This is a genomic window from Leisingera sp. MMG026, assembly GCF_021654205.1.
Taxonomy (GTDB): Bacteria; Pseudomonadota; Alphaproteobacteria; order Rhodobacterales; family Rhodobacteraceae; genus Leisingera.
On record NZ_JAKFZM010000002.1, the window covers coordinates 111,693 to 165,533 of the forward strand.

Sequence of the window (53,841 nt, forward strand, 5' to 3'; positions counted from 1 at the left end):
ACCGTAAAGGCGCAGGAGGAGCTGGTCCGCGGGCAGCATTATGCCGGCTCCACCGAGTATAAGGCCTATGCAGGCAAACTGGTGGAGCAGCCGGAGCTGTGGTGCAAATGGAGCGAGAAGTACATCAACTGGCGCCAGCTTGAGATTTTGGGAATGATGTCCAAAGGAAACTGGGCATGAGCGCGGTTGGGGTCGTCATGCTTGTGCATACCGCACTGGATCGGGCTGCGCAGGTGGTGCGGCACTGGACCGCCAGCGGTTGCCCGGTGGTGCTGCATGTGGACCGCAACGTCGGGCATCAGGCGTTCACCCGTTTCAAAGATGTGCTGGCGGATGATCCGCTGGTCCGGTTTTCCGCCCGCCACCGGTGCGAATGGGGCACTTGGGGAATTGTTGCGGCGTCGCAATCGGCGTCCGAGGTGATGCTGGCGGAGTTTCCGTTAGTGCGCCATGTCTATCTGGCCTCCGGGTCGTGCCTGCCGCTCCGGCCTGTGCAGGAGCTGATCGATTACCTGGCTGCCCGCCCGCGCACCGATTTCATCGAAAGCGCCACCACTGCGGATGTGCCGTGGATTGTCGGCGGGCTCAGCCACGAGCGGTTCACCCTGCGGTTCCCGTTCTCCTGGAAGAAACACCGCTATCTGTTCGACCGCTACGTGGATTTGCAGCGCAAGTTGCGCATCAGGCGCCGGATTCCCCCCGGGCTGGTGCCGCATATGGGGAGCCAGTGGTGGTGCCTGACCCGGCAAACCCTGTCGGCGATCCTGGAGGATCCTGAACGCCCGGTTTATGATGCCTATTTCCGCAAGGTCTGGATTCCGGATGAAAGCTATTTCCAGACTTTGGTGCGGCAGTATTCCAGCAATATCGAAAGCCGCTCGCTGACGCTGTCGAAATTCGATTTCCAGGGTAAGCCGCATATCTTCTACGACGATCATTTGCAGCTTCTGCGCCGGTCAGACTGCTTTGTTGCCCGCAAGATCTGGCCACATGCAGAACGTCTGTATCAGGCGTTTCTGACCGACCCTGCCGGCGCGATGAAGCGGACCGAACCTAACCCGGGTAAAATCGACCGGATTTTTGCCAAGGCGGTAGAGCGGCGCACCCGCGGCAGACCCGGTTTATACATGCAAAGCCGGTTTCCCGGCCAAGGCTCGGAGAATGGCATCACTTCCAGCCCCTATTCAGTGTTTCAGGGCTTTACCGAACTGTTCGACGATTTTGAAACCTGGCTGGCTCGAACCACTGGGGCGCGTGTTCATGGGCATATATTTGCACCGGATGGGGCGGCGTTTTCCGAAGGGCAGAGATTGGTCAATGGGTGCCTCAACGGCCATGCCAGGGTCCGTGACTACAATCCAGAGAGCTTTCTCACCAGCCTGATTTGGAACACCCGCGGCGAACGGCAGTGTTTTCAGTTCGGGCCAGGGGACAACCAGGCAGTGAACTGGCTGCTGGCACGGGATGCAAATGTGCAGATTTCTGTCATCAGCGGTGCCTGGGCAGTGCCGCTGTTCAAATCCAACCGCAACTTCACAGAACTCCGGCAGGAAGCGGCAAAGCTGCAGCAGACCGAGGCTGAGCAATTGCAGATCCTGCGCTCGCAATGGACCAAGGCACGGGTCCGGATCTGGAGCATGGCGGAGTTCGTAGAGGCGCCAATGGAACCATTGCAGACGATCATTGACGAAATCGGTCCTCTTGCGGCGCGTCATCTGAGCGAGGCTCCCAAGATGACGGACCTTGAGGGCTTTGGACAGTTTTTGCAGAACCTGAAAAACCAGGGCATGCACCCCTACTTGATGGGGGATTTCCCGGTTGAGCAAAGCCCTGTCAGCCTCTCCAAGCCGCAACGCAAACCCTATCTGGTACGATAAATTCTGATGTCTGATTCCTCATTCGACTATTTTGTTGTCTTCGCTGAAATGCGGACGGGCTCCAATTTTCTGGAGACCAATCTGAATGCTTTTGACGGGCTTGCCTGCCACGGCGAAGCCTTCAATCCGCATTTCATCGGCTATCCGAACAAGAGCGATATTCTGGGGGTGACTCAGGCTATGCGGGAGGCGGATCCAGCCCGGCTGATCCAGCAGATCAAGGCTGACCCAAGCGCGCTGGGCGGTTGCCGCTATTTCCATGACCATGATCCGCGGGTGCTGGACCTGATGCTGGAGGATCCGCGCTGTGCCAAGATCATCCTGACCCGCAACCCGCTGGACAGTTATGTGTCCTGGAAGATTGCCAAGGCAACCGGGCAGTGGAAGCTGACCGATGTAAAGCGCCGCAAGGACGCCAAAGCGCGGTTTGATGCAGCGGAATTTTCAGCCCATGTAGAATCGTTGCAAGATTTCCAGGTCACGCTGCTGAACCGGCTGCAGTCGCTGGGTCAGACGGCGTTCTATGTGGCCTATGAGGATCTGCAAAGCGTTGAGGTGATGAACGGGCTGGCACGCTGGCTGGGAATGTCCCAGCGGCTTGAGGCGCTGGATGAGAGCCTCAAGCGGCAGAACCCGGCGCCGGTTCTGGCTAAGGTGGCAAACCCTGACGTAATGCAAGAGGCGCTGTCGGGCATGGACCGCTTCAACTTGACCCGCACCCCGAATTTCGAGCCGCGCCGCGGCCCGGCGGTGCCTGGGTATGTGGCGGGGGTGGTGACGCCGCTGTTATATTTGCCGCTCAAGGGCGGACCGGAGCGCGAAGTCGTGCAATGGATGGCCGGGCTGGATCAGGTGGCGCCAGACGGGTTGATCCAGGGCATGAACCAGAAACAGCTGCGCCAGTGGAAACGCGGCAATAAGGGGTTCCGCAGCTTTACCGTGCTGCGCCACCCTGCGGCGCGGGCCCATGCGGTGTTCTGCCACCGGATCCTGAATGCCGGCGAGGGCAGCTTCCGGGCCATCCGCAATACGTTGCGGCGGCAGTTCGGGCTGGTTTTGCCGGAGGAAGGGCCGGACGACGGGTATACCCGAGCGCAGCACCGGGACGCTTTTGCCGGTTTTCTGAGTTTTGTCCGGGCCAATCTGTCCGGGCAGACGTCGATCCGGGCGGATGCGGAATGGGTCAGCCAAAGCCAGGTGCTGGCCGGGTTTTCTGAACTCGGGCCTCCGGATTTGCTGATCCGCGAGGCGGAGATGAGTGAGGAGCTGCCTGCACTGGCTCGCAGGCAGGGCCGGATGGAGCCGGGACCGGTGCCGGCCGCTGCGCCGCAGGTGCCCTTTGCATTGGATGATATTTACGACGCGGATCTGGAGGCGCTGATTGCCTCCGTTTACCAGCGCGACTATCTGGCGTTTGGCTTTGGTCCCTGGTGCGCAGGCTGATCTGGCAGCATGAATGCAGGCGCGATGTTACCGTGTCCGCCGGAGATTTGGCTGAGGTAAACCTCCCGGGCGGTCTTGGGACTGGCCCGACTGAAAAAGCTCCACCGGATGGCGGCTGATGACGGACGAGAGAGCTTGCGGGAAAGAAGTGGCGCAATAGCAATTCCTGGCCGCAAGCAAGTGCGCAGAAAAACCGGGAAATTCAGATACGGGCAGACGCAGCCCGGGGATCAGGCCGCTTGGACGGACTGATCTTCTGTCAGGATGGTATAAAGCGTTGCCGGGTCGTGGTTGGCGCGCAGTTTGGTGCAGAAGCTTTGTTCGCGCAGGGTGCGTGACACCAGCGCCAGTGCTTTCAAATGCTCGACGCCGGCATCTTCCGGAGCAAACAGGGCAAAGGCAATATCCACTGGCTGGCGGTCCACCGCTCCGAAGTCCAGCGGCTTCTCCAGGATCAGGAAGATGCCGCGGACTTCGCTGACAGTGTCCAGCCTGGCATGCGGCAGGGCGACGCCATGGCCAACCCCGGTGGGGCCTAGGCTTTCGCGGTCCAGCAAAGCCTCGACCGTCGCCTGGGCGTCCAGCCCGTATGCAAATTGAGCAATGTCTGCAATTTCCTGGAACAAGCGCTTCTTGCTTGAGGCCGCACCGATCACCCGGACGGCCTCTGGCTTGAGGATGCTGGAAATCTGCATATGTCTGCTCCGTTCCGGCGCCCCGTTGTGGAGGGGCGCCGATGCCTTAGATGTGATTACGGATCGATCCAGCCGATGTTGCCGTCTTCGCGGCGGTAGACCACATTCAACCCGTCTTTGCCTTCTTTGCGGAAGACCAGAACCGGTGCGCCTGCAATTTCCATCTGCATTACCGCTTCCCCGACAGACAGGGACGGTATGCGAGTCTCCATTTCGGCGACGATGATCGGCTGCAGCGAGTCCGGCTCGGTTGTTTCCGCTTCCTCAGAGGCGAGGATATACGAATTGGCGCCCAAATGTTCAACCGGTTCGCTGCGATCCTTGTGGTGGTCTTTCAGGCGGCGCTTGTAACGGCGCAGCTGTTTTTCCATTTTTTCGCAGCAAGAGTCGAATGCGGCGTAGATTTCGGTTTCGTGCGCCTTGGCCTGAGCGCTCAGCCCGGTCGACAGATGGACGGTGGCTTCACACACATATTCATGCGCCGAACGGGAAAAGACCACTGTCGCGTCGGTTGGCCGTTCTGCATATTTCTGAACGGCCGAACCCAGCTCGTTCTGCACATGGGTTTGCAGAGCTTCGCCGATGTCGATCTGTTTACCGCTTATTTTGTAACGCATGTGATCTCCTTTACGAATTATTGCGGCCCAAACCCGCCGCCAAGGCAATCCTTGGCGCTGTCACGTCAGGTCCGGAACCGGGGGGCAGGCCAGGCATCCGGTTGCATCCGTCCGGGCCTTGTCGCCAAGGCTGCTAAGCGGATTGCATCGGTCTGCGCGTATGCCATGGGTCAATTCGACGGCAAGACAGCGGGAGAGTCAATGGATAACCCGGAAAAAGAAACACGGGTTTCAGGCATATTTTCGGTTGTCCGGCTTTGACTGCGGAAGTCAGGAAATGCGGAAGTTGTCGCCGAGGTAAACCCGGCGGACGTTTTCGTTTTCAACCACTTCCTCAGGGCTGCCGGACATCAGCACCTGGCCGTCATGCAGGATATAGGCCCGGTCCACGATCTCCAGGGTCTCGCGCACGTTGTGGTCGGTGATCAGCACGCCGATACCGCGTTTCTTGAGGTCGGAAACCAAGTGGCGGATATCGCCGACCGAGATCGGGTCAACGCCGGCAAAGGGTTCGTCAAGCAGCAGGTATTTCGGATCTGCGGCAAGGCAGCGGGCAATCTCAACCCGGCGCCGTTCACCGCCTGACAGCGCCAACGCGGGTGCGCGGCGCAGGTGTTCGATCGAGAAATCGGACAGCAGTTCTTCCAGCCGCTCGCGGCGTTTGTGTTCGTGTTTCTGCGAGATATCCAGAACGGCAGAGATGTTGTCCTCCACCGACAGGCCGCGGAAGATCGACATTTCCTGTGGCAGATAGCCGATGCCAAGGCGAGCGCGCCGGTACATCGGCAGGCCGGTCACGTTCTGGCCGTCGATGCTGACGGTGCCCGCTTCGGGGAAAACCAGACCTGCAATGGCGTAGAAACTGGTGGTTTTGCCAGACCCGTTGGGACCCAGCAGGGCCACCACCTCGCCGCGGTTCAGCGACATTGACACGTCGCGGATCACCACCCGTTTGCGGTAGGATTTGCGCAGTTTTTCAATGCGCAGCCCGGAAGAGCCTTCGGTGACGGTCAGACCAGGTTTCGCCATCAGTTGCTGCCGCCATTCGGGTTCAGGATAGTCTTTACACGGCCGGCCATTTTGGCAGTGCCGGAAGTCAGGTTCACCTCAAGCCGGTTGGAAGCCAAGGTACCGCTTTTCTGATTCAGGAGCACATTGCCGGTCATCACGATAGTGCCTTGGTCAATGGTGTATTCGGCGCGCTGTGCCTCGGCGGCGTCCGGACCGCTGACCAGTACCACATTGCCGGTGGCTTCCAGCCGTTCAATGCCCGCTTGGGCGTCTGTTTCGTCTGCGGTTTTGTAGATCACCAGAACCTTGTCTGCGGACAGCCGCATGATGCCCTGAATAATGAGCACATTGCCGGTAAACTCTGCCGAGCCGTTTGCCTGGTTGACCGCCAGGTTGTCGGCGGTGACTTCAACCGGTTGGCTGGGGTCGGACTTGACCGCGCCAAAGGCAACGGAGGCCGTCTGCGCCGCCACTAGGCTGGGAAATACCGCGAGCGGCAGGCAAAAAATCAATGCGCGCAAATAGGACACAGGTTATCTTTCCGGTTTCTGGGGTTCATATAGCAGCTTCACCCCGTTTTTGAACAGCATATGGACCGGTCCGCCCTCGGTTTTCACTCCGATCCGCATATTACCGGCGGTCAGCTCGCCGATCGGGCCAGTCGCACGGACTGCGCCAGGGCTGTCGGCTTCAAGCCCGCTAAGCGCTGTGTTCAGTTCTTCGGTCTCGACAATCAGCCCGTCTGCGGAGGTGATAATCACATTACCGGAAAAGCGCGCCATGTCCCGGCCAGGGTGTATCGCACCGCTTTCCGATTTGAGCGTGATCCTGCCGCCCTCAGCCAGATCGAATTCAGCGGAAAGATCGCTGGCAACTGCGGGTGTGCCGTCACCGCCGGGACGGGCGAGCGCAGCAGTGACCATAATTTCATCGCCCTGTGCGGTGGTGCCGGAAAAGAAAGGGGCAGTGACTTGCTGGCCTTTCATCCGGTCTTCGATTTCCTTTTGAGCAAAGGGGATCACCGCGTCGGTGTTCACCCCGCGTGAGATCAGGAACATTGTGGACATCAGAACCAATGCGGCAAGCGGCAGCAGTACCTTAAGATAGGCAACGGCTCTGGAGTAGCTGTCCATGCTTTTTCTCCTCCGGGCTTGCGTCAGCCCAGGCCTGCGCGCAGGCAATCGTGGATGTGCAACAAGCCCTCGGCCTTGCCGCCATTGTCCGGATCAACCACGAACAGGCAGGTGATTTTGCGCTGGTTCATCACGGCGACAGCCTCCTGGGCCATTGCGCCGGGGGCGATTGAGGCGGGGCTTGCGGTCATGACTTCGGCGGAAGATTTGTCCAGCAGGCCGTCCATGTGGCGGCGCAAATCGCCGTCTGTTATGATTCCGGTCAAGGATCCGTCTGCGGCAACCACACCTGCCACTCCAAATCCCTTCTGGCTGATTTCGATCAGCGCATCTGACATCGGCGTGTTCTCAGTGACAAGCGGCAGGGCATCGCCAGCGTGCATCAGGTCGCGCACCTTGCTAAGCTGCGCCCCCAGTTTGCCGCCAGGGTGGAAGTCGCGGAAGTTCTCCGGGCGGAAATCCCGGTATTTCATCAGTGCTATCGCCAGCGCATCGCCCATTGCCAGTGTCAGCGTGGTGGAAATTGAAGGCACCATGCCAAATCCGCAGGCCTCGCCCAGCGAGGGGATTTGCAGGTGCACATCCGCTTGCTTCATCAGGGCGCTGTCCATCTTGCTCGACAGCCCAATGAGGGGAATGCCGAAACGGCGGGTGAAAACCAGCAGATTGGCCAGCTCCGGCGCCTCGCCTGAGTTGGAGATCGCCAGCACCACATCGCCTTCGGAGAGCATTCCCAGATCACCATGGCTGGCCTCGGCGGGGTGCACGAAATAGGCCGGCGTGCCGGTCGAGGCCAGGGTGGCGGCGATCTTGTGGCCGATATGGCCGGATTTACCGATGCCGCTGACGATGATGCGGCCCTTGGCCTGCAGGATCAGCTGCACCGCTTCGGCAAAGCGTTCGTCCAGGCTGTCGGCGAGGGTGTCCAGCGCCCTGGCTTCATCGGTGATCACCTGCCGTGCGGTGACGAGGAGTTTTTCTGTATCAGTCATGAGTGCGCAAAGATGTCGATTTCGGGCCAGCCGGCCAGATCCAGCTTGGCACGCATGGGGAGGAAGTCAAAGCAGGCCTGCGCCATTCCGGTGCGGCCCTCGCGGGCCAGGCGCTTGTCCAGCGCCTTGCGCAGCTTGTGCAGGTGGAGCACGTCGGAGGCGGCATACTCAAGCTGTGCTTCGGTCAGTTCCTCTGCGCCCCAGTCGCTCATCTGCTGCTGTTTGGATATGTCGATGGCCAAGAGTTCCTGGGTCAGGTTCTTCAACCCGTGCCGGTCAGTGTACGTGCGGACCAGGCGGCTGGCGATCTTGGTGCAATAGACAGGGGCCGCGAGAGCGCCGAATGCGTGGTGCATGGCGGCAATATCGAAGCGGCCGAAGTGGAACAGTTTCAGCACATTTGCATCTTCCAGCATCCGGCACAGGTTGGGCGCTTCGGTCTGGCCCTTTTCGACCTGCACGATATGGGCATTGCCGTCGCCGCCGGACATCTGAATCACGCAAAGCCGGTCACGATGCGGGTTCAACCCCATTGTCTCGCAGTCAATTGCGACGACGGAACCGAGATCCAGCCCGTCGGGCAGGTCGTTCTTGTAAAGGTGGTTGGCCACTGGTGTTCCCCTGTGTTCAAATTGCCCCGAAGGGTGCCGTACTGGGGAAATAGGTGGTTTGCCGTGCAAACTCAACGGTCGCTGTCATTCGGGAGCGGAGGCTGACTGGACCGCAAATGCCGAGACAAGGCAGCCAGCCGCCGCAGATGGCGCGCGAGGGTCAGAAAAGGAAGCTTCCATTGTGCAGGTCGCTGTACTGCACATCGATTGACAGAATGGAATTGCCGCCACCGGTCTGGATGACCACGGCGTCGCCGGTTCGGGTTGCCGCCACACGGGCTTTACAGATCGAACTCAACGAAGAGGCCGGAAAAGATCAATTCGCTCGCTGTTACCGTCGGCGCCTTTAACGGTATCCTTGCCGCCTTTGGTTACAATGACATTATCAGTGGTAGCTCTTGTTTTTGGGCCAGATTTCCGCCTGGCAAAGCTAAAACATTAGTTTCACGTCAGGCGGCAGCATTCAGGTTCTGAGGCGGCGTATCTTAGGCCGCGCCCATCCACCTGGATCTTCACCTTAGCGGCCCGCAGCACGCTGGTGAAATCTGAGTTGGGGAACCAGTAACCCTGATCAGAGTTGAATATCCCGGGCGGGCAGCGCCGGGCCAGTGCTTCCTTCAAGGCCTCGATGCAGAACCCGGCGTTCATCGTGCCGGATAACCGCCAGATCAGTACTTTGCGGCTGTGCCATCCCATTGCCGCGGCCTAATAAAGGCCTCCGCCGGCATCGGACAGTTTGTTGTCCCGCATGCCGATGTCGCGACCGGTGGTAATATTGCTGACGTCCAGAGTGTCGCCGCCGCCCTTGTCGCAGATTGCGAAAGCGATAGGCAGAGCGGCGATATCTGGGTTTGCCCCATTGGTTCAGCGGTCAAATAGGCCACCCAAATCACCATCGAGATTTGAGCCTGTTCCCAATGTGGTATTGCTGGCGGTGGCGCTGTTGCTGCCTGGTGCGTCCTAAAGCTCCTGCATTGCAATAGTGTTCACCCTCATTGCTGAGATGACATAGGCCTTACGGGCATCATCTGTCGTGCTTTCGTCGTCAAATGTAATTTGTGCCGAACCTATTGTTTCTGAAATTTGATGTCCGAAACTGCTTGTAAAAATTGTGTCCGATAGTGTTGCTCGGAAAACAATTATCAAGCCCGGCGGTTGATGCGGCGGCTTGATATAGTAAAACTCCAAGAGCTTTAGATGTTTTAAGATTTTGAGGAATGGTGCCCAGGAGAGGACTCGAACCTCCACGTCCTTACGAACACTAGCACCTGAAGCTAGCGCGTCTACCAATTCCGCCACCTGGGCAGGTGTCGTGAGACCGGCGTATAAGGTGGTTCGCTGGGGGCGTCAAATGGAAAACCGCCGAAGATCCAACCTAAGCTGAAATGCCGATCCAGGCCGCCCTATCGCCGAGTGAGAAAGTCCATCTTAAAAGCCACATGTGTCAGGAAACTTGCCCAGGCCTGCTGTGTTTCTCTGTTCCAGTCCGGACCCAGCGTGTCAGCAAAGGGCGCTGGTGAAACTGCTTATGAAGCCCTGGAAATGGGCATCTGATACGTCAAGTTTGCGATGCTTTTCACCTTGCTGTTGCAAGATCGAATCCAACCGGCCGGTGTCATCCAGCGCTTCGGCGATATGGGTCAGTGAGGCCAGCAGCTTTCCCTCTTGCTGGGTCAGATCGTCAGGGAACAGGCTCCGGATATCGGGGCAGACAGCAAAGAAATTTTCGTAGAATGCCGCCACACAGGCTTCGATGTTCATCCGCTCGCTTTCAAAGCTTTGCCGGATCAGCTTTTTGTCCTGCTCACTAACCGTCGGGACTGACCTCCTTAACATGTGCAGATACAGATGTTACCGCTGCATCACCCGACTCTAGCGTTGGAGGGTTGAAAACAGGGTTAACCAAACCGCCCAATTCACAGCAAGCTGTTAACGGCTCTTGCAGTTTCTGTCGCCATTGCAGCCGCAGCCCTGGTTTTGCGCCTTGTTTGGCGCCCCTTGCGGCGCTAGAGCTTAGGGGCAGCTAAGTTCAGGAGCCAAATGATGTCCAAACTGGTCACGATCTATGGCGGATCCGGTTTCGTGGGCCGCTACATTGCGCGGCGCATGGCCAAGGAAGGCTGGCGGGTGCGGGTGGCCGTGCGCCGTCCCAACGAAGCCATGCATGTGAAGCCTTACGGCGTTCCGGGCCAGGTTGAACCGGTTTTCTGCAATATTCGCGATGATATGTCTGTTGCTGCGGTGATGCAGGGCGCAGATGCAGTTGTAAATTGCGTAGGTGTCTTGAACGAACTCGGTAAAAACTCGTTTGGCGCCATCCATGCGGAAGGCGCAGGCCGTATTGCGCGCATCGCGTCGCAGCAGGGGGTAGCCACCCTTGTGCATATCTCGGCGATTGGCGCCGATGCGGACGGTCCCAGCGAATATGCCAAAACCAAAGCCGCTGGAGAAGCCGCGGTGCTGCAGAGCTTTCCCGGCGCGGTGATTTTGCGCCCGTCGGTCATCTTCGGGACCGAGGACGGCTTCTTTAACCGTTTTGCCGGCATGACCCGGCTGTCGCCGATGCTTCCGATCGCGGCGGGCAATACCAATTTCCAGCCAGTGTTCGTCGATGACGTGGCCAAGGCCGCCGTCATGGGGGCGCTGGGCGAGGCCGAAGGCGGCATTTACGAACTTGGCGGCCCCGAGGTGAAAAGCTTCCGGGCGCTTATGGTGCAGATGCTTGAGGTGATCCACCGGCGCCGCCTGATCCTGTCGCTGCCGCGCCCTGCCGCTTGGCTGGTGGCCTTCGGCTTCGACATGCTGCAGGCAGCCAGTTTTCAGATGATTGAGAACAAAGTGCTGACACGCGACCAGCTGCGGAGCTTAAAGGCGGACAATGTGGTGTCCGAGGGCGCCAAGGGTTTCGGTGATTTGGGTATCAGCCCGGTGACTGTGGGTTCGGTGTTGCCGGATTACCTGTGGAAATTCCGCCCCTCCGGCCAGTATGACGAGATGACGAACTCAGCCCGGAATCTGCGCAACGGCGCCTGATACTGTTACCGGTCTAAGGATTAGTAAGCGCGGGCGTCTCCCCGCGCTTTTGATCTCAGGTTCAGCTGCCGTAGGCGATGGCCAGCAGGACAACACCCAGAATCACCCGGTAGATCACATAAGGCGTAAAGCTGACCGAGCGCAGCAGCCGCATCATCAGGCTGAGCGCCGCCAGCGCTGCCGCCATCGCCAGCACAGCGGCAATGCCCGCGTCGCGTATCAGTGCGGTGTTGGCCTCCAGCGCCACCTCGGTTCCCAGCAGCACACCTGAGGCGATGATGGTCGGAATCGACATCAGCATGGCAATGCGGGCACCGTCCTCGCGGGTATAGCCCAGCTGCCGCGCACCAGTGATCGTGATGCCCGAACGTGACGTGCCTGGGATCAGCGCCAGCATCTGCCACAGCCCCATGATCAGCGCATCGCGGACGCCCCAGTCGCCAGTCTGTTTCACTTCGGCGCCTTTCTGGTCGGCCCAGTACAGCACCAACCCGAAGCCCAGCATGGTCCAGCCGATTACCGTCATTGATCGCAGCGCATCGCTGAGGCCGGTGAAATGCAGCACAGCACCGAACAGGACTGTGGGAATAGTTGCGATGATCAGCCCCAAAGCGAGTTTGGATCCCGGCGTATCCGTACGGCCGGTCAGGGCACGAGGCAGGCCGGCAAGCCCCTCACGCACGTCGCTCCAGAAGTAGATCATCACTGCCGCCAGGGTGCCTATATGCACAGCGACGTCGATCACCTGGCCTTGATCCTCCAGCCCGGTCAATCCGGGAAGTAGAATCAGGTGGCCGGAGGAGGAAACTGGCAGGAATTCGGTGATGCCTTGGATCAACGCAATCAGGATCAGCTGAAAAAGCGGCATGCTGAAATCATCCTTCGCTGGCCGCCGATGGGCCGTAAACTGTCGCGACTCTGTATAAATCCCGGCTCTGGATTGGAAAGCGGATTTTCAGGTCCGATTCGGACTTAATAATCCTGTACATTTCCGTAAAACACGGTATCAGGATTCAAGAGCTGACTGAATAGGTCAGCAATATTGACATAAAGCGTATCCGCACCCGAAAAGGTGCCAGCGCAGCCAGACAAACGATGGAGTCCAGCCCGTGGCCAAGCAACCGATGCTGAAATTCGTGCAGATCGAACGCGACATGCCTCAAAAGCGTGACGCGAGTGTGCGCAAGGAAGACTTCAATGAGATTTACGCAGAGTACGCTGCTGCCAAGGCCGAGGAACAGGCCAGCCGCTGCAGCCAGTGCGGTGTGCCCTATTGCCAGAGCCACTGCCCGCTGCACAACAACATCCCCGACTGGCTGCACCTGACCGCAACCGGCCGTCTGGAAGAAGCCTACGAGACCTCGCAAGCCACCAACACCTTCCCGGAAATCTGCGGCCGCATCTGTCCGCAGGACCGTCTGTGCGAAGGCAACTGTGTGATTGAGCAGTCGGGCCATGGCACCGTGACCATCGGCTCGGTGGAAAAATACATCACCGACACCGCCTGGGAAAACGGCTGGGTCAAGCCCGCAGCACCGCTGGCAGAGCGCAGCGAAAGTGTCGGCATCATCGGCGCTGGTCCCGGCGGTTTGGCGGCGGCGGACATGCTGCGCAAGGCCGGCGTGCAGGTCACCGTTTATGACCGCTATGACCGCGCCGGCGGGCTGCTGATGTATGGCATCCCCAGCTTCAAGCTGGAAAAGGACGTGGTGGAACGCCGCAACAAGCTGCTGGCTGACGGCGGCGTGACTTACGTGCTGAACTGCAACGTGGGTGAAGACATTTCGTTTGAAGATATCCGCAACAAGCATGATGCAGTGATCATCGCCACCGGCGTTTATAAATCGCGTGACCTGGCGATGCCGGGCAGCGGTTCCGGGGGCATCGTCAAGGCAATCGACTTCCTGTGCGCGTCGAACAAGAAGAGCTTTGGCGACGAAGTTGCGGAATTCGACAACGGCGACCTGAATGCCGAAGGCAAGAAAGTTGTGGTGATTGGCGGCGGCGATACCGCAATGGACTGCGTGCGCACGTCGATCCGCCAGGGCGCGACCTCGGTCAAATGCCTCTACCGCCGTGACCGTGCCAATATGCCGGGCTCACAGCGTGAGACCCAGAACGCCGAGGAAGAAGGCGTGGTGTTTGAATGGCTGTCTGCGCCCAAGGGTTTCACCGACGAGGGCGGCAAAGTCGCCGGCGTGATGGTTCAGAAGATGCGCCTGGGCCAGCCGGATGCCTCGGGCCGTCAGGCGCCGGAGGTGATTGAGGGCGCGGACTATGTGGAGGAGGCCGATCTGGTGATTAAAGCCTTGGGCTTTGAGCCGGAAGAGCTGCCCACCCTGTGGAACCAGCCGGAGTTGCCGGTGACCCGCTGGGGCACCGTCAAGGCGGCGTTCAAGACCGGCGCTACCGAGCTGGGCGGCGTCTATGCAGTGGGTGACATCGTGCGTGGCGCGTCGCTGGTGGTCTGGGCAATCAAGGACGGCCGCGATTGCGCGGAAGCGATCCTGGAGAACTTCAACAGCAAGGCCGCAGTGGCGGCGGAGTAATCCGGCACCCTGTACACCGTCTGTGCCCCCCTTTGCACCGGCGGAACAGCGAGCGAACAGCAGCAAGGTCAGCATTGCCGACCCAGCCAGCAGAAGGAAGATGGACATGAGCGAATTGCAGGGACAATGCATGTGCGGCGCGGTGACTGTCACCGCGACCCCCGCGCGCGCCTCCATTTCCGCCTGCCACTGCGAAATGTGCCAGCGCTGGACCAGCGGCCCGTTCCTGAGCTTTCAGGCGGCCAGTGGTTACGCCGCGCTGGGTCCGGTGCAGACCTATGAGTCTTCGGGCTGGGCTGAGCGGGCGTTCTGCGGAAAATGCGGATCGGCGCTGTGGTACCGGATGACCGCAGGAGAATATAAGGGCCAGACGCAGATGTCGGCTGGCCTGTTTGAAAACGCAGGCGGCAATGAATTGCGCCTGGAACTTTACATCGACAAGAAGCCAGCGGGTTACGTATTCGACAGCAGCAGCCGGAAGCTGACCGGCGCTGACGTGATCGACATGTTTGCCCCCTCCGTAGAAGGAAACAGCCAATGACCAAATTTGATGCCGATTGGGTGCGCGCCGAAGAAACCAAGCGCAAGTGGATGGCTGAGAACGGCTTGTATGCCGAAGAAGAAGAGCATTCCTCTTGCGGCGTGGGACTGGTGGTCTCCGTTGACGGCAAGAAAAGCCGCAGGGTGGTTGAGGCCGGCATCGATGCGCTGAAGGCGATCTGGCACCGCGGCGCGGTGGATGCCGATGGCAAGACCGGCGATGGTGCGGGCATCCATGTGCAGATCCCGGTTCCGTTCTTTTACGACCAGATCCGCCGCACCGGCCACGAACCGCGCCAGGATGAGCTGATGGCGGTCGGTCAGGTGTTCCTGCCGCGCACCGATTTCGGCGCCCAGGAACGCTGCCGGACCATCATGGAAACCGAAGTGCTGCGCATGGGCTATTCCATCTACGGCTGGCGTCATGTGCCTGTGGACGTGACCTGCCTGGGTGAAAAGGCCAACGCGACCCGCCCCGAGATCGAGCAGATTCTGATCTCCAACGCAAAGGGCGTGGACGAGGAAACCTTTGAGCGCGAGCTGTATGTGATCCGCCGCCGGGTCGAGAAGGCGGCCAATGCCGCGGCGATTTCGGGTTTGTATATTGCCTCGCTGTCCTGCAGGTCGATCATCTACAAGGGCATGATGCTGGCTGAGCAGGTGGCAGTGTTCTACCCTGACCTGATGGATACGCGGTTCGAGAGCGCCTTTGCGATCTATCACCAGCGTTATTCCACCAACACCTTCCCGCAGTGGTGGCTGGCGCAGCCGTTCCGGATGCTGGCCCATAACGGCGAAATCAACACGCTGAAGGGCAACCTGAACTGGATGAAGAGCCATGAAATCCGTATGGCGTCGGCGACCTTTGGCGATCATGCCGAAGACATCAAGCCGATCGTGCCGGGCGGCGCGTCGGACTCGGCGGCTTTGGATGGTGTGTTCGAGGTGCTGGTGCGTGCGGGCCGTTCGGCGCCGATGGCAAAAACCATGCTGGTGCCGGAAAGCTGGTCCAAGCAGGCGGTTGAGCTGCCGCAGGCCTGGCGCGACATGTATTCCTACTGCAACTCGGTGATGGAGCCCTGGGACGGCCCCGCGGCGCTGGCGATGACCGATGGCCGCTGGGTCTGTGCCGGCCTGGACCGGAACGGTCTGCGCCCGATGCGTTATGTGGTGACCGGCGACGGGCTGGTGATTGCCGGTTCCGAAGCGGGCATGGTGCCGATTGACGAGGCAAATGTGGTCGAAAAGGGCGCACTGGGCCCGGGCCAGATGCTGGCTGTCGACATGCAGAAAGGCAAGCTGTTCAACGACCAGCAGATCAAGGACAAACTGTCCCGAGCGCTGCCGTTCGGAGATTGGGTCAAGCGGATCAACGATCTGGACACCACCCTGGCCAGCGCCACCGAGCAGCCGCTGTTCACCGGCGAAGAGCTGCGCCGCCGTCAGGTTGCGGCCGGTTATACCATCGAGGAGCTGGAGCAGATCCTGGCGCCGATGGCCGAGGACGGCAAGGAATCGCTGGCTTCGATGGGCGATGACACGCCGTCTGCGGTGCTGTCGAAAATGTACCGCCCGCTGAGCCATTTCTTCCGCCAGAACTTCAGCCAGGTGACCAACCCGCCGATCGACAGTTTGCGGGAATTCCGGGTGATGTCGCTGAAGACGCGGTTCGGCAACCTGAAGAACGTGCTGGACGAAGACAGCAGCCAGACCGAGATCATCGTGCTGGAGAGCCCCTTTGTCGGCAATGCCCAGTGGGACAAGCTGGTGGATCAGCTGAACGCGCCGCTGGCAGAGATTGACTGTTCCTTTGCGCCGGGCCGCGGGTCGCTGAGCGCGGCATTGGAGCGGATTCGGGCCGAGGCTGAGGAGGCGGTGCGCTCGGGCGCGGGGCATATCGTGCTGACCGACCAGTTTTCTGGCGCGGGCAAGGTGGCGATGCCGATGATTTTGGCAACCTCTGCCGTGCATTCGCACCTGACCCGCAAGGGGCTGCGCACCTTCTGTTCGCTGAATGTGCGGTCTGCCGAGTGCATCGACCCGCATTATTTTGCGGTACTGATCGGCTGCGGTGCAACCGTGGTGAACGCCTATCTGGCCGAGGATTCGCTGGCTGACCGGATTGACCGCGGTCTGCTGGACGGCTCGCTGACCGAAAACGTTGCGCGTTACCGTGAAGCCATTGACCAGGGTCTGTTGAAGATCATGGCCAAGATGGGGATTTCGGTGGTGTCATCTTACCGCGGCGGTCTGAATTTTGAAGCCGTGGGCCTGTCGCGCGCCATGTGCGCCGAGTATTTCCCGGGCATGACCTCGCGCATTTCCGGCATCGGTGTGACCGGCATTCAGACCAAGGCGGAGGAGATCCACGCCAAGGCCTGGACCTCAGCCGAAGGCGTGCTGCCGATTGGTGGTTTCTACAAGGCGCGTAAGTCGGGTGAGACCCACGCCTGGGAAGCCACCTCGATGCATATGATGCAAATGGCCTGCAACAGAGCCTCATTCGAGCTGTGGAAACAGTATTCGGCGAAGATGCAGTCGAACCCGCCGATCCATCTGCGCGACCTGCTGCAGGTGAAGCCGCTGGGCAAGCCGGTGCCGATTGAGGAGGTGGAATCGATCACCTCGATCCGCAAGCGGTTTGTGACACCTGGCATGTCGCTGGGGGCGCTGTCGCCCGAAGCGCATAAGACGCTGAACGTGGCGATGAACCGGATTGGCGCCAAGTCGGATTCGGGCGAGGGCGGCGAAGATCCGGCGCATTTCGTGCCGGAGCCGAACGGCGACAACCCGTCTGCCAAGATCAAGCAGGTGGCCTCGGGCCGTTTTGGCGTCACAGCAGAATATCTGAACCAGTGCGAAGAGCTGGAAATCAAGGTGGCCCAGGGCGCCAAGCCCGGCGAGGGCGGCCAGCTGCCGGGGATGAAGGTCACTGACCTGATCGCCCGCCTGCGCCACTCGACCAAGGGGGTGACGTTGATCTCGCCGCCGCCGCACCACGATATCTATTCGATCGAGGACCTGGCGCAGCTGATCTACGATCTGAAGCAGATCAACCCGCGCTGCAAGGTAACGGTGAAGCTGGTGGCGTCCTCTGGCGTTGGCACAATTGCTGCCGGCGTGGCCAAGGCAAAGGCGGATGTGATCCTGATCTCGGGCCACAACGGCGGCACCGGGGCGTCGCCTGCGACCTCGATCAAATATGCGGGCCTGCCGTGGGAGATGGGCCTGACCGAAGCGCATCAGGTGCTGGCGATGAACAACCTGCGCGAGCGGGTGACGCTGCGCACCGACGGAGGATTGCGCACCGGCCGGGATATCGTGATGGCGGCGATGCTGGGGGCCGAGGAATACGGCATCGGCACCGCGGCGCTGATCGCGATGGGCTGCATTATGGTACGCCAGTGCCAGTCCAACACCTGCCCTGTGGGGGTCTGCACCCAAGACGAAGCGCTGCGCGGTAAATTCACCGGCAATGCCGACAAGGTGGTGAACCTGATCACCTTCTATGCGCAGGAAGTGCGGGAAATCCTTGCCTCTATCGGTGCGCGCAGCCTGGATGAGGTGATCGGCCGGGCGGATCTGCTGGCGCAGGTGTCGCGCGGTTCCGCCCATCTAGACGATCTGGACCTGAACCCGTTGCTGATCACCGTCGATGGCTCGGCCAACATCGTTTACAACCGCGACAAGGACCGCAATGCGGTGCCGGATACGCTGGATGCGGAGATTGTGCGCGACGCGGCCCGCTTCCTGCAGGACGGCGAGAAGATGCAGCTGTCTTATGCGGTGCAGAACACCCACCGTACCGTGGGCACCCGCACTTCCAGCCATATCGTGCGTAACTTCGGCATGCGGAACTCCTTCCAGCCGGATCATCTGACGGTGAAGCTGCAAGGGTCGGCAGGGCAGTCGCTGGGTGCCTTTGCTGCACCGGGGCTGAAGCTGGAAGTGTCAGGCGATGCCAACGATTATGTCGGCAAGGGCCTGTCGGGCGGCACCATCGTGGTACGCCCGCCGCAGGTCAGCCCGCTGAATGCGTCTGAAAACACCATCATCGGCAATACCGTTCTGTACGGCGCCACCGACGGCTATCTGTTTGCCGCCGGCCGCGCAGGTGAGCGGTTCGGGGTGCGGAACTCGGGCGCCTCGGTTGTGATCGAGGGCTGCGGTGCCTGCGGCTGTGAATACATGACCGGCGGTGTGGCTGTGATCTTGGGCACAATCGGCGCCAACTTTGGTGCGGGCATGACCGGCGGCATGGCCTATCTCTATGATCCCGACCGCAAGGCAGAAACCATGATGAACATGGAATCTCTGGTCACCTGCCCGGTCACCGTGGCGCATTGGGAGGGAGAGCTGAAAACCCTGATCGCCCGCCATCTGGAGGAAACCGGCAGTCGCAAGGCTGCAGAGATCCTGCAGCACTGGGACATCGAAAAGGCCAATTTCCTGCAGGTCTGCCCGAAAGAGATGCTTGGCAAGCTGGCGCATCCGGTGATGCAGGAACAGGCGGCCGTTCCGGCGGAATAAGCCAAGTTAGAGGCTGTTAAACAGACCCCGCAGGCAAATGCTTGCGGGGTTTTCTTTTTGGCGGTTGGTCACCGGGGGCATGCTGGCCTATAGAGGGGCATGGCAAAGGCAGTTGCGAAAAAGAAGAAAGCCAAGAGCAGTAAGAAGGCGGTAAAGCTGAAGGTCCAGCCCCTTCGCTGGCTGCGGCGCTGGCTGTTGCGGGCGGCGCTGGCTGCGGCGGCGGGGTTCGTCTTCCTCATCCTGTTGTTTTCGGTGGTGAACCCGCCGATCACCCACACCATCTGGGCAGAACAGCGCCGCCTGGGTGAGGTGGACCGGATTTGGGTGCCGCTGGAAGAGATCGCTCCGGTTCTGGCGCGCTCGGTGGTGGCGGCCGAGGATGCGCAGTTCTGCCGTCACTGGGGGTTCGATGCCCGCGCTATCCAGGCGGCGATTGAGGCAGGCGGTGCCCGCGGCGGTTCTACCATTTCGCAGCAGGTGGTCAAAAACGTGTTCCTGTGGCAAGGCCGCAGCTGGCCGCGCAAGGTGCTGGAGACGCTGCTGACTCCGGCGGTGGAGATTGTCTGGAGCAAGCGGCGGATTCTTGAGGTTTACCTGAACGTCTCGGAAATGGACGAGGGGGTGTTTGGCGCCGAAGCTGCGGCGCGCAAATATTTCGGTGTTGGCCCGGATCAGCTGAGTGCGCGTCAGGCAGCGCTGATTGCCGCTGTGCTGCCCAATCCCAAGGACCGCTCTGCCCGCCGGCCCAGCGGTTTCGTGCAGCGCCGCGCCGCACAGATTGCCGATGGGGCGGCCACCATTCGCGCAGACGGGCGGGCGGCCTGTTTCGAGGATTGAATCTTTCCTGCTGGCGGGGCATTGCTGGGCCATCCGCTGTAAGTTTTTTGGAGACCCTCTGTAGCCATGGCGCGCCTTTATCATGTTCCCCTGTCCCCGTTTTGCCGCAAGGTGCGGTTGTCACTGGCGGAAAAGAAAATTGAGGTGGAATTGGTCGAGGAGCGCTATTGGGAGCAGGATGCTGATTTCCTGCGCCGGAACCCGGCGGCAAAGATCCCGGTGATCCGCCTGGATGGCAAGATGATGGCCGAAAGCGCGGCGATCTGCGAGTATCTGGAAGAAACCCGGCCTGAGCCATGCTTGATGCCCCGCGATGCCGAAGGCCGCTATGAGATGCGCCGGCTGGTCAGCTGGTTCGATGACAAGTTCCACAGCGAGGTGACGTCAAAGCTGCTGTATGAGCGGGTGAACAAGAAAATCACCGGTGAGGGCTATCCCGACAGCCGCAATGTGAAAGCCGGCGCCAAGGCGATTAAATACCATCTGGATTACATGGCCTGGCTGCTGGACCACCGGCGCTGGCTGGCGGGCGATATGATGACGCTGGCGGATTTTGCCGCGGCTGCGCATCTGTCGTCGCTGGATTATATCTCGGACGTGGACTGGAACCGCTCGGCGGTGGTCAAGGACTGGTACGCCAAGATCAAGTCACGGCCTGCTTTCCGGTCGATCCTGGCGGATCAGGTGCCGGGGTTCCGGCCGCCGCCGCATTACACTGATCTGGATTTCTGATATCAACGGGGCAAGGGGCGCTGCCCCTCTTGGGCCTTTGGCCCAATTCACCCCGGGGTATTTGGGACCAGAAAGAAGATGAGTGCAGCGCTGAAAGAACGGCTGGTGGCGCAGGCATTGGCCGAGGGGTTTGTCTCCTGCCGGATCTGCCGTCCGTGGGACGTGCCGCAGGTGCCCGGGCGCCTGCAGGCGTTTCTGGACGCCGGGTATCACGGGCAGATGGGCTGGATGGCGGAGCGCACCCATTGGCGGGGCGACCCGGCGTTGCTGTGGCCGGATGCGCGGTCGGTGATCATGCTGGCGGAGAGCTATACGCCGGACGAGGACCCGATGGCAGTGGTGGACCAGGCCGACCGCGGAGCAGTCTCAGTCTATGCTCGCAACAAGGATTATCACGACCTGGTAAAGAAACGGCTGAAACGGCTGGCGCGCTGGCTGATTGCCGAGGCGGGTGAGGACTGTGAGGTCAAGGTCTTTGTTGATACCGCGCCAGTGCCAGAGAAAGCGCTGGGGATGGCGGCTGGATTGGGCTGGCAGGGAAAGCACAGCAATCTGGTGAGCCGCGATTGGGGCAATTGGGCCTTTTTAGGCTCTGTTTTCACCACAATTGAGCTGCCTGCCGATGACGCTGAGCGGGATCGCTGCGGGTCCTGCCGGGCCTGTTTGGACAGATGCCCGACTGATGCTTTTCCGGCGCCCTATCAGGTTGATGCGCGGCGTTGCATTTCCTACCTCACCATTGAGCACAAGGGGCCGGTGGATGAAGAGCTGCGCGGGAAACTGGGCAACCGGATATATGGCTGTGATGACTGTCTGGCGGCCTGCCCCTGGAACAAGTTTGCGGTGGCGGCGAGTGATATGCGCTATGCTGCGCGCGATGATCTGAAGGCGCCAAAACTGGCGGAACTGGCGGTTCTGGACGACGCGGCATTCCGGGCATTGTTTTCCGGCTCTCCGATAAAGCGGATTGGGCGGGACCGGTTTGTGCGCAATGTGCTCTATGCCATCGGCAATTCCTGCCAGCCGGACCTTCGGGACGTGGCACGCAGGCTGACGGAGGACCCTGATCCGGCAGTTGCGGACGCGGCGCGATGGGCAGTTCAGAAGCTTTCGTGACGCAAACAGGATGGACGCGGCGCAAATAGGCGTTAGACCCTGACCGGCGAACAGAAGCGGAGAGGACCGGGCATGACGCTGCTCTTGGGTGTGGATACGGGCGGAACCTATACCGATGCGGTGCTGATCCGCGACGAGAAGGAGATCATTGCCTCGGCCAAGTCGCTGACTACGCGGCAGGATCTGGCGATTGGCGTTGGCGGTGCGATCCGGGCGGTGCTGGACCAGTCGGGGGTTCAGCCGGAGGAGGTGTCGCTGGCGGCGCTGTCCACGACCTTGGCCACCAATGCGCTGGTCGAGGGCCAGGGCGGCCGTGTGGCGCTGATCTATATTGGTTTTGCCGAGAGCGATTTGGACCGGCACGGATTGAAGGATGCCTTGAAAGGCGATCCGGCGCTTGTGCTTGCCGGCGGGCATACCCATGCGGGCAGCGAGGCGGCGCCCTTGGACGTGGAGGCATTGGAGATGTTCCTGCGCACCGAGGGTCAGGGGGTGACCGGCTTTGCGGTTGCCGGGGTTTTTGCCACCCGCAATCCGGCGCATGAGATTGAGGCGGCGCGGATCATTCACGAGATGACCGGGGCGCCTGCCACCTGTTCGCACCAGCTGTCGGCCAAGTTGAACGGGCCTAAGCGGGCGGTGACCGCGGTGCTGAACGCGCGGCTTATCGGGATGATCGACCGGCTGATCGGGCGGGCGCAAGACACGTTGCGCGATCTGGGTATCAAGGCGCCGATGATGGTCGTGCGCGGCGACGGCGCGCTGATGAGCGGCGGGCAGGCGCGGGAGCGGCCGATTGAGACCATCCTGTCCGGCCCGGCGGCCTCAATCGTCGGCGCGCGCTGGATGACCGGGGCAGATCATGCGCTGGTGAGCGACATTGGCGGCACCACAACGGATGTGGCGCTGATCAAGGATGGCAAGCCGGCGATTGATCCGGCGGGGGCCCGGGTTGGCGAATTCCGCACCATGGTCGAGGCGGTGGCAATGCGCACCACCGGCCTGGGCGGCGACAGCCAGGTGCATTTGAACACCAGCGGCCTGGCGGGCGGGCTGACATTGGGGCCGCGCCGGGTGGTGCCGGTGTCGTTGATTGCCACGGACGCGCCTGAGGTTGTGCACGCTGCGCTGGATGAGCAGCTGCGCAATTCCACCGTGGGTGAGTATGACGGCCGGTTTGTGCGGGCGGTGCCGGGGGTGCCGGTTGCGGGTTTGAGCGAGCGCGAGGCCGGGCTGCTGGGACGCATCGGGATGCAGGTGCACCCTCTGGGCCAGATCCTGCGTACCCGGATGGAGCACGGCTCCTTGAACCGGTTGGTGGACCGCGGGCTGGTGCAGGTCTCTGGCGTGTCTCCCTCGGATGCGAGCCACGTTCTAGGCCGGGTGGACGCCTGGGACCGCGAGGCGGCGGAGAAAGCGCTGACGCTGTTTGCCCGCCGCCGGGTTGGCAGCGGTGATATGGTGGCAAAGGATGCCGGGGCGATGGCGCAGATGATCATCGCTCAGCTGACCGAGCAAACCGCTTTGATCTTGTTAGAGTCTGCTTTTGCCGAAGAAGCAGAGAGCTTTGGCCTGCCGGAGAAAGAGCTGGCCCGGCATGTGCTGCTGCAAAAGGGGCTGGCCCGGCACCGTGGCCTGCTGGCGCTGGATGCCGTGCTGAATGTGGATGTTGTCGGGCTTGGCGCCTCTGCCCCGAGCTATTACCCGGCGGTGGCGGAGCGGCTGCATTGCAATATGATCCTGCCGGAACATGCAGGTGTGGCGAATGCCATCGGTGCGGTTGTGGGCCGCGTCACCATGCGGCGCAGCGGCACCGTGACCTCGCCCGCCGAGGGCAAGTACCGGGTTCACCTGGAGAGCGGGCCGGTGGATTATACAGAGCCCGGAGAAGCGCTGGAGGCGCTGGAGGCGGCCCTGGCGCAAGAGGCCCGCGGCGAGGCGGAAGAGGCCGGTGCCGAGGATATTCACGTGCATGTGGAGCGGGATATCCGCACGGCACAGGTGGAATCGCGGGAGGTCTTTGTTGAGGGTACGCTGACGGTGGAAGCCAGCGGGCGGCCGCGGGTGGCGCACGCCTAGGCGCCTGGGGTTTTGAAACGGGTTTTCAGGGAAAACCCGCTGCCTCCGGCGGGGATATTTTCGGCAAGAGGAAGCAAGGGTGCGAGCCGCAGATTCGGCATTGAAAAGCCCCGCCGGGGTGCGGCGGGGCTAAAAGTAAGTTGTTAGAGCCTATTCTGCGGCTGCATTTCGTTTCGGCAGCACCCAGTCGGGCCGCGCGAAATGACAGGTGTAGCCGGTTGGCAGCCGCTGCAGGTAGTCCTGATGCTCTGGCTCGGCTTCCCAGAAGTCACCGACAGGTTTGAGTTCTGTCATCACCTTGCCGGGCCAGAGGCCGGAGGCGTTGACGTCGGCGATGGTGTCCTCGGCCACGGCTTTTTGCGTCTCGTCCACGTAGTAGATGGCCGAGCGGTAGCTGGCGCCGAGGTCGTTGCCCTGGCGGTTCAGCGTGGTCGGGTCGTGGATCTGGAAGAAGAACTCCAGCTGCTCGCGGTAGGAGGTGACTGTGGGATCAAAGATGATCTCGATCCCTTCGGCATGGGTGCCGTGGTTCCTGTACGTGGCATTGGGCACATCGCCGCCGGTATAGCCGACGCGGGTGCTGATGACGCCGGGGCGTTTGCGGATCAGTTCCTGCATGCCCCAGAAACAGCCGCCTGCCAGGACGGCGCGTTCGGTGGTGCTCAATTCACGACCTCCACTTGGTTGATGTAGGCGCCATAGCCCTCGGCTTCCATATCGTCCAGATGGACAAAGCGCAGGGAGGCGGAGTTGATGCAATAGCGCAGACCGCCCTGGTCCATTGGACCGTCAGGGAAGACATGGCCAAGGTGGCTGTCGCCATGGGTAGAGCGAACCTCGGTGCGGATCATGCCGAGGGTTCGGTCTTCCAGTTCCTGCACATGTGCGGTTTCAATGGGTTTGGTGAAGCTGGGCCAGCCGCAGCCGCTCTCGTATTTGTCCGAGGAGGCAAACAGCGGCTCGCCCGAGACAATGTCGACGTAGATGCCAGGCTCCTTGTTGCTCAACAGCTTGCCAGTGCCGGGGCGTTCTGTTCCCGCGTTCTGGGTTACATAGAACTCTTCCTCGGAGAGGGCGGCAATGGCGTCCGGATTTTTGGTGTATTTGGTCATGATGTCCTCCCGCCTGTTTACTTGTCGCAAAACATGGGGTGTGAGGGCGCAAATGCAATGCCCTGTTACAGGCGGCTCGCAAAGCCGTGTGCGGGGGCGGGTTTGGTCAGGCTGTGAAGGCGCCGGCCAGATCTCCCGGCAGGTCGAACTCTGTCAACACCCGGGCGCGGGCCTCAGGCGACATCTTGCGGGCGGTTTTTTCGACGATGCGCTGGACCTTGTCCGCCGGATGTTTCGCGGCAAAGGGGGTAAAGTACCACTTCAGGAAGACAAAACAGATGATGTCTTCCAGAGCCTGCACCTGATCGTCGCGCTTGATGCCCTCTTTGCGCAGCATCCTTGCGGCGGTGTTTGCATCGTCTGCGCCATAGCCTGCCTCCTGCATCAGGGCAGAGACCACCTGGGCGTGGTGTTCGGCTTCGGCTTTGCGCCAGGCGAGATAGCCGGCGCGGCCTTCAGGGTAGCTGCTGCGCTGCAGCTTCCAGCGTTCCACATGCTGGCCGCGGGCGGCGATTTGCAGCGCCTCAGAGGCATCGGGGAACAGGCGCATCTGCTGTTCGCTCATACGCTGGCCATAAAGCAGTGCGGCAGGCTGGCCGTCCTCGTGGTTGGGGTCCTGGGCGTTGGCGGCGTCGATGGCGGCAAGCACCTGGGTCAATTGCGCGCTCATGCCGCGTCCTCCTGTTGGGTCTTTGAGGATCAGAATAAAGCGGAAGCGCGCAAGGTTGCAACGGTCCGCACGCCGTCAAGCGTGCCGGACCAAACGGGCGGGAACGGGCATCAGCCCGGTTTTGCCGTGCGGGAGAGCGCCGCTGGCGGCTGCGCAGGCTTGCGGGCAAGCTGGACGGCGAGAATTCCGCCGGTGACAATGGCCACCCCCAGCACATCGAGCGGCCCCAGTTTTTCACCCAGCAGCACGCCGGCGACGGCCACGCCGAACACCGGGTTGAGGAAGTGGAAGGTGGCAGCCCGCACCGCGCCGATGCGGTTCAGCAGCATAACCCAGATGAGGGTGGCCATCAGCCCCGGCACCACCGTGGTATAGGTAAAGGCCAGCGCCAGCCCCAGGGTGGGGCGGACGAAGATTTCCTCGGTCAGCGGAGCTGCTATAAACAGGATGGCAGAGCCGATCAGCATCTGCAGCCCCACCACCATCATGAAATTGCCGCCTGAGGTGGCGCCGCGCAAGGCCAGCGTTGCAGTGGTCAGCGCCAGCACGCCGATCACGCACAGGAACACTCCGAACAGGTCGACGCCAGCGCCAAGCCGCGTGCCCATGATCAATGCCACGCCGAGGACGCCTGCCGCCAGTCCGGCATAGCCCAGGGGGCGCAGCCGTTCGCCGAACAGCGCCCAGCCCGCCAGCGCGACCAGCAAGGGCATGGTGGAGGCGATGATCGCGGCCAGCGAGGCCTCGATCCATTGCATGGCGACGAAATTCAAGCCGAGGTACAGCGCATTCTGGCAGATGCCGAAGATCACCGTGGCGCGCCATTGGCCCGGCGTCAGCCGCCATGTCTGGCCCATGGCGCGGGCGATGGCGACACCGATCAGGCCGGAGATCAGGAACCGCACCGCAAGGGAAAACAGCGGCGAGGCGTCTTGGACGATGATCCGGGCGGAGGTGAAAGCAGAGGACCACATCAAGGCAAAGGCCAGCCCCATGGCTATCGCGCGCGCATCCATTGTGAGTACCTTTCTCCCGGAGCGGACCTTCGGGCAATTGATAGTGGAGATCAAGCTGGGCTGAACCGGGATCAGCTGAGCTTGGCCATTAGGATCTGCCAGCTGGCGGCGCCAAAGGCGGCGGCAAAAAGGGCCTCAAACCCGCGGCGCAGGCGGATGTAGACCCGGCTGGCAGTGGTGCTGGAGAACAGAATGGCGTAGCCGTGGAAGATCAGCGTACTTTGCACGGCGATGGCGGCGATCACCGTCAGCAGCGCTGATGGCTCGGTGCCGGGCGGGATGCCGATGGCGTAAAGCGACCCAAAGAACAGCACCGCCTTGGGATTGGTCAGATGCAGCGCCAGCCCCTTTGCATAAGCTGCACGCAAGGACCCCGCTGCAGAAACCTTGAGTTCCGGGTTTCCGGGGCGCAGCGCGGAACGGGCCGAGCGCAGCGCGAGATACATCAGGTAGCCTGCACCGAAATAGCGAACGCCCTCAAAAATCCAGGCATTGGCCAGCATCACTGCGCCGAGGCCAAAAGCTGCGGAAACGGACCAGATCAGCGAACCGCTGCTGACGCCGGCGGCAACGGCCAGCCCGGCGGTGCGGCCGCGCTGCATGGCGGTGCCGGCGATGGTCAGCGTCGCGGGGCCGGGGCTGGCACCGGCCAAGAGCGCGGCCCCAAGGATCAGGATAAGATTCACGTCAGTCATGCAGCAGTCCTCCCTCGGCGTGACAGCAGGGTGCGCTTGACGGGGGCTATAGGCAAGCAACATCGCTGCGGCCGCGGGCGAAGCTTTTCCGCCGCCGGACAACATCCGTGCAAAAGAAAAGGGCCGCCCGTGCGGGCAGCCCTGAAACCGTCCGGTTTGTCGCCGGTATCAGCCGTTCACGCTGTCTTTCAACGCCTTTGCGATGGTCATTTTCACAACCTTGTCGGCTTCTTTTGTGAACTTCTCGCCGGTGGCCGGGTTGCGCACTTCGCGCTCGGGGCGCTCGCGGCAATAGATCTTGCCGACGCCCGGCAGGGTCACGGCACCGCCGCCCGACACTTCGCGGGTGATCAGCGAGCAGACCGCTTCCAGAGCGGAACCTGCGACTTTTTTGTCGCTGCCCATTTCGTCGGCCAGAGCGGCAACAAGCTGGGTTTTGGTCATCGGTTTGGACATTCTTCGTCTCCTTAAACTGCCCGAACTCTAGGGCCTCATCGCCGGATATTATCGTTATGTTGTATGATAACACAACTTCTTGTGCGCACCGAGCAGGTGAAAATAGGTACTTTTTCTAGGAAAACTGCAAAATTCAACCTTAGAGGAAGGCCGTTTCATCGAACGAGCGCAACTTCCGGCTGTGCAGCCGCTCCAGAGGCATTCCGCGCAGCCGCTCCATTGCTCTTATGCCGATTTGCAGATGCCGTGCAACCTGTGTCCGGTAAAAGTCCGAGGCCATGCCCGGCAGCTTCAGCTCCCCATGCAGCGGTTTGTCGGAGACGCACAGAAGCGTGCCATAAGGCACCCGGAAGCGGTAGCCATTGGCGGCGATGGTGGCGCTTTCCATGTCCAGCGCGACGGCGCGGGATTGGGACAGCCGCTGCACCGGGCCGGATTGGTCGCGCAATTCCCAGTTGCGGTTGTCGATGGTGGCGACGGTGCCGGTGCGCATGATCCGTTTAAGGTCAAAACCCTCGTATTCAGTGATCTCGGCCACGGCCTCTTCGAGTGCGACCTGGATTTCCGCCAGCGCCGGGATCGGTGTCCAAACCGGCAGATCATCATCCAGCACGTGGTCTTCGCGCAAGTATCCATGCGCCAGCACAAAGTCTCCCATTGCCTGAGTGTTCCGCAGGCCTGCGCAATGGCCGACCATCAGCCAGGCATGCGGGCGCAGCACCGCGATATGATCGGTGGCGGTTTTGGCATTGGACGGGCCGACACCGATGTTGACCAAGGTGATGCCGCCTCCGTCTGCGCGCTTCAGGTGATAGGTGGGCATCTGCGGCAGCTTGCCTATCGCCGGTATAACAGCCGAGGGATCGGTGATCTCGTGGTCGCCGGTGCTGACAAAGCTGGTATATCCGGAGTCCGGATCCGCCAGCTGGGAGCGGGCGTAGGCTTCAAATTCGGCGACATAAAATTGGTAATTGGTGAACAGCACGTGGTTCTGGAAATGCTCGGCGCTGGTGGCAGTGTAATGGCTGAGCCGGGCCAGCGAGTAGTCGATGCGCTGTGCGGTGAACAGCGCCAGCGGTCCGGTGCCATTAGGCGGCTGATAGGTGCCGTTGACGATATCGTCATTGGTGGTCGACAGATCCGGCACGTCAAATACGTCGCGCAGGGTGAACCCGGCTGCACCGTCCTGCGGCACCGTCAAATCGGGGCGTGAGGCGACTGCAAAATGCACCGGGATCGGAGTGTCAGAGACATCGATGGTCACTGGCTGACCGTGGTTGCGAATGAGCAGGGTAATCTGCTGGATCAGGTAATTGCGGAACAGGTCCGGCCGCGTCACCGTGGTGGCATAGGTGCCGGGGGCAGACACGTGGCCAAAGCTGAGGCGGCTGTCTACCTGGGCAAAACTCGTGGTGGAGAACCGGATTTCCGGGTAATAGGCGCGGATGCGCTGGTTGTCCGGCGCACCGTCAGCCATTGCACGGCTGAATTCCTCGCAGATGAAGCCGGTGGCCTGCCGGTAAAGCAACTCAAGCCGGTCCACAGCTTCGGTTGCGTCGTTGAAGGTTTCTGTTGGCGGGTGGCCGGGGTGTTTTGTTGTTATCATTGAGCAGGCTCGATTACCGGAATTTTCTGAAAAGTGCGCACGTCCACTAGACCAAGGTCGGAAATTCTCAGCTCCGGGATCACCACCAGCGCCAGCAGCGAGTGCTGCATATAGGCGTTGTTCAGGCTGCAGCCGCAAGCTTCCATCGCTTCCATCATGACTTGCGCCTTGGCAGCTACGTCGGTTGCGGGGCTGTCGGACATCAGGCCGGCAATCGGCAGTTCAACCAGGGCCAGTTCCTTGCCGTCTTTGTAAAGGGTGATGCCGCCGCCCACTTGGGCCAGGCGGTTGGCTGCCAGCGCCATCTCATTGCGGTCGGTGCCGACCACGATCATGTGGTGGCTGTCATGCGCCACGGTTGAGGCCATCGCCATTTTGCCGGTGTAGCCGAAGCCGGAGACAAAGGCGTTGGTGACGCCGCCTGTGGCGCGGTGGCGTTCGACCAGGGCGATCTGGCAGACATCGCCCGCGCCCTCGACCAGCCCGTCCACAACCGGCAGTTCTGCCTGCAGCGCCTTGGTCGGGGCCTGGTTTTCGACCACGCCGATCACATTGGCAGTGACCGCATTGGCGCCCTCCGGCGCGGCGAGTTCAAAATCCTGCGCCGTCAGCTCATGGCCCAGATGCACGGTGCCGCGGGCGCTGGCGGGCCAGTCGTAATGCGGACAATCCACCTTGATAGAGCCTGATTCCGCGACGATCCGGCCGCGGGCAACCACCACCTCGATCGGCAGCTCCGTCATGCTGGAAGTGAGGATCACATCAGCGCGGCGGCCGGGGGTGATGGAGCCGATCTCGCGCTCCAGCCCGAAGTGGGTGGCGGTGTTGATCGTCGCCATCTGCAGCGCGATCACCGGATCGCAGCCGCAGGCAATCGCATGGCGCACCACCCGGTTCATGTGGCCGTCATTGACCAGCGTGCCGGAATGGCAGTCATCGGTGCACAGGATGAAGTTGCGCGGGTCCAGACCCTTCTCCGTCACCGCGGTGATCTGGCTTTCGACGTCATACCAGGCAGAGCCGAGCCGCATCATCGACCGCATCCCCTGGCGCACCCGGGCGATGGCGTCGGCCTCGCAGGTGCCCTCGTGGTCATCCGCCGGGCCGCCGGCCACATAGGCTGCGAAGTCAGGGCCAAGATCGGGAGAGGCATAATGGCCGCCCACGGTCTTGCCCGCGCGCTGGGTGGCGGCGATTTCAGCCAGCATCTTGGGGTCGGCATTGGCAACGCCGGGGAAATTCATCATCTCCCCCAGGCCGATGATGCCAGGCCAGTTCATTGCCTCTGCCACGTCCTCGGCAGAGATTTCATAACCTGTGGTCTCCAGCCCGGGCGCCGACGGCGCGCAGCTAGGCATCTGGGTGAAGATGCTGACGGGCTGCATCAGCGCCTCGTCATGCATATAGCGCACCCCGTCCAGACCCAGAACATTGGCAATCTCATGCGGGTCTGTGAACATCGAGGTGGTGCCATGCGGGATCACCGCGCGGGCGAATTCCGCCGGGGTCAGCATGCCGGATTCAATATGCATATGGGCGTCGCAGAGGCCCGGGATCATGTAGCGGCCATGCGCCTCTATGATCTGCGTCTCAGGCCCGGTGCAATAAGAGGCATCCGGTCCGACATAAGCAATGCGGCCGGCCTTGATCGCAATATCATGGCCGGGCAGCTGCTCGCGGGTGTGGACATTGACCCAGATACCCTGCCGGATCACTGTATCCGCCGGCGCGCGGCCGGCTGCGACGTCGATCAATTGAGGGGCGGAGTCGGGCCAGCTCGGAAAAATGTTTTCTGACATATTCCAATTGTTCCGATTGCGCGCGGGAAGGCAAGCGGATTGCTGGCTTTGCCATCAAAGCTTCATACGGGCGGTGGAAAGGCGCCGAGGGCTGACGCATTTGGCGTTGCCTTAGGGCGGTTTGCCGGGAAATCTGGGCTCATGGATTATGAAACAATAGATGCGGACAGTTTCGGCCGCTCCCTGCGCGGGATCGGGAACAATCTGCTGGTGCGGGATGTTCCGGCGGAAATAACCTTTTTAGAGACTGTTTTTCATATGAGGGGCCATCAGGTAAGCAAGGATTTTGCTATCGTCACCTATGGCGGTCAGGTCTTTCAGCTGCACAGTGATCGCACCTATGCAGAAAACCCGCTGCTGGGGCTGCTGCCGGAAAACCCGCCGCGCGGGGCCGGGATTGAGATCCGCCTGTATGATACCGATCCGGATGAGGCTGTCGACCGGGCAGAGGCGGCGGGATTCACCATTCTGCAGGCGCCCGCGGACAAGCCGCATGGCCTGAGGGAGGCCTATCTCCTGTGTGAAAACGGCTACGCCTGGGTTCCAAGCCGGACGAAAGGGTAAGCGGCGGGAATTCCTCCCCTTTCCACTGAAAGAACGCCGGTCCATGCTGGCGGTATCTTTTGGATGCCATGAGGGACCGCTGATGCACGCCATTACCGACACAACCGCGCTGGTCGAGGAGGGAGTGCTGACTGCGGATCAGGCCCGCACCATCGAGGCGCGTTCACGCGAAGTGATGGTGTCACTGGCGGTGAATGCGATCCTGTGTTTCGGGATTATCGCGGCCACCGCCGGTTTCATCTTCTGGCTGGCCGATCCGCTGGCGGTGGCAGTGACCGGCATACTGATGCTGGGCGGCGGGCTGGCGGTGTTGGCGCGCGGCCGCGAAATGCTGCGGATGTTCGGCAATTCCGCCACCTTGATCGGGGCAGGCATGCTGATGGGGGGCGCCGGGATTGAGCTGGTGGACAAATACCAGGATATCGCCGGCTGGGTGATGCTGCCTGCCGGAGCGCTGGTGGCAGCGATCTGTGTCTGGCGCTGGCGGCGCGGGGCCTGGTCCACGGGGTTTGTGCTGGGGGCGGTCCTGCTGATGGGGCTGGCGATGCATCTTGCGGGGGTTGAGCTGCTGCTGCAGCAATACGAGATCGGCTCGCCGCTGCGGAACTTGGCGCTGCTCTATTATGCCGCCGCGCTGGCTCTGGCTGGCTGGCAAGTGGATGTGCGCTTTGTCACTGCGCTGGCGATTGCGCCTTTTGCCCAGATGCTGGAGACCGGCACCAGCTATTTCCACGCGGCCTATGTGTTCTATTCGCCGGAATCGACGCTGACGATCCTGCAGATGGTACTGCTGATCGTGCTCTGTGTCTGGGGTGCGTCCCGGCTGGCCGAGCGCGACGCCCGGCACTTGCGCATTCTGGCAATCCTGGGGTTTGTGGTGGCCAATCTCTGCGCGCTGGTCGGCTCGCTGTGGGGCGATGTGGTGGGCGAAACCGTCTGGGGGCCGGGCCGTTACAGCGACGGCTACGAGGATTGGGAATCCTTTTCCGCTGCCCGCGATGCCTTCCGCGACAGCGCGTTGTTCCTCTCCGAAAACGTCTATTCGGTGCTTTGGGCAGCAGTGCTGGCGGCGGTGATTTTCTGGGCGGCGCAGCGGCACCAGCGCGGGCTGTTCAACGCGGCGCTGACCTTTGCCGCGATCCATGCCTATACGCAGATGTTCGAGTCCTTCGCGGATGAGCCGCTGGCCTATGTGATCGGCGGCCTGGCGGCGATCCCGCTGGCCTGGGGGCTGTGGCGGCTGAACCAGTGGATGGCAGCCAAGCAAGCCTAGCCGCTGCTGCGCAAGCTGCGCGGGGTATTTCCAAACTCCGCCTTGAAAGCCCGGGTTAGCGCACTCGGGTCGTCGTAGCCGCAGCGCAGGGCAATCTCCGAGACACTCAAAACAGTCTCTAACACAAGCTTTCTGGCCTGAATCAGCCGCAACCTCCGGTAAACCGCCTGCGGAGTGGCTCCAAGTTCCGCTTTCATCCTCGCCTCCAGATCCTTCTGGCTGCGGCCCGCTTTCCGCGCCACGGCAGCGATCGGCAGGGGCGTTTCCAGATTGGCCTGCATCACCGCCACCGCACGGGCAACCGATTTGCCGCGCACCAGGATCGGGTCCTGGGTTTCGGTTGCTTCGGGCGCCATGAACAGCGCCGCTACCTCCAGCCGCAACGCGGCGCCGTGCTGGTCTCCGATCAGCTCCATCATGGTGTCAAAGGCTGCCAGCGCACCGGTGCAGGTGACGCGGTCGCCATCCCGGACCTGGCGGGCACGTTCCGTCTGTACTTCGGGAAAAGCCTCGGTAAAGCGGTTCAACTCTTCCCAATGAATGGTGGCGCGCTTGCCGTCCAGGAGTCCGGCCTGTGCCAGCAGCCAGGCGCCGGTGTCAAATCCCGCCAGCACCGTGTAGCGGCGGGCTGCGGACTTCAGCGCCCGCGCGGTGGCCACGGTGGCATGTCGCAGGAAATCGTAGGACGGCATCGCAATCAGCACATCGCCGCTGCAGTCGCCCAGTTTTCCATGCGCCCGCACCTCCATGCCTGAGGACGACACAGCCGGCCCGCCGTCCAGCGTCAGGAACCGCCAGGCATAGACCTGCCGCCCGGCGAACGTATTGGCCGCCCGCAAGGGCTCCACCGTGTTGGCCAGGCAATGAGCCGAGAAAGCATCAAACAGCAGCACATCCAATTGCTGCGCTGCAGCGGCATCTTTTGTCCAACTTTGCATGATTACTTCTATTCATGCATGATGGGCGTAGGCAAGCGGCGTAATCTGATGTGCAACAGATTTGCCGAAGGATAACCGCCATGCAGTTCGGGACGACCGAAGAACAGTCCATGATCGTTGAGACCACCCGCGCCTTTGTGGAAAAGGAGCTCTATCCGCATGAGGCGGAGATCGAGCGCACCGGTCACCTGGACATGGATGTGATTCGTGATGTGCAGAAAAAGGCGATGGAAGCGGGGCTTTATGCCGCCAACATGCCTGAGGAAGCAGGTGGCGCCGGCCTCGATACGCTGTCGTGGCTGATGTATGAAAAGGAACTGGGCCGCGCCAACTATGCGCTGCACTGGACAGGCGTTGCGCGGCCGTCGAACATTCTGCTGGCGGGCACGGAGGAGCAGAAAGAAAAGTACCTGTTCCCCTGCATGAAAGGTGAGAAATGGGATTGCCTGGCAATGACCGAGCCGGACGCGGGGTCCGACCTGCGCGGCATGAAGGCAACCGCGCGCCAGGATGGTGACGACTGGATCCTGAACGGTACCAAACATTTCATCAGCCACGCAGATATCGCCGATTTTGCCATCTGCTTCATGGCCACCGGGGTTGAGGAAACCCCGCGCGGGCCGAAGAAGAAGATCACCGCCTTCTTTGTCGACAAGGGCACCCCGGGATTTGAGGTGCGGGATGGCTACGGCAACGTCAGCCACCGCGGCTACACCAACGCGGTTCTGGAATTCGATGATTGCCGCCTGCCGTCCTCGGCCATTCTGGGGGAGGTCGACAAAGGGTTCGAGGTTGCCAACACCTGGCTGGGCGCAACCCGCCTGCAGGTGGCTGCCACTTGTCTGGGCCGGGCTGAGCGCGCGTTGCAGCATTCGGTCGAATACGCCGCGGAGCGCAAGCAGTTCGGCCAGCAGATCGGTAAGTTCCAGGGTATCTCCTTCAAACTGGCGGATATGGCGCTGGAACTGAAGGCTGCGAACCTTCTGACCTGGGAAGCCGGCTGGAAATTCGATCAGGGCACCGTCACCGAGAGCGACATGTCGATGGCCAAGCTGAAGGCGACCGAGATGCTGGCCATGGTTGCGGATGAAGCGATCCAGATCCACGGCGGCATGGGGCTGATGGACGAGCTGCCGCTGGAACGCATCTGGCGCGATGCGCGGGTCGAACGTATCTGGGAAGGCACCAGTGAAATCCAGCGGCACATCATCAGCCGCGAGATGCTGCGCGCCGTCGGAGGCTGATCCATGACCCGATCCGGGAACCCCTCAGAGAAACCCACCGTCACCATTACCTATTGCACCGGCTGCAATTGGCTGCTGCGGGCGGGCTGGATGTCGCAGGAACTGCTGCAGACCTTCCAGGACCAATTGGGCGGGGTGAAACTGGTTCCCGGAGAAATGGGCGGGATCTTTGAGATCCATGTTGAAAAGGAGCTGATCTGGGAGCGCAAACGGGACGGCGGCTTTCCTGATGTGAAAGAGCTGAAGACCCGCGTGCGCGACCGGATTGACCCCGGCAGGGATCTGGGCCATCTCGACCGAAGCGCGGACGGGTAAGCCGGATGCCTCCGGCGGGGATATTTGGGGCAAGAGGAAAAGGGCGGCCCGCAATAGCCGCCCCGGTAAAGAGAGAGGCTCTCTTCCCCTTGCACGGCCATTGGCGTCCCCGCCTGTGCCGCACAGCTATTGGGTGTGATTCTGGTTAACGAAAACTTACTTCCTCTTGCGGAATATATCCCCGCCGGAGGCTCCCGAACTCTCTACCAGCGGAACCGCTAGAAAATGACACGCGACCTTTCCCGCCTCTTTCGTCCCAAGACAATTGCTGTGATCGGCGGCGGCGCATGGTGCCGCTTGGTGATTGAGCAATGCCAGAAGATGGGGTTTGAGGGCACCATCTGGCCCGTCCACCCCAAGGCAGACGAGGTCGCGGGCCTGCCTGCCTTCAAGGATGCGGACAGCCTGCCGGAGGCGCCGGATGCGGCCTTTATCGGGGTGAACCGTTTCATCACCATCGAAGTGGTGCGGGCGCTGTCGGCGCGCGGCGCGGGCGGTGCGGTCTGTTTTGCATCCGGCTTCTTGGAAGCCGCCGCTGAGGACGCCGAAGGGGCAGACTTGCAGGCGCAGTTACTGGAAGCGGCTGGAGATATGCCTTTCCTTGGCCCCAACTGCTATGGTTTCATCAATTATCTGGACGGTGCGCTCTTGTGGCCGGACCAGCATGGCGGGGCGCGGGCAGAACGGGGCGTGGCGCTGGTCACTCAAAGCTCCAACATCGCCATCAACCTGACCATGCAGAAACGCGGCCTGCCGGTGGCCTATGTGGTGACGGCCGGCAACCAGGCACAGTCGGGCATCGCTGCCATCGGCGAAGCACTGCTGGAAGACGACCGTGTCACAGCACTTGGCCTGCATATCGAAGGTTTTGGCGATTTGCGTGCGTTTGAGGCATTGGCGGCCAGAGCACGAGAATTGGGAAAGCCGGTCGTTGCCCTTAAGGTCGGCAGATCCGCCGAGGCCCAGGCCGCGACTGTTTCTCATACTGCCTCGCTTGCGGGCGGTGACGCGGGTGCAGGGGCTTTGCTCTCACGCCTAGGCATTCCGCGTCTTAATGACCTGCCCTCCTTCCTGGAGACGCTGAAATTGCTGCATGTGACGGGGCGGCTGCCTTCGAACCGCATTGCAACGATCAGCTGCTCCGGAGGAGAGGCAAGCCTGGCCGCGGACACCTGCCATGCGCGCAATGTCGTGTTCCCGCCCCTGAATGATCTCCAAAAGACGGATTTGCGGGAGGCGCTGGGCCCGATGGTGGCGCTGGCAAACCCGCTCGACTACCACACTTATATCTGGCGGGATGCCGAGGCGATGACACAGGCATTCTCGGCAATGATGGATCCGCAGCTGGCGATGACTATGCTGATCGTCGACTTCCCGCGCAATGACCGCTGCGATGCCTCGGATTGGGAATGCGCGATTCAGGCCGCCATCGGCGCGCACGAGCGGACCGGGGCCAATGTCGGCCTTGTTGCCACTCTGCCGGAACTGCTGCCAGAGGATGTGGCGGCCCGGCTGATGGATGCGGGCGTGGTGCCCTTCTGCGGTCTCAGCGAAGCGATTGCTGCCTGCGAAGCAGCCAGCCTGCCGCTTCCGGAAGCGCCTGTGCCGCTGTTGCTGCCGACCCCGGTTGTGGAGCCTGATCTGGTGCCCGAGGCCGAGGCCAAGTGGCAGCTTGCCAGCTATGGGCTGCGCACTCCACGCTCCAAACTGGCGGCTTCGGCCACCAACGCCCGCGCGGTGGCAGTGGATGTCGGTTTCCCGGTGGTGCTGAAGGGCGAAGGCGTGGCCCACAAGACGGAAGCTGGCGCAGTAGTGCTGAACCTGAATTCGGGACAGGAGGTGAGCGACGCCGCTTTCAACATGCCTGCAGAGCGTTTCCTGGTGGAGGAGATGGTCACCGGTGCTGTAGCGGAGCTGCTGATCGGAGTGGTGAAGGACCCGGCACACGGCTTTGTCATGACACTGGCAGCGGGCGGGACTTTGACTGAGCTGATGGCGGACAGCGCTTCTTTCCTTCTGCCTGCTTCGGATGCGGACATAGAAGCCGCGCTCCAGGCTCTGCGCATCGCCAAACTGCTGGACGGCTACCGGGGTGCCCCGGCAGCAGACAGGGGGGCGATCCTGCGCGCCATCCGCGCAGTCGAGGCCTATGTGATGGAAAACGCGCTGGGATTGGAAGAGATCGAGATCAACCCGCTTCTCTGCACGCCAGCTGACGCCGTTGCAGCAGATGCGCTGATGCGGCGGAAATACTGAGGCTTCGGCCTGAAACATGAGCGGTACTACCGTGCCAGGAGGAATTGATATGACCGACAGCCCTGTGAAAACCCGCCGCGACGGCGCCATACTGGAAGTGACGCTGGACCGGCCCAAGGCCAATGCCATTGACCTGCAGACCAGCCGGGTGATGGGGGAGGTATTCCGCGGCTTCCGCGATGATCCGGAGCTGCGGGTGGCGATCCTGACTGGCGGTGGAGAAAAGTTCTTCTGCCCAGGCTGGGACCTGAAAGCCGCGGCTGACGGCGATGCAGTGGATGGCGATTATGGCGTCGGGGGCTTTGGTGGCCTGCAGGAGCTGCGCGACATGAACAAACCGGTGATTGCCGCCGTGAATGGCATCGCCTGTGGCGGCGGGCTGGAGCTGGCGCTGTCAGCAGATGTGATCATCGCTGCTGATCATGCCACCTTTGCGTTGCCGGAGATCCGCTCTGGCACTGTGGCCGATGCCGCCAGCGTGAAGCTGCCCAAGCGCATCCCTTATCACATCGCTATGGAGCTGTTGCTGACCGGGCGCTGGTTCGATGCCGAAGAGGCCAACCGCTGGGGCCTGGTAAACGAGATCATGGCGGCGGACCAGCTGATGGACCGGGCCTGGGAGCTGGCGCGGCTGCTCGCCTCCGGCCCGCCGCTGGTCTATGCGGCAATCAAGGAGATCGTGCGCGACGCTGAAGATTCCAAATTCCAGGACGCGATGAACCGGATCACGCAGCGGCAGCTGCAGTCGGTGGATGTTCTCTATGGTTCCGAGGACAACCTGGAAGGCGCCCGCGCCTTTGCCGAAAAGCGCGATCCGGTCTGGAAGGGGCGCTGACGCGGCGCGCCGCCAGGTGCGGCGCCGGGCCCAAAGGCGCGGGTGGCATCGCAGATGCCGTCCAAAGACGCGGGAGCTCCCAATTGCCCAGGAACATCTGAAGATGTCCCTGGGCAATTGGGCCCGGCGCCTCGCTTTGCGCGGCGTTTGGATCCCCGCCTTTCCAACAGCTAAGTGGTAAAGGGGCGCTATACTTTTTGAAATCGCGCGATCAGGGCGGTGTCGTCCTTGTGCGCCCCCGTCGCGCCAGGTCCGTAGATGGGCAGTTCAGGCAGAGTAAGATTCTTGATCCATTGCCCGCGCACCAGCCGGCCGAAGGCTTCGGAAAACCCCGCCTTACCGTAGAACTTGGCATTCACCGACAGAGCAAACCAGGCATCGGGTGCGGCCACCCGCAACAGGGCGGGCAGGACTTCCGGGCCGAGGTGCCCATGGGTGAAGGTGCCGGAGGAGACCACACCTCGGTAGGACCCGCGCGGCACCGGGATGCCTTCCAGCAGATTGGCTTCGATCACGTCACGGTAGGCATCCTTGCGCAAGGCTTCGGCCAGCATCGCGGCGCTTATATCGGTGGCGTCGATAGGTTCTATTCCAATCGCCCGCAACGCTTGGCCGCACAGACCGGTTCCGGCACCGACGTCCAGCACCGGGCCGGCTCCCCCGGCGGCGGCAAAAACCTTGGCGGTCAATCCGGGCAGGAGGTAACCCTGCCCGGCGGCGAAATCCTGGTCGTATGTGCTGGCCCAGTCCCTGTAAAGCCGCTTGGAATCGGCAGGTGTCTGCAGGGCGTAGGCGTTTGAAAGTCCCGGTTTCTGTTTGTCCATGCGCGTCATGAAAAGGCTGATCGGGATTCGAATCAACCCTTGCACAGCAGGCGCGGTCAACGCATCTAGGAAGCATGAGGAAAACGCTGCTTTGTCTTGGATTTGGCTATACCGCCCGGGCGCTTGCGCCGCGCCTGCTGGCGCAGGGATGGCGGGTTATCGGCACTTCGCGCGAGGCTGTGGAGGCCGAAGGCGTGGAGATGATCACCTGGCCCGGGCAGGACGTGCCGCTGGACGGGGTCACCCATGTTCTGAGCTCGATAGGGCCGAACATGGCGGGTGACCCGGTGCTGGCCGCGATGGCTGGTCAAATCACTGCTGCCCCCAGTCTGGAATGGGTGGGGTATCTGTCGACTACGGCAGTTTATGGCCATCACGACGGCGCCTGGGTGGATGAGGCCACGCCGGTGACGCCGTCCAGCGAACGCGGCGACTGGCGCGCCCGGGCCGAGGCGCAATGGCAGGCCATCCCCGGTCTGCCGCTGCATATCTTCCGGCTGGCGGGCATCTACGGTCCCGGCCGTGGCCCCTTTGCCAAGCTGATGGCGGGCAAGGCGCGGCGGATCATCAAGCCGGGTCAGGTTTTTTCCCGCATTCATGTGGAGGACATTGCCCAGGTGCTGGCGGCCTCCATTGCGCAGCCCCGCCCCGGTGCCATTTTCAACGTCTGCGACGATGATCCGGCGCCGCCGCAGGATGTGCTGGGCCATGCCGCAGAACTGCTGGGCCTGCCGGTGCCCGCCGAAGTGCCCTTTGACGAGGCTGGCATGACCCCTATGGCGCGCAGTTTCTATGGAGAGAACAAGCGCGTCCGCAACCTCCGCATCAAGGAAGAGCTGGGTGTGAAGCTGCTTTATCCGACCTATCGCGAGGGGCTGCGGGCAGTGCTGGAGGCCGAGGACATGGAGAGCTTTGTGCCGCCTGCGGAGCCGCCGGGGGTGTAATTCTCACGGCCGGGACGCTTGCTCCCCGGCAGGCGCATTCGCGCCTATCCAGGCAGGTTCGGACCAAGTTTCAAAGCGCGTTAAGCCCGCTTCTCGCCAATTGTTGCCACGCCCAGCACCTCCAGCACCTTGGCTTCGATCTGCGGCGCGTTCATGGCCGCGACCTCGTACATATCCGCAGGGCTGGCCTGGTCGATAAAGGTATCGGGCAGCACCATGGAGCGGTACTTGAGGCCGCTGTCGAACACGGCTTCCTCGGCCAGCAGCTGTGCGACATGGGAGCCGAAACCGCCCACTGCGCCTTCCTCGATGGTGATCAGTGCCTCGTGATCCGCAGCCAGCTGCAGGATCAGATCGCGGTCCAGCGGTTTGGCAAAGCGGGCGTCGGCGATGGTCGGGGTGATGCCCTTGGCCGCCAATGCTTCGGCGGCCTTTCGCACCTCGCCCAGGCGGGTGCCGAAGGACAAGAGCGCCACGCGTTTGCCCGCTTGGATCATCCGGCCCTTGCCGATCTCCAGCACTTCCGGGGTTTCCGGCATCTCGACGCCTTCGCCCTCGCCGCGGGGATAGCGGAAGGCGATGGGGCCGTCGTCATGCGCTGCAGCAGTCTTGACCATATGGGCCAGCTCGGCCTCGTCGGCGGCAGCCATCACCACCATGCCAGGCAGGTTTGCCATATAGCCAATGTCGAAGCTGCCTGCGTGGGTGGCGCCATCGGCGCCCACCAGACCGGCGCGGTCGATGGCAAAGCGAACCGGCAGACGCTGGATCGCCACGTCATGCACCACCTGGTCATAGCCGCGCTGCAGGAAAGTGGAATACATCGCGCAGAAGGGTTTCATGCCGCCGGCCGCCAATGCAGCGGCAAAGGTCACGCCGTGCTGTTCGGCAATGCCCACATCAAAGGTGCGCGAGGGGTAGCGTTCGGCCATCAGGTTCAACCCGGTGCCGTCGGGCATCGCCGCGGTCACGGCGCAGATCTTGTCGTCCGCGGCTGCGAGCTTCACCAGCTCGTTGCCGAACACCGAGGTATAGGAGGGCGCGTTGGAGGGCGCCTTTTTCTGCTCCCCCGTCACCATGTCGAATTTGGCGGTGGCGTGGCCCTTGTCGCGGGCAGCTTCTGCCGGGGCGTAGCCCTTGCCCTTTTTGGTCAGCACATGGATCAGGATCGGCCCGGTGGCGCGGGCTTTGACCGTGCGCAGCACTGGCAGCAGCTGATCCATGTCATGCCCGTCGATGGGGCCGAGGTAGGAAAACCCCAAGGCTTCGAACAGAGTGCCGCCGACGGCCATGCCTTTCAGCATGTCCTTGGCGCGTTTGGCGCCCTCGCGGAAGGGTTCGGGCAGCAGCGAGACGGCCCCCTTGGCGGCGGCCTTCAGCTCCTGGAAGGGTTCGCCGGCATAAAGCCGCGACAGGTAGGAGGACAGCGCGCCAACGGGCGGGGCGATCGACATTTCATTGTCGTTCAGGATGACGATCAGCCGCTTGCCCAGATGGCCTGCGTTGTTCATCGCTTCAAACGCCATGCCGGCCGACATCGAACCGTCGCCGATCACCGCGATAGCGTCGCCGTTGCCCTCGGGGATCACACCGCCAAGATCGCGCGCCACCGCAAAGCCAAGCGCGGCGCTGATTGAGGTGGAACTATGGGCGGCGCCAAACGGGTCATAGGGCGACTCGGAACGTTTGGTGAAACCGCTGAGGCCGTCCTTCATCCGCAGTGTACGGATACGGTCGCGGCGCCCGGTCAGGATCTTATGCGGGTAGCACTGGTGGGAGACGTCCCAGATCACCTTGTCCCGCGGAGTGTCAAAGACTGCGTGCAGGGCGGTGGTCAGCTCCACCACACCCAGGCCTGCGCCCAGATGGCCGCCGGTGACGGAAACCGCAGCAATGGTTTCCTGCCGCAGTTCCTGCGCCACTTGCACCAGTTGCGCATCCGTCAGCCCCTTCAGATCCGCGGGGCGGGTAATCTGGTCCAGAAGCGGGGTCTTGGGCCGGTCGGACATGGTGTCTCCTTGGGCTGCGCCGGGCAGGGTGCCGGGGCGTGGCGCGCGGGGTTAGCTGTCGCGCGCAATAACGAAACGCGCGGCTGCCTTCAAGGTTGCTGCATCCTCACCATAAGGTGACAGCGCGGTGCAGGCCTCGTCGCACAAGGACTGTGCGCGGGCTTTTGCCTCTGCCAGACCGAGCAGCGAGACAAAGGTTGCCTTGCCGGCATCGGCATCCTTGCGCACGGCCTTGCCGACCTTGGCGGCATCGCCTTCCACATCCAAGATGTCGTCGGCGATCTGGAAGGCAAGGCCAAGGGCGCGTGCGAATTGCCGCAACGGCGCAGGATCTTCGCCCGCCAGCACCGCGCCGGCAGTGGCGGACCATTCGATAAGGCATCCAGTCTTACGGCCCTGCAGCCTGGTGATCTGCTCCAGCGTCAGCGGCGCGTCGGCGGTCTCTGCCGCTATGTCCAGCATCTGGCCCGACACCATGCCGTCTTTGCCGGAGGACTGCGCCAGGCCGCGGATCAGGGTCAGGGCGTGGGGGCCAGCCTTGGGGTCTGCCAGCAACTCAAAGGCAAAGGCCTGCAGGCTGTCGCCGGCAAGAACTGCCATCGCCTCATCCCATTTTTTGTGCACAGTAGGCTGGCCGCGGCGCAGGTCGTCATCGTCCATGCAGGGCAGGTCGTCATGTACCAGTGAATAAGCGTGGATGCATTCAATAGCGAGCGCTGCCTCAAGGGCAGCTTCAGCCGGGACGCCGTGCAGACGGCTGCTTTCCAGCACCAGAAAGCCGCGCAGCATCTTGCCGCCGGTGATGGCGTAGCGCATCGCGGTGTGCAGCTTGTCGCCGCCTGCCAGCCGCATTTCCATATGTGCGGTGATGCTGGCCTGTGCGTTTTTCAACGCATCTGCAAAGGGGCGCGTTCGGGCGTCTGCTGCGGCGGTCATGGCTCAGCCGGCATCCAGCGGCTGGGTGCCCTTGGGGGTGCCGTTGGCGTCCAGCGTAATGGCGGCAACCTTTTCCTCGGCGCGTTTCAGCTCATCCTCGCAGCGTTTCTTCAGCGCAGCACCGCGTTCGTAAAGCGCGATTGAGGCATCCAGCGCCACGTCGCCGCGCTCCAGCTGATCCACCACGCCTTCCAGCTCACGCATTGCCTGTTCAAAGCTCATCTGGTCTACGGGGGTCTCAGTCATGCCGGTGCCTTTATCAATTCTTCCACATGCGCGCGCGTAGCGGCGGCCAGCGCGTTCAGATCATATCCGCCTTCCAAAGTCGAGACGATACGGCCCTGGCACAGTTCACTTGCAAGTCTGCACAGTTCGGCAGTGATCCAGGCGAAATCTTCTGTTGCCCAGTTGAGGCTGGCAAGCGGATCGTCCTGGTGGGCGTCAAAGCCTGCAGAGATGATAATCAACTCTGGCTTGAAGGCACGCAGGCGCGGGAAAGCACTCCCTTCATAAGCTGCCTGCATCTCTGCCCGGCCAGATCCGGGAGCAAGCGGCATGTTCAGGATATTGCCATGGGCGCCGTCCTCATCCGGGCGGCCGGAGCCGGGCCAGAGTGGCATCTGCTGGCTGGTGATCACCAGAGCGCGCGCCTCGTCCCACAGCAGATCCTGGGTACCATTGCCGTGATGCACGTCGAAATCCACCACCGCAACGCGGTCCAGGCCGTGATGATCCAGCGCATGTTTTGCCGCCAGTGCTGCGTTGCCGAACAGGCAGAAACCCATCGCGGTATCTGTTTCGGCATGATGCCCCGGCGGGCGCACTGCGGCAAAAGCATTCTGCACCTCGCTGCCCAGCACCATATCGACGCCACGCACCGCTGCGCCGGCTGCGCGGAAGGCTGCATCCAACGAGCCAGGGGACATGAAGGTGTCACCATCGATCTGTGCCCAGCCCTCTGCCGGAGAGGACTTGCGCAAGTCCGACAGATAGCCGGCCGGGTGAATGCGCAGGATGTCGTCCTCGGCAGCCATCGGCGCGGTTACGCGTTTCAGATCCAATGGTTCCAGCGCGTGCAGGATATGCGCAAGCCGTGCCACCTGTTCCGGATGCCCGTCCGGCGTTACGTGATTCAGGCAATCCGCGTGGGTGATCAGTGCGGTTGTCATGGCTCGTATCCTCCTGCTGCGGGGTTTGGCGCGACCCTAGGGGGCCGCGGCGCTGCGCGGCAAGGGGAATCCCGGGGCGCTGCCCCGGACCCCGGGATAATTGCGGCCAGAAGAAGAGGCTGGGGCTTTACTCGGGGGCCAGCATGTAGCCTGCGCCGCGGACGGTTTGCAGGTATTGCGGCTGTTTCGGGTTCGGCTCGATCTTGCGGCGCAGACGGGTGATCTGCACATCTACCGCGCGTTCCTGCGCCTGACCGCGGTCGCGGCCCAGATCCTCGACCAGCTTGGTGCGGGAGACCGGCTCGCCGGGCTGGGCCGAGAAGATCTTCATCAACTGGCTTTCGGTGCCGGTGAGGCGGATCAGCTCGTCCCCCTGCCACATTTCACCCCGTTCGATGTCATAGCGGATGGCACCCAGATGCAGCACTTTGGGCGCACTTTCCTGTGCAACCGTGTCTGGCATCCGCCGCAGGATTGCATTGACACGCAGCAGCAGCTCTTTGGGCTCAAAGGGTTTTGGCAGGTAGTCATCCGCGCCAGCTTCCAGCCCCGCAATCCTGTCCTCAGTCTCGCCCTTAGCGGTCAGCAGCAGGATCGGTGTGGCCATGGTTTCACGCAAGGAAGTTGTCAGCGAGATACCGTCCTCGCCGGGCATCATCACATCCATGACGATCAGGTCGAAATCCAAGCCCGCCAGCACCCGGCGGGCATGGGCCGCGTCGCGCGCTGCAGTGACCAGAAAGCCGGAGCGCATCAGGAATTTCTTCAAAAGCCCGCGAATGCGTTCGTCGTCGTCAATGATCAGCAGATGGGCGTCATGCATGCTCATACGCCTTAATCCCGCAACTTGGCATAGGCACGGCGCATATCCGCATCCATCATTGCTTCCAGCACCTTTTTGAAACCTTGCACCGCCTCGGGGCCGGCATCTTTGTAGGCGGCGCGCATCCGGGCGCGCTGGGCGTCTGACAGCGTGGCCTCCAGCGCCGCGCCCTGATCGGTCAGATACAGATGCCGCTCGCGTTTATCCAGCTCACCCACCTTGCTGATCACTAAACCGTCGCCGATCAATGTGCGCAGCACCCGGTTCAGCGACTGTTTGGTCACGCCCAGAATGCTGAGAAGGTTGTTCACCGTCGTTCCGGGTGAGCGGTTGATAAAGTGGACCGCCCGGTGATGCGCCCGGCCGTAGGACATTTCCGCCAGAATCCGGTCCGGATCGGCGGTAAAGCCGCGGTAGGCAAAAAACATTGCCTCGATCCCCTGGCGCAGCTGCTCATCCGTCAGAAACAGCAGGCTTTCGCCGCCGTATCCCTGCCCTGTCCGGCCTTCAGGCATTCGGTGCCCCCTCGTCTGTATTGCCATGCAGTTTATGTCAGTGTTGTTGACATTCCAAGGGTGAAGATGTATCGAATCCCAACTTTGACGCAATATTATGTTCCTCTCGGACATAATGTGCGCAATAAATGGAAATCCCGCAGAGTTTTAGGAGAGTGCGGCATGGCAGGTTATGACGACCGCGACGGTGTGATCTGGATGGATGGGGGGCTGGTCGACTGGCGGGATGCAAAGGTGCATATCCTGACCCATGCGATGCATTATGCCTCCTCGGTGTTTGAGGGTGAGCGCGCCTACAACGGCAAGATCTTCAAAAGCCGTGAACATTCCGAGCGCCTGATAGCTTCCGCCGAGGCGCTGGACATGCCGATGCCCTATACCGTCGACCAGATCGAGGCGGCCAAGGAAGAAACCCTGAAAGCCTCCGGCCTGCAGGACGCCTATGTCCGCGCGCTTGTCTGGCGCGGTTCCGGCGATGACATGGGCGTGGCCTCCGCAGCCAACCCGGTGCGGATGGCGATCGCAGTCTGGGGCTGGGGCGCCTACTATGGCGACGCCAAGATGCAGGGTGCCAAGCTGGCGATTGCCGAATGGAAACGTCCGTCGCCTGAAACCATCCCGGTCCATGCCAAGGCGGCAGGTCTTTACATGATCTGCACCATTTCCAAACACAAAGCGACCGCGCAGGGCTGCTCGGACGCGCTGTTCATGGACTGGCGCGGCTATGTGGCCGAAGCAACCGGCGCCAACATCTTTTTCGTGAAGGACGGCGAGGTGCACACCCCCAAGGCCGACTGCTTTCTGAACGGCATTACCCGCCAGACCGTGATCGGCATGCTCAAGGACAAGGGCATCACTGTGCATGAGCGCCGCATCAAGCCGGAAGAGATGGAAGAGTTCGAACAGTGCTGGCTGACCGGCACCGCCGCCGAGGTGACTCCGGTCGGCGAGATCGGCCCGTATAAATTCGAGGTCGGCGCGCTGACCCGCGAGATTGCTGAGGATTACGAGAAACTGGTACGGTCCTAAGCGCCTTTGCCAGCAGCAGTTCCGTGAAACCCCCGCCTGCAAGCGGGGGTTTTTCTTTGCCCGGGCGCCGCAACATCAGTCCAGTGGTTTATTTGCAGCGAATGCGGTGACATAACGCCCGAGGGGCGCGGAGCAGGCCAGCGGATAAGGGCCTGAAAAGGCAGGTGAGGATAATGGCAGTCACGGTATTTGCGCTGACAACGGTGAACCCGGATGATCTGGAAGCGCTGAGCATGTATTTGGGAACCACCAAGCCGCTGCTGGAGGAAGTCGGGGCGGAGATTGTTCAGGGTTTTGAGATTTCTGAGACCATCATCGGAGACGCGCTGCCGGAAATGGTGACGATTGTGCGCTATCCCGACCGGGCTGCGGTGGACCGGGTGTTTCAGAGCGCCGAGTACCAGGCGCTGAAAGAGATCCGGCAGCGGGCGTTTCTGGATTACCAGATCGGGATCGTCGAGGCGTGATCTGCCCGCCCGTTCACATTCCCTTGCAGATCGTCTCAAACCATGGACGCCGGGTGCCAGACCCCTAACATGGGCATCATGTTGGACTTGCTTAGCGATATTCTCACCCGGCTTTCCCTCAAAGGGACGTTTTACTTCCGCACCTCCTTTACCCCGCCGTTCGGGATTCAGGTGCCGCCATATGAAAACGTCGCCCGCTTCCACTTTGTGCAGCGCGGCGAGCTGAAGGTGCATGTGCCCGCAACCGGCGAAACTCTGCGGTTGAAACAGGGCGATTTGGTGCTGATCCCCCATGGTGCGGCGCATATGCTGTTGTGCAACGAGGTGCAGCCGCTGGAGGCCCTGCCGCTGGAGCAAGTGCTGGAGGAGGCCGGATACGATGGCGGCGGGGTGCTGGTGTACGGCGGCGAGGGCGCGGGGCGCGATACTCAGCTGATCTGCGGCCATTTCTCCTTTACCGCCATGCCGGGTCGGCGTGGCACTGGGCATATGCTGATCGACCGGCTGCCGCCCTTTATTGTTATCGAGAACTACGGCGAGGAGGCAGGCGCCTGGATCGAGGCGACCTTGCGGATGATCGGCTCGGAGGTGCATGGCACCCGCATAGGCGGCGACCTGATTGCGCTGAAACTGTCAGAGGTGCTGTTTGCCCAGGCGATCCGCGCCTATCTGGAGCATCAAAGCCCCAGCGGATCGGCACTGGCGGGCTTTGCCGATCCGCGGATTTCGCGGGCGCTGACCGCGTTTCACCAATCCCCGGCGCAGGAGTGGAGTGTCGAAGGCCTGGCCCGCGAGGCCGGCATGTCGCGCACCGCCTTTGCCCAGGAGTTCACCGCCAAGATGGAGGTGACACCGATGCAGTATCTGACAGGCTGGCGGATGCAGATCGCCTGCCAGGGGCTGACGGAGCAAGGGTTGAGTGTTGCCGATGCTGCGGAGGTTGCCGGCTATGCCTCCGAAGCAGCGTTTTCCCGTGTGTTCCGCAAGCAGGTGGGGATTTCGCCGGCGGCCTACCGGCAGCAGCATGCAGCCGCTTGAACGGCAGCCAGGGCCGGATCTCTGAACGATCTGCAAGATGTGCGAGATGATCTGAAATTCACCGTTCGATCTCGGTAAGGCAATCTGGGGTCAGAGCCGCCAAGGACGCGGCCAGGATGTTCTCAGTAACAAGGATCTGACCCATGCCTTTGCGTTTCGTGACCCGTACCATCCATGCCTATCTCGATTACCCGGTGGCCATCGCCCTGATGGGGCTGCCTTTCCTGCTCGGCCTTGGTGGCAGCAACCCGCTGGCGTTGTGGCTGTCGGTGGCAACCGGCATCGCTGCATTTGTCCTGACGGTACTGACCGACCACCACCTGGGTCTGATTCGGGTGCTGCCCTATAAGTTGCATCTGACGGTTGACCTGTTTGTCGGTCTAACCTTTCTGGCGGCACCGTTTCTCTTTGGTTTTGCCGGGCTGGACGCAGCCTTCTATCTGTTGAACGGGGCTGCGGTTCTGGCGGTGATCTCGCTCAGCGCGCCGGAAGGGGCGGAGACGGCCTCGGTCTGAGAATTACTGGCGCAGCAGCCAGTCGACAACTGCTTTGGCCCGGCCTTTCTGGCTGGGCCAAAGCACATAAAACCCCTGGTCCCCTTGGCGTGGGGCTTGCCACAGGATCCGGAGAGGCTGGGTGCCCAGGAATATCCGTGGCACCAGCGCAATGCCCTGGCCATTCATCGCGGCATCCATCGCCAGCGCGGTTTGATTAAACAGCAGGATCCGCCCTGTTGCCGCCAGGCCTTCTTGCCGCAGCAGCAGGTCCCAGTGCCGGTGCCCATCCTGGATCAGAGTTTGCGTCGCAAGACCGGCCAGTTCGGGCTGTTTTTCCTTAGTTAAAGACGCATCTTCCTTGGCCACCGCCACCAGATCCACCAGCGAAAGCAGGGCGTAATTCAGCCCGCTTTCCTGCGGTTTGCCGCCCTGGCGGATGGCGATGTCGATGCCGTCCCGCTTGAAATCGGTCAGGCTTTCCTCCGCCACCACCCGCAGGTCGATATCCGGATGCGCGGCCTCGAACTCCGGCAGCCGCGGCACCAGCCATTTGGAGGCAAAGGACGGCGGCACCGACAGGGTGACACGCTGCACAGCCGGTGCCAGCTTGTCTGTTGCATCCCGGATCAGGGCCAAGGCCTGCTGCACCGGCGCGTGGTAGCTGCGGCCGGTATCAGTCAGCGTCAGCCCGCGTGCATGGCGGTGGAACAGCTTGTGGCCCAGGTCCGCCTCCAGCCGCCGCACCTGCTGGGCCACAGCGCCTTGGGTCAAGTGCAGCTCTTCAGCCGCCCGGCCGAAATTCAGGTATCGGGCGGCGGCGTCAAACATTCGCAGGGCATTGAGGTTAGGCAGGCGCATCCGGGTCAGCCAGTAGTTTTTCTACAGTCTGGCGCGATGAGACATGATTGGTCAAGCGGTGATTGAACCGACATCCTTGGGGCCAAGAAAAGGAGTTCCAGAATGACCAAAGTTGCACTTTTCACCGCTGCAGGCAGCGGCATGGGCGCAGACGCTGCCCGCCATCTTCACGAGCAGGGATATGAAGTCGCGATCCTGTCTTCATCCGGCAGGGGCGAGGCCCTGGCGCAGGAGTTGGGCGGAGTGGGGCATACAGGCTCTAATCAGGAGCAAAGCGACCTTCAGGCGCTGGTGGACAAGGCGATGGAACGCTGGGGCCGCATCGATGTGCTGGCAAATTCCGCGGGCCACGGCCCTAAGGGTGATATCATGGAAATCAGCGATGACGACTGGCATCTGGGGATGGAATTCTACCTGATGAACGTGATCCGCCCGGCGCGCCTGGTGGCACCCATCATGGTGGCACAGGGCAAGGGATCGATCATCAACATATCGACCTTCGCGGTGTTTGAACCGGATCCGCTGTTCCCGACCTCCGGTGTGTTCCGGGCCGGTCTGGCGAGCTTTACCAAACTGTTTGCCGACAAATTCGCCGCCCAAGGCGTGCGGATGAACAATGTGCTGCCGGGTTTTATCGACAGCCTGCCCGAAACCGAGGACCGCAAGGCCCGTATTCCGATGGGCCGTTACGGCACCTCGCGTGAGATTTCTGCGCTGATTGCCTATCTGGCTTCGGAAGATGCCGCTTACACCACTGGCCAGAACATTCGTGTCGACGGGGGGCTGACACGTGCAGTCTGACGCTCAGGTCCTGCCCGGAAATACCGAGGTCAATCCGGCCTTTTTATTGAAATGGGCCGCGTCCATCGTACAGATCCTTGGCTATTCTGCCACCGCTTGGGGGCTTCACCCCTGGAACATCTATCTGTTCCTGGCCGGGCTAACAGGATGGTTCCTGGTTGGCGTTTTGTGGAATGACCGGGCAATTATGCTGATCCATGCTGTAGCGCTTGGCGCGATGATTGCAGGTATTTGGTCAAGTTAGAGCCAATTATCCGCCCTTGGGATCAATCATCGGCTTAGCCTTGCCGCGCTGCAGGCCAAGCCGGTGCTCGCGCCAGATCACCAGAACATTGCCGGCAATGACCAGCATTGCGCCGGCCAGCATCACCAGCGTCGGCCATTCTTCGAACCAGACATAGCCAATGACGATTGCAAAAATCATTGAGGCATAGTCATAGGGCGCCAGCATCGACGCAGGCGCAAAGCGGTAAGAAGAGGTGACCAGGATTTGCGCCACCCCGCCGACCAGCCCGGCGCTGACCAGCAGCGCGGCGGTTTGCGCATCCGGCATGGTCCAGCCGAACGGCGCGGTGAGCAGCGCCAGGGCAGAGGCGGTCAGCGAGAAATAGAACACGATCGCCGCAGTGTGTTCCGATTGCACCATGCGGCGGATGTGGATCTGCACAAAGCCGCGGGCCACCGTCGCCCCGACCACCAGCAGCACGCCCAACATGGCGCCGTCGCTCATATCCCCGCCAAGCCGCGGCCAGATCATGATCATCACACCCAGTAAACCGATCGCCACTGCGGAAATCCGCACCAATCGGATCGTCTCTCCCAATAACAGCGCCGCCAGGATCAGGGTGAAGATCGGCGTGGCATAGCCGATGGCGGTGACCTCGGGCAGCGGCAGCAGTGCCAGCCCCATGAAGGTCATCCCCATTGCCGACGTTCCAACAAGGCCGCGCCACACGTGAAACATCGGCTTTTGGGTGATCAGCCCGTGCCGCAATTCTCCGCGCATGGACAGCCAGACCACAATCACTGGAATTGCAAAAAACGACCGGAAAAACACCGCTTCCCCTGCTGGCACATGCTCGGATGTCGCCTTGATGATGCCGGACAGAGCAGTGAACAGGGCAATTGCTGTCACCTTCAGGAGAATCGCCAGCATAGGTCGATGCGATGTTAAGGATTTCGCCATGGCGTGAACCTGCGCCTATGTGCTGCAAAGATCAATGATTTGATTCCAGGTGGGGAGAAGGTGTAAATGGCGCCGGTTTAGACAAGAGCCGCCGATGTACGATGCCAACCACCTGATCCATCAGGTCACTACCTGTACCGCTCCAATTGCCTTCCCATAAGACACGAGAACGTGAGGCAAACCGCCCTAGTGAGGAAATGGGCGGGTGGTCGGCCCGCGTAACGGCTAATTGTGAAGCGGTGCATGCATTTTCCCGGCCCAAGAAGCCGCCAGTCGTATTCAGCGTTGAAGAGGTGTCCGATCTGCTAATAGGCCGCACCGGGGCCGGAGCTCTCGTTCCGCGCGGTACTCAATTCAGGCAACCTTAAAGAGTTAGCGCCGATCCTTCGCGCAGAACGTTCAGCGCCGATGGAATGCCTGAAATTGCGTGCGCTTCTATCATCTTGGACACGGGTTCCTGATAGAGCGCGTATGTCGAGTGGTGAACAGGCAAAATCAGGCCCGCTTTGAGGCGTTCCGCGAATTCTACAGCTTGATGACCAGTCATCGACAACTGGCCCAATGCCCCATTTGTACCAACTGCCCCAATATGAGGTATCAGCAGATCAGGCGCCGGAAACTGTTGAACTGCCGCCTGCACCGGGTCTGCCATGAAAGTGTCTCCGGCCCAATAGATATGACTCGCCTTGCCGCGAATTGTCGCTTGCAGCCAGTAACCATTCCCAAGCCCGAGAAAGTCGGAAATGCCTGTGTTGAGCGAGTGGACTGCAGGAATAGATGTAATCGAAACCTTTGTATCGCCCCGCCTGAAGGCGCGGTTTTCTCCGTGGATCAGTGCCTGAGCTGCAAAACCCTTCTTGGTGAGCGCGTTTACATCTTGCACGGAACAGAGAACGGGGCCATTGGCGCCAAGCCATGCCTGTGCTTTCTGGTCGAAATGGTCCTCGTGCGCATGGCTGAGCAGCACAACATCGTACTCCCGCATCGCCATGCCTGGGAATGGTGTAAGCCGTTCGTGCATCTTGATGTTCGGACCTGTGGACAGATCGAACATTTCATTTGGGTCCCCCATCTCAAATGCCTCGGTCCCGTCACCCAGACATGGGTCAGTGAGAACACGAATATCGCCGATGCGGAGTTCCAGCATGGCACCTCCAAGCCAGCGGACGGTAACATCAGATGCAGAAATGCCAGCTGCGGAGGAAAGTGGCGTGAGAGCGGCACTTGTTGCGGCGACCGCGCCAAGTTTGAGCAGATCTCTTCTGTGCATTGTCATCTCCTTGCGTTTCTTCGTTGACCTATTCCAGTTTCTCACCACACATAACCAACGGAATATTGAATTCATTAAACGGATAATCTGAATGGTGTCAGATCTGCGAACTCTGGAAACTTTTGTAGAAGTAGCTGACTGCCTCAGTTTCGCGGATGCTGGACGCCGCCTTGGGCTGCCTGCCGCGACGGTGACTACAAGAATCAAATCACTTGAAGCTCAACTCGGTGTGCGCCTGTTCGACCGCTCGACTCGAACAGTTGCCGTGACCGCAGAAGGTCAGATATTTTTGGCGCATAGCCAGATAGCTTTGCACGAACTTATGCTGGCACACGAAGCCGTTGGCGCGGCACAAGAGGCCACCGGGCAGGTACGTGTGTCAATCCCGGCAGCTTTCCCGATGGCACAGTTTGCTGGGATCACCGGCAGGTTCCGCTCCACCTATCCAGACATCTCAATCAAAGTCCACGTGGATGACCGGCCGGCGTCCTTCATTGAAGACGGGGTCGATTTGGCGTTGCGGGGTGGGGCGCCTGGAGGCGACGGCCTAATAGCGCGGCATTTGAACGACACGGAAGTCATCTTTGTCGGCCCGCCAGGGCGGCTCGGGGACGACAGCCTTCCCGTGTTGCGGCCCTTGGCAAAACGTTTTGGAGCTAAGGACAAGCTGACCGGCCTTTCCACGCGCTCCTTGCAACTTTCTCTCGCATTTGTAGCAAGTGGCCAAGCTCGAGCGTACCTTCCCCGATCGATTTGCGAAGTAGCATTGGCTGCAGCACAAATGGAAGAAGGCATCGGACCAGATGGGCCGCAAGCTCCGCTGCCGCTGTTTCTTGTGTATCACCACAAGCAACACCAGCCCAAAAGGGTTCAGCTCTTCAAAGATGTTCTCATTCAGGAA

53 protein-coding genes, 1 tRNA gene and 1 pseudogene (1 of these 55 cut by a window edge) are annotated in these 53,841 nt (G+C 61.5%); 25 read left to right on the plus strand and 30 right to left on the minus strand.

What is annotated here, in order from left to right:
• The 3 genes in view from L1069_RS01930 to L1069_RS01940 are tightly spaced (at most 6 nt apart) and all read left to right on the plus strand, a layout consistent with a single transcriptional unit that may run on beyond the window.
• Positions 1 to 180, plus strand: the final stretch of a protein-coding gene (locus tag L1069_RS01930; protein WP_211037628.1) for a glycosyltransferase family 2 protein. It extends 807 nt beyond the left edge of the window; 180 of the gene's 987 nt are visible here — the last part of the coding sequence; its start codon lies off the left edge, out of view; its stop codon occupies positions 178 to 180.
• Entirely contained in the window at positions 177 to 1,877 is a 1,701-nt protein-coding gene (locus L1069_RS01935; RefSeq protein ID WP_129372598.1) for a beta-1,6-N-acetylglucosaminyltransferase, read from the plus strand. The genes L1069_RS01930 and L1069_RS01935 overlap by 4 nt, the downstream gene beginning before the upstream one ends.
• 6 nt (positions 1,878 to 1,883) lie before the next feature.
• Positions 1,884 to 3,320, plus strand: coding sequence for a sulfotransferase domain-containing protein (locus tag L1069_RS01940; protein ID WP_237454596.1), 1,437 nt, complete (start codon positions 1,884 to 1,886; stop codon positions 3,318 to 3,320).
• A 230-nt stretch (positions 3,321 to 3,550) separates the two neighbouring features.
• On the opposite strand, the gene L1069_RS01945 is transcribed toward L1069_RS01940, so the two are convergent.
• The 10 genes and pseudogenes from L1069_RS01945 to L1069_RS01990 form a co-directional block, all read right to left on the minus strand.
• Positions 3,551 to 4,015, minus strand: coding sequence for a PTS sugar transporter subunit IIA (locus L1069_RS01945; RefSeq protein WP_129372596.1), 465 nt, complete (start codon positions 4,013 to 4,015; stop codon positions 3,551 to 3,553).
• 56 nt (positions 4,016 to 4,071) lie between these two features.
• Complete coding sequence (gene raiA / locus L1069_RS01950) at positions 4,072 to 4,632, minus strand: ribosome-associated translation inhibitor RaiA (protein WP_129372595.1); 561 nt, start codon at positions 4,630 to 4,632, stop codon at positions 4,072 to 4,074.
• A 270-nt stretch (positions 4,633 to 4,902) separates the two neighbouring features.
• The gene (gene lptB / locus L1069_RS01955) at positions 4,903 to 5,661 is read right to left on the minus strand and encodes an LPS export ABC transporter ATP-binding protein (RefSeq protein WP_129372594.1); all 759 of its coding nucleotides are present in this window, start codon (positions 5,659 to 5,661) and stop codon (positions 4,903 to 4,905) included.
• The gene (lptA, locus tag L1069_RS01960) at positions 5,661 to 6,173 is read right to left on the minus strand and encodes a lipopolysaccharide transport periplasmic protein LptA (protein ID WP_129372593.1); all 513 of its coding nucleotides are present in this window, start codon (positions 6,171 to 6,173) and stop codon (positions 5,661 to 5,663) included. The genes lptB and lptA overlap by 1 nt, the downstream gene beginning before the upstream one ends.
• A gap of 3 nt (positions 6,174 to 6,176) precedes the next feature.
• Positions 6,177 to 6,776: an LPS export ABC transporter periplasmic protein LptC gene (gene lptC, locus L1069_RS01965; protein ID WP_237454597.1), complete on the minus strand. Its 600-nt coding sequence runs from the start codon at positions 6,774 to 6,776 to the stop codon at positions 6,177 to 6,179.
• A gap of 23 nt (positions 6,777 to 6,799) precedes the next feature.
• On the minus strand, positions 6,800 to 7,768 hold the full coding sequence (locus L1069_RS01970; protein WP_237454598.1) for a KpsF/GutQ family sugar-phosphate isomerase: 969 nt from the start codon (positions 7,766 to 7,768) through the stop codon (positions 6,800 to 6,802).
• Positions 7,765 to 8,379, minus strand: coding sequence for a ribonuclease H-like domain-containing protein (locus L1069_RS01975; RefSeq protein ID WP_129372590.1), 615 nt, complete (start codon positions 8,377 to 8,379; stop codon positions 7,765 to 7,767). The genes L1069_RS01970 and L1069_RS01975 overlap by 4 nt, the downstream gene beginning before the upstream one ends.
• 489 nt (positions 8,380 to 8,868) lie before the next feature.
• Positions 8,869 to 9,099: pseudogene (locus L1069_RS01980) on the minus strand (DDE-type integrase/transposase/recombinase); the annotation flags it as partial.
• A gap of 498 nt (positions 9,100 to 9,597) precedes the next feature.
• A tRNA-Leu gene (locus tag L1069_RS01985) sits at positions 9,598 to 9,684 on the minus strand.
• Positions 9,685 to 9,879: 195 nt separating this feature from the next.
• Positions 9,880 to 10,140, minus strand: coding sequence for a globin domain-containing protein (locus tag L1069_RS01990; RefSeq protein ID WP_237454599.1), 261 nt, complete (start codon positions 10,138 to 10,140; stop codon positions 9,880 to 9,882).
• Between the two features lie 282 nt (positions 10,141 to 10,422).
• Between L1069_RS01990 and L1069_RS01995 the strand changes: the two genes are divergently transcribed.
• Positions 10,423 to 11,412, plus strand: a complete 990-nt coding sequence (locus L1069_RS01995) for a complex I NDUFA9 subunit family protein (RefSeq protein ID WP_237454600.1) — start codon at positions 10,423 to 10,425, stop codon at positions 11,410 to 11,412.
• Between the two features lie 61 nt (positions 11,413 to 11,473).
• On the opposite strand, the gene L1069_RS02000 is transcribed toward L1069_RS01995, so the two are convergent.
• The gene (locus L1069_RS02000; protein WP_237454601.1) at positions 11,474 to 12,280 is read right to left on the minus strand and encodes an undecaprenyl-diphosphate phosphatase; all 807 of its coding nucleotides are present in this window, start codon (positions 12,278 to 12,280) and stop codon (positions 11,474 to 11,476) included.
• 241 nt (positions 12,281 to 12,521) lie between these two features.
• Here L1069_RS02000 and L1069_RS02005 point away from each other — a divergent pair, with 241 nt between their 5' ends.
• The 7 genes from L1069_RS02005 to L1069_RS02035 all read left to right on the plus strand — a co-directional run bounded on the left by L1069_RS02005 (position 12,522) and on the right by L1069_RS02035 (position 23,795).
• The gene (locus tag L1069_RS02005; protein ID WP_237454602.1) at positions 12,522 to 13,961 is read left to right on the plus strand and encodes an FAD-dependent oxidoreductase; all 1,440 of its coding nucleotides are present in this window, start codon (positions 12,522 to 12,524) and stop codon (positions 13,959 to 13,961) included.
• Positions 13,962 to 14,067: 106 nt separating this feature from the next.
• Positions 14,068 to 14,502 (plus strand): GFA family protein, encoded by a 435-nt coding sequence (locus tag L1069_RS02010; RefSeq protein ID WP_237454603.1) that lies wholly within the window; start codon positions 14,068 to 14,070, stop codon positions 14,500 to 14,502.
• Positions 14,499 to 19,031 carry a glutamate synthase large subunit gene (gene gltB / locus L1069_RS02015; RefSeq protein WP_237454604.1) on the plus strand — a complete coding sequence of 1,511 codons (4,533 nt, stop codon included), beginning with the start codon at positions 14,499 to 14,501 and terminating at the stop codon, positions 19,029 to 19,031. The genes L1069_RS02010 and gltB overlap by 4 nt, the downstream gene beginning before the upstream one ends.
• A 99-nt stretch (positions 19,032 to 19,130) precedes the next feature.
• Positions 19,131 to 19,868 carry a monofunctional biosynthetic peptidoglycan transglycosylase gene (gene mtgA, locus L1069_RS02020; protein ID WP_237454605.1) on the plus strand — a complete coding sequence of 246 codons (738 nt, stop codon included), beginning with the start codon at positions 19,131 to 19,133 and terminating at the stop codon, positions 19,866 to 19,868.
• 66 nt (positions 19,869 to 19,934) lie between these two features.
• Positions 19,935 to 20,600 (plus strand): glutathione S-transferase family protein, encoded by a 666-nt coding sequence (locus L1069_RS02025; RefSeq protein WP_129372581.1) that lies wholly within the window; start codon positions 19,935 to 19,937, stop codon positions 20,598 to 20,600.
• 78 nt (positions 20,601 to 20,678) lie between these two features.
• Complete coding sequence (gene queG / locus L1069_RS02030) at positions 20,679 to 21,716, plus strand: tRNA epoxyqueuosine(34) reductase QueG (RefSeq protein WP_237454606.1); 1,038 nt, start codon at positions 20,679 to 20,681, stop codon at positions 21,714 to 21,716.
• A 72-nt stretch (positions 21,717 to 21,788) separates the two neighbouring features.
• A complete protein-coding gene (locus L1069_RS02035; RefSeq protein ID WP_237454607.1) occupies positions 21,789 to 23,795 on the plus strand; it encodes a hydantoinase/oxoprolinase family protein in 2,007 nt (668 codons plus the stop codon).
• Between the two features lie 150 nt (positions 23,796 to 23,945).
• On the opposite strand, the gene msrA is transcribed toward L1069_RS02035, so the two are convergent.
• From msrA to ade, 8 genes are all read right to left on the minus strand, one after another.
• Positions 23,946 to 24,461 carry a peptide-methionine (S)-S-oxide reductase MsrA gene (msrA, locus tag L1069_RS02040; protein ID WP_134831015.1) on the minus strand — a complete coding sequence of 172 codons (516 nt, stop codon included), beginning with the start codon at positions 24,459 to 24,461 and terminating at the stop codon, positions 23,946 to 23,948.
• A complete protein-coding gene (gene msrB, locus L1069_RS02045) occupies positions 24,458 to 24,907 on the minus strand; it encodes a peptide-methionine (R)-S-oxide reductase MsrB (protein WP_237454608.1) in 450 nt (149 codons plus the stop codon). The genes msrA and msrB overlap by 4 nt, the downstream gene beginning before the upstream one ends.
• 106 nt (positions 24,908 to 25,013) lie before the next feature.
• Complete coding sequence (locus L1069_RS02050; RefSeq protein ID WP_237454609.1) at positions 25,014 to 25,577, minus strand: DUF4202 domain-containing protein; 564 nt, start codon at positions 25,575 to 25,577, stop codon at positions 25,014 to 25,016.
• Positions 25,578 to 25,687: 110 nt separating this feature from the next.
• Positions 25,688 to 26,593, minus strand: a complete 906-nt coding sequence (locus tag L1069_RS02055; protein WP_237454610.1) for a DMT family transporter — start codon at positions 26,591 to 26,593, stop codon at positions 25,688 to 25,690.
• 71 nt (positions 26,594 to 26,664) lie between these two features.
• Positions 26,665 to 27,288 carry a LysE family translocator gene (locus L1069_RS02060; RefSeq protein ID WP_129372574.1) on the minus strand — a complete coding sequence of 208 codons (624 nt, stop codon included), beginning with the start codon at positions 27,286 to 27,288 and terminating at the stop codon, positions 26,665 to 26,667.
• Between the two features lie 168 nt (positions 27,289 to 27,456).
• Entirely contained in the window at positions 27,457 to 27,744 is a 288-nt protein-coding gene (locus tag L1069_RS02065; RefSeq protein ID WP_027256921.1) for an HU family DNA-binding protein, read from the minus strand.
• 139 nt (positions 27,745 to 27,883) lie between these two features.
• A complete protein-coding gene (locus tag L1069_RS02070; RefSeq protein WP_134831011.1) occupies positions 27,884 to 29,350 on the minus strand; it encodes an AMP nucleosidase in 1,467 nt (488 codons plus the stop codon).
• On the minus strand, positions 29,347 to 31,149 hold the full coding sequence (gene ade / locus L1069_RS02075; RefSeq protein WP_237454611.1) for an adenine deaminase: 1,803 nt from the start codon (positions 31,147 to 31,149) through the stop codon (positions 29,347 to 29,349). Before ade ends, L1069_RS02070 begins: the two co-directional genes overlap by 4 nt.
• A gap of 141 nt (positions 31,150 to 31,290) precedes the next feature.
• On the opposite strand from ade, the gene L1069_RS02080 reads away from it, so the two are divergent.
• Together L1069_RS02080 and L1069_RS02085 are read left to right on the plus strand one after the other, a co-directional pair.
• A complete protein-coding gene (locus tag L1069_RS02080) occupies positions 31,291 to 31,713 on the plus strand; it encodes a glyoxalase (protein ID WP_237454612.1) in 423 nt (140 codons plus the stop codon).
• An 82-nt stretch (positions 31,714 to 31,795) separates the two neighbouring features.
• A complete protein-coding gene (locus L1069_RS02085; RefSeq protein WP_237454613.1) occupies positions 31,796 to 32,986 on the plus strand; it encodes a hypothetical protein in 1,191 nt (396 codons plus the stop codon).
• Here L1069_RS02085 and L1069_RS02090 read toward each other — a convergent pair.
• A complete protein-coding gene (locus L1069_RS02090) occupies positions 32,983 to 33,924 on the minus strand; it encodes a helix-turn-helix domain-containing protein (RefSeq protein ID WP_237454614.1) in 942 nt (313 codons plus the stop codon). The genes L1069_RS02085 and L1069_RS02090 overlap by 4 nt on opposite strands.
• Before the next feature lie 80 nt (positions 33,925 to 34,004).
• Here L1069_RS02090 and L1069_RS02095 point away from each other — a divergent pair, with 80 nt between their 5' ends.
• From L1069_RS02095 to L1069_RS02110, 4 genes are all read left to right on the plus strand, one after another.
• Positions 34,005 to 35,168 (plus strand): acyl-CoA dehydrogenase family protein, encoded by a 1,164-nt coding sequence (locus tag L1069_RS02095; protein ID WP_237454615.1) that lies wholly within the window; start codon positions 34,005 to 34,007, stop codon positions 35,166 to 35,168.
• A gap of 3 nt (positions 35,169 to 35,171) precedes the next feature.
• A complete protein-coding gene (locus tag L1069_RS02100) occupies positions 35,172 to 35,483 on the plus strand; it encodes a SelT/SelW/SelH family protein (RefSeq protein WP_237454616.1) in 312 nt (103 codons plus the stop codon).
• A 225-nt stretch (positions 35,484 to 35,708) separates the two neighbouring features.
• Complete coding sequence (locus tag L1069_RS02105) at positions 35,709 to 37,739, plus strand: acetate--CoA ligase family protein (RefSeq protein WP_237454617.1); 2,031 nt, start codon at positions 35,709 to 35,711, stop codon at positions 37,737 to 37,739.
• Positions 37,740 to 37,788: 49 nt separating this feature from the next.
• Positions 37,789 to 38,574, plus strand: a complete 786-nt coding sequence (locus L1069_RS02110; protein WP_237454618.1) for a carnitinyl-CoA dehydratase — start codon at positions 37,789 to 37,791, stop codon at positions 38,572 to 38,574.
• Positions 38,575 to 38,762: 188 nt separating this feature from the next.
• Here L1069_RS02110 and L1069_RS02115 read toward each other — a convergent pair whose 3' ends face one another.
• A complete protein-coding gene (locus tag L1069_RS02115) occupies positions 38,763 to 39,398 on the minus strand; it encodes a class I SAM-dependent methyltransferase (protein ID WP_237454632.1) in 636 nt (211 codons plus the stop codon).
• Positions 39,399 to 39,472: 74 nt separating this feature from the next.
• Here L1069_RS02115 and L1069_RS02120 point away from each other — a divergent pair, with 74 nt between their 5' ends.
• Positions 39,473 to 40,342: an SDR family oxidoreductase gene (locus L1069_RS02120; RefSeq protein ID WP_237454619.1), complete on the plus strand. Its 870-nt coding sequence runs from the start codon at positions 39,473 to 39,475 to the stop codon at positions 40,340 to 40,342.
• A gap of 80 nt (positions 40,343 to 40,422) precedes the next feature.
• Here L1069_RS02120 and dxs read toward each other — a convergent pair whose 3' ends face one another.
• The 6 genes from dxs to L1069_RS02150 all read right to left on the minus strand — a co-directional run bounded on the left by dxs (position 40,423) and on the right by L1069_RS02150 (position 45,794).
• On the minus strand, positions 40,423 to 42,351 hold the full coding sequence (dxs, locus tag L1069_RS02125; protein ID WP_237454620.1) for a 1-deoxy-D-xylulose-5-phosphate synthase: 1,929 nt from the start codon (positions 42,349 to 42,351) through the stop codon (positions 40,423 to 40,425).
• A gap of 51 nt (positions 42,352 to 42,402) precedes the next feature.
• Positions 42,403 to 43,287, minus strand: coding sequence for a polyprenyl synthetase family protein (locus L1069_RS02130; protein WP_237454621.1), 885 nt, complete (start codon positions 43,285 to 43,287; stop codon positions 42,403 to 42,405).
• A 3-nt stretch (positions 43,288 to 43,290) separates the two neighbouring features.
• Positions 43,291 to 43,533 carry an exodeoxyribonuclease VII small subunit gene (locus tag L1069_RS02135; RefSeq protein ID WP_019297546.1) on the minus strand — a complete coding sequence of 81 codons (243 nt, stop codon included), beginning with the start codon at positions 43,531 to 43,533 and terminating at the stop codon, positions 43,291 to 43,293.
• Positions 43,530 to 44,456, minus strand: a complete 927-nt coding sequence (locus L1069_RS02140; protein WP_237454622.1) for a histone deacetylase family protein — start codon at positions 44,454 to 44,456, stop codon at positions 43,530 to 43,532. Before L1069_RS02140 ends, L1069_RS02135 begins: the two co-directional genes overlap by 4 nt.
• 127 nt (positions 44,457 to 44,583) lie before the next feature.
• On the minus strand, positions 44,584 to 45,285 hold the full coding sequence (locus L1069_RS02145; RefSeq protein ID WP_129372558.1) for a response regulator: 702 nt from the start codon (positions 45,283 to 45,285) through the stop codon (positions 44,584 to 44,586).
• Positions 45,286 to 45,290: 5 nt separating this feature from the next.
• Positions 45,291 to 45,794, minus strand: coding sequence for a MarR family transcriptional regulator (locus tag L1069_RS02150; RefSeq protein ID WP_134831002.1), 504 nt, complete (start codon positions 45,792 to 45,794; stop codon positions 45,291 to 45,293).
• A gap of 162 nt (positions 45,795 to 45,956) precedes the next feature.
• On the opposite strand from L1069_RS02150, the gene L1069_RS02155 reads away from it, so the two are divergent.
• The 4 genes from L1069_RS02155 (at position 45,957) to L1069_RS02170 (ending at position 48,843) form a co-directional block, all read left to right on the plus strand.
• The gene (locus L1069_RS02155; protein WP_129372556.1) at positions 45,957 to 46,823 is read left to right on the plus strand and encodes a branched-chain amino acid aminotransferase; all 867 of its coding nucleotides are present in this window, start codon (positions 45,957 to 45,959) and stop codon (positions 46,821 to 46,823) included.
• 173 nt (positions 46,824 to 46,996) lie between these two features.
• Positions 46,997 to 47,290, plus strand: coding sequence for a DUF1330 domain-containing protein (locus L1069_RS02160; RefSeq protein ID WP_129372555.1), 294 nt, complete (start codon positions 46,997 to 46,999; stop codon positions 47,288 to 47,290).
• A 78-nt stretch (positions 47,291 to 47,368) separates the two neighbouring features.
• The gene (locus L1069_RS02165) at positions 47,369 to 48,328 is read left to right on the plus strand and encodes an AraC family transcriptional regulator (protein ID WP_237454633.1); all 960 of its coding nucleotides are present in this window, start codon (positions 47,369 to 47,371) and stop codon (positions 48,326 to 48,328) included.
• 143 nt (positions 48,329 to 48,471) lie between these two features.
• The gene (locus L1069_RS02170; RefSeq protein ID WP_237454623.1) at positions 48,472 to 48,843 is read left to right on the plus strand and encodes a hypothetical protein; all 372 of its coding nucleotides are present in this window, start codon (positions 48,472 to 48,474) and stop codon (positions 48,841 to 48,843) included.
• A 3-nt stretch (positions 48,844 to 48,846) separates the two neighbouring features.
• On the opposite strand, the gene L1069_RS02175 is transcribed toward L1069_RS02170, so the two are convergent.
• Complete coding sequence (locus tag L1069_RS02175) at positions 48,847 to 49,683, minus strand: LysR substrate-binding domain-containing protein (RefSeq protein ID WP_275423044.1); 837 nt, start codon at positions 49,681 to 49,683, stop codon at positions 48,847 to 48,849.
• A 102-nt stretch (positions 49,684 to 49,785) separates the two neighbouring features.
• Between L1069_RS02175 and L1069_RS02180 the strand changes: the two genes are divergently transcribed.
• Complete coding sequence (locus L1069_RS02180) at positions 49,786 to 50,484, plus strand: SDR family oxidoreductase (RefSeq protein ID WP_237454625.1); 699 nt, start codon at positions 49,786 to 49,788, stop codon at positions 50,482 to 50,484.
• Positions 50,474 to 50,728 carry a DUF6552 family protein gene (locus L1069_RS02185; RefSeq protein ID WP_129372550.1) on the plus strand — a complete coding sequence of 85 codons (255 nt, stop codon included), beginning with the start codon at positions 50,474 to 50,476 and terminating at the stop codon, positions 50,726 to 50,728. Before L1069_RS02180 ends, L1069_RS02185 begins: the two co-directional genes overlap by 11 nt.
• 6 nt (positions 50,729 to 50,734) lie before the next feature.
• Here L1069_RS02185 and L1069_RS02190 read toward each other — a convergent pair whose 3' ends face one another.
• Positions 50,735 to 51,670: a DMT family transporter gene (locus L1069_RS02190; protein WP_237454626.1), complete on the minus strand. Its 936-nt coding sequence runs from the start codon at positions 51,668 to 51,670 to the stop codon at positions 50,735 to 50,737.
• A gap of 364 nt (positions 51,671 to 52,034) precedes the next feature.
• The gene (locus tag L1069_RS02195) at positions 52,035 to 52,940 is read right to left on the minus strand and encodes an MBL fold metallo-hydrolase (RefSeq protein ID WP_237454627.1); all 906 of its coding nucleotides are present in this window, start codon (positions 52,938 to 52,940) and stop codon (positions 52,035 to 52,037) included.
• A 91-nt stretch (positions 52,941 to 53,031) separates the two neighbouring features.
• Here L1069_RS02195 and L1069_RS02200 point away from each other — a divergent pair.
• Positions 53,032 to 53,841, plus strand: an 810-nt coding sequence (locus L1069_RS02200; RefSeq protein ID WP_237454628.1) for a LysR family transcriptional regulator, incomplete at its 3' end; no start/stop codon positions are given.

Coding starts and splice junctions, on each gene's coding strand:
- L1069_RS02155 (WP_129372556.1), top strand. CDS start 45,957: ATGGCAGGTTATGACGACCGCGACGGTGTGATCTGGATGGATGGGGGG.
- L1069_RS02145 (WP_129372558.1), bottom strand. CDS start 45,285: ATGAGCATGCATGACGCCCATCTGCTGATCATTGACGACGACGAACGC.
- L1069_RS02150 (WP_134831002.1), bottom strand. CDS start 45,794: ATGCCTGAAGGCCGGACAGGGCAGGGATACGGCGGCGAAAGCCTGCTG.
- L1069_RS02010 (WP_237454603.1), top strand. CDS start 14,068: ATGAGCGAATTGCAGGGACAATGCATGTGCGGCGCGGTGACTGTCACC.
- L1069_RS02165 (WP_237454633.1), top strand. CDS start 47,369: ATGTTGGACTTGCTTAGCGATATTCTCACCCGGCTTTCCCTCAAAGGG.
- L1069_RS01945 (WP_129372596.1), bottom strand. CDS start 4,015: ATGCAGATTTCCAGCATCCTCAAGCCAGAGGCCGTCCGGGTGATCGGT.
- L1069_RS02180 (WP_237454625.1), top strand. CDS start 49,786: ATGACCAAAGTTGCACTTTTCACCGCTGCAGGCAGCGGCATGGGCGCA.
- msrB (WP_237454608.1), bottom strand. CDS start 24,907: ATGACCAAATACACCAAAAATCCGGACGCCATTGCCGCCCTCTCCGAG.
- L1069_RS02120 (WP_237454619.1), top strand. CDS start 39,473: ATGAGGAAAACGCTGCTTTGTCTTGGATTTGGCTATACCGCCCGGGCG.
- L1069_RS02190 (WP_237454626.1), bottom strand. CDS start 51,670: ATGGCGAAATCCTTAACATCGCATCGACCTATGCTGGCGATTCTCCTG.
- L1069_RS02140 (WP_237454622.1), bottom strand. CDS start 44,456: ATGACAACCGCACTGATCACCCACGCGGATTGCCTGAATCACGTAACG.
- mtgA (WP_237454605.1), top strand. CDS start 19,131: ATGGCAAAGGCAGTTGCGAAAAAGAAGAAAGCCAAGAGCAGTAAGAAG.
- L1069_RS02035 (WP_237454607.1), top strand. CDS start 21,789: ATGACGCTGCTCTTGGGTGTGGATACGGGCGGAACCTATACCGATGCG.
- L1069_RS02095 (WP_237454615.1), top strand. CDS start 34,005: ATGCAGTTCGGGACGACCGAAGAACAGTCCATGATCGTTGAGACCACC.
- L1069_RS01940 (WP_237454596.1), top strand. CDS start 1,884: ATGTCTGATTCCTCATTCGACTATTTTGTTGTCTTCGCTGAAATGCGG.
- L1069_RS02110 (WP_237454618.1), top strand. CDS start 37,789: ATGACCGACAGCCCTGTGAAAACCCGCCGCGACGGCGCCATACTGGAA.
- L1069_RS02065 (WP_027256921.1), bottom strand. CDS start 27,744: ATGTCCAAACCGATGACCAAAACCCAGCTTGTTGCCGCTCTGGCCGAC.
- L1069_RS02130 (WP_237454621.1), bottom strand. CDS start 43,287: ATGACCGCCGCAGCAGACGCCCGAACGCGCCCCTTTGCAGATGCGTTG.
- lptC (WP_237454597.1), bottom strand. CDS start 6,776: ATGGACAGCTACTCCAGAGCCGTTGCCTATCTTAAGGTACTGCTGCCG.
- L1069_RS02055 (WP_237454610.1), bottom strand. CDS start 26,593: ATGGATGCGCGCGCGATAGCCATGGGGCTGGCCTTTGCCTTGATGTGG.
- L1069_RS02000 (WP_237454601.1), bottom strand. CDS start 12,280: ATGCCGCTTTTTCAGCTGATCCTGATTGCGTTGATCCAAGGCATCACC.
- lptB (WP_129372594.1), bottom strand. CDS start 5,661: ATGGCGAAACCTGGTCTGACCGTCACCGAAGGCTCTTCCGGGCTGCGC.
- L1069_RS02100 (WP_237454616.1), top strand. CDS start 35,172: ATGACCCGATCCGGGAACCCCTCAGAGAAACCCACCGTCACCATTACC.
- raiA (WP_129372595.1), bottom strand. CDS start 4,632: ATGCGTTACAAAATAAGCGGTAAACAGATCGACATCGGCGAAGCTCTG.
- L1069_RS02135 (WP_019297546.1), bottom strand. CDS start 43,533: ATGACTGAGACCCCCGTAGACCAGATGAGCTTTGAACAGGCAATGCGT.
- L1069_RS02070 (WP_134831011.1), bottom strand. CDS start 29,350: ATGATAACAACAAAACACCCCGGCCACCCGCCAACAGAAACCTTCAAC.
- L1069_RS02195 (WP_237454627.1), bottom strand. CDS start 52,940: ATGCACAGAAGAGATCTGCTCAAACTTGGCGCGGTCGCCGCAACAAGT.
- L1069_RS02060 (WP_129372574.1), bottom strand. CDS start 27,288: ATGACTGACGTGAATCTTATCCTGATCCTTGGGGCCGCGCTCTTGGCC.
- L1069_RS02115 (WP_237454632.1), bottom strand. CDS start 39,398: ATGGACAAACAGAAACCGGGACTTTCAAACGCCTACGCCCTGCAGACA.
- L1069_RS01990 (WP_237454599.1), bottom strand. CDS start 10,140: ATGAACATCGAAGCCTGTGTGGCGGCATTCTACGAAAATTTCTTTGCT.
- L1069_RS02080 (WP_237454612.1), top strand. CDS start 31,291: ATGGATTATGAAACAATAGATGCGGACAGTTTCGGCCGCTCCCTGCGC.
- L1069_RS02025 (WP_129372581.1), top strand. CDS start 19,935: ATGGCGCGCCTTTATCATGTTCCCCTGTCCCCGTTTTGCCGCAAGGTG.
- gltB (WP_237454604.1), top strand. CDS start 14,499: ATGACCAAATTTGATGCCGATTGGGTGCGCGCCGAAGAAACCAAGCGC.
- dxs (WP_237454620.1), bottom strand. CDS start 42,351: ATGTCCGACCGGCCCAAGACCCCGCTTCTGGACCAGATTACCCGCCCC.
- L1069_RS02160 (WP_129372555.1), top strand. CDS start 46,997: ATGGCAGTCACGGTATTTGCGCTGACAACGGTGAACCCGGATGATCTG.
- L1069_RS02090 (WP_237454614.1), bottom strand. CDS start 33,924: ATGCAAAGTTGGACAAAAGATGCCGCTGCAGCGCAGCAATTGGATGTG.
- L1069_RS01995 (WP_237454600.1), top strand. CDS start 10,423: ATGTCCAAACTGGTCACGATCTATGGCGGATCCGGTTTCGTGGGCCGC.
- L1069_RS02175 (WP_275423044.1), bottom strand. CDS start 49,683: ATGCGCCTGCCTAACCTCAATGCCCTGCGAATGTTTGACGCCGCCGCC.
- L1069_RS01935 (WP_129372598.1), top strand. CDS start 177: ATGAGCGCGGTTGGGGTCGTCATGCTTGTGCATACCGCACTGGATCGG.
- queG (WP_237454606.1), top strand. CDS start 20,679: ATGAGTGCAGCGCTGAAAGAACGGCTGGTGGCGCAGGCATTGGCCGAG.
- L1069_RS02085 (WP_237454613.1), top strand. CDS start 31,796: ATGCACGCCATTACCGACACAACCGCGCTGGTCGAGGAGGGAGTGCTG.
- L1069_RS02050 (WP_237454609.1), bottom strand. CDS start 25,577: ATGAGCGCGCAATTGACCCAGGTGCTTGCCGCCATCGACGCCGCCAAC.
- L1069_RS01970 (WP_237454598.1), bottom strand. CDS start 7,768: ATGACTGATACAGAAAAACTCCTCGTCACCGCACGGCAGGTGATCACC.
- ade (WP_237454611.1), bottom strand. CDS start 31,149: ATGTCAGAAAACATTTTTCCGAGCTGGCCCGACTCCGCCCCTCAATTG.
- L1069_RS02170 (WP_237454623.1), top strand. CDS start 48,472: ATGCCTTTGCGTTTCGTGACCCGTACCATCCATGCCTATCTCGATTAC.
- L1069_RS02105 (WP_237454617.1), top strand. CDS start 35,709: ATGACACGCGACCTTTCCCGCCTCTTTCGTCCCAAGACAATTGCTGTG.